This is a genomic window from Aequorivita marina, from assembly GCF_031631895.2.
Taxonomy (GTDB): Bacteria; Bacteroidota; Bacteroidia; order Flavobacteriales; family Flavobacteriaceae; genus Aequorivita; species Aequorivita marina.
In genome coordinates, this window is sequence record NZ_JAVMBW020000003.1 from 230,686 (window position 1) to 288,356 (window position 57,671).

At 37.4% G+C, this 57,671-nt stretch carries 47 protein-coding genes (2 of these 47 only partly in view); 27 read left to right on the plus strand and 20 right to left on the minus strand.

Annotated features, from left to right (window positions below; genetic code table 11):
* From lptB to QPK98_RS06855, 13 genes are all read left to right on the plus strand, one after another.
* On the plus strand, nt 1-477 hold the 3' portion of the coding sequence (lptB, locus tag QPK98_RS06795; RefSeq protein WP_310992351.1) for an LPS export ABC transporter ATP-binding protein. It extends 264 nt beyond the left edge of the window; 477 of the gene's 741 nt are visible here — the last part of the coding sequence; its start codon lies off the left edge, out of view; the stop codon is at nt 475-477.
* Nucleotides 478-597: 120 nt separating this feature from the next.
* Nucleotides 598-2,127 carry a glutamine-hydrolyzing GMP synthase gene (guaA, locus tag QPK98_RS06800; RefSeq protein WP_310992353.1) on the plus strand — a complete coding sequence of 510 codons (1,530 nt, stop codon included), beginning with the start codon at nt 598-600 and terminating at the stop codon, nt 2,125-2,127.
* 15 nt (nt 2,128-2,142) lie between these two features.
* On the plus strand, nt 2,143-4,077 hold the full coding sequence (locus QPK98_RS06805) for a LysM peptidoglycan-binding domain-containing protein (RefSeq protein WP_310992354.1): 1,935 nt from the start codon (nt 2,143-2,145) through the stop codon (nt 4,075-4,077).
* Nucleotides 4,074-4,478 carry an OsmC family protein gene (locus QPK98_RS06810; RefSeq protein WP_310992355.1) on the plus strand — a complete coding sequence of 135 codons (405 nt, stop codon included), beginning with the start codon at nt 4,074-4,076 and terminating at the stop codon, nt 4,476-4,478. The genes QPK98_RS06805 and QPK98_RS06810 overlap by 4 nt, the downstream gene beginning before the upstream one ends.
* Before the next feature lie 53 nt (nt 4,479-4,531).
* The gene (locus tag QPK98_RS06815) at nt 4,532-5,062 is read left to right on the plus strand and encodes a DUF922 domain-containing protein (RefSeq protein ID WP_310992356.1); all 531 of its coding nucleotides are present in this window, start codon (nt 4,532-4,534) and stop codon (nt 5,060-5,062) included.
* Nucleotides 5,046-5,276: a DUF3820 family protein gene (locus QPK98_RS06820; RefSeq protein WP_310992357.1), complete on the plus strand. Its 231-nt coding sequence runs from the start codon at nt 5,046-5,048 to the stop codon at nt 5,274-5,276. Before QPK98_RS06815 ends, QPK98_RS06820 begins: the two co-directional genes overlap by 17 nt.
* Before the next feature lie 190 nt (nt 5,277-5,466).
* Nucleotides 5,467-6,036 (plus strand): spermidine synthase, encoded by a 570-nt coding sequence (locus tag QPK98_RS06825; protein WP_310992358.1) that lies wholly within the window; start codon nt 5,467-5,469, stop codon nt 6,034-6,036.
* 128 nt (nt 6,037-6,164) lie between these two features.
* Nucleotides 6,165-7,784, plus strand: a complete 1,620-nt coding sequence (gene pyrG, locus QPK98_RS06830) for a CTP synthase (RefSeq protein WP_310992359.1) — start codon at nt 6,165-6,167, stop codon at nt 7,782-7,784.
* A 154-nt stretch (nt 7,785-7,938) separates the two neighbouring features.
* Nucleotides 7,939-9,825, plus strand: coding sequence for a membrane protein insertase YidC (gene yidC / locus QPK98_RS06835; protein ID WP_310992360.1), 1,887 nt, complete (start codon nt 7,939-7,941; stop codon nt 9,823-9,825).
* A gap of 216 nt (nt 9,826-10,041) precedes the next feature.
* Nucleotides 10,042-10,737 (plus strand): toxin-antitoxin system YwqK family antitoxin, encoded by a 696-nt coding sequence (locus QPK98_RS06840; protein ID WP_310992361.1) that lies wholly within the window; start codon nt 10,042-10,044, stop codon nt 10,735-10,737.
* A 78-nt stretch (nt 10,738-10,815) separates the two neighbouring features.
* The gene (gene mnmA, locus QPK98_RS06845; protein WP_310992362.1) at nt 10,816-12,018 is read left to right on the plus strand and encodes a tRNA 2-thiouridine(34) synthase MnmA; all 1,203 of its coding nucleotides are present in this window, start codon (nt 10,816-10,818) and stop codon (nt 12,016-12,018) included.
* 87 nt (nt 12,019-12,105) lie between these two features.
* Nucleotides 12,106-13,728 (plus strand): S8 family peptidase, encoded by a 1,623-nt coding sequence (locus tag QPK98_RS06850; protein WP_310992363.1) that lies wholly within the window; start codon nt 12,106-12,108, stop codon nt 13,726-13,728.
* The gene (locus QPK98_RS06855) at nt 13,728-14,669 is read left to right on the plus strand and encodes an NAD(P)H-dependent flavin oxidoreductase (RefSeq protein WP_310992365.1); all 942 of its coding nucleotides are present in this window, start codon (nt 13,728-13,730) and stop codon (nt 14,667-14,669) included. The genes QPK98_RS06850 and QPK98_RS06855 overlap by 1 nt, the downstream gene beginning before the upstream one ends.
* A gap of 131 nt (nt 14,670-14,800) precedes the next feature.
* Here QPK98_RS06855 and QPK98_RS06860 read toward each other — a convergent pair whose 3' ends face one another.
* Both QPK98_RS06860 and QPK98_RS06865 read right to left on the minus strand, forming a co-directional pair.
* Nucleotides 14,801-18,721, minus strand: a complete 3,921-nt coding sequence (locus QPK98_RS06860; RefSeq protein ID WP_310992367.1) for a M36 family metallopeptidase — start codon at nt 18,719-18,721, stop codon at nt 14,801-14,803.
* Between the two features lie 156 nt (nt 18,722-18,877).
* A complete protein-coding gene (locus QPK98_RS06865) occupies nt 18,878-19,069 on the minus strand; it encodes a cold-shock protein (protein ID WP_310992368.1) in 192 nt (63 codons plus the stop codon).
* 622 nt (nt 19,070-19,691) lie between these two features.
* Here QPK98_RS06865 and sucC point away from each other — a divergent pair.
* Nucleotides 19,692-20,882 (plus strand): ADP-forming succinate--CoA ligase subunit beta, encoded by a 1,191-nt coding sequence (gene sucC / locus QPK98_RS06870; protein WP_310992369.1) that lies wholly within the window; start codon nt 19,692-19,694, stop codon nt 20,880-20,882.
* A gap of 54 nt (nt 20,883-20,936) precedes the next feature.
* On the opposite strand, the gene QPK98_RS06875 is transcribed toward sucC, so the two are convergent.
* Nucleotides 20,937-22,229 (minus strand): DUF2254 domain-containing protein, encoded by a 1,293-nt coding sequence (locus tag QPK98_RS06875; protein WP_310992370.1) that lies wholly within the window; start codon nt 22,227-22,229, stop codon nt 20,937-20,939.
* Nucleotides 22,230-22,358: 129 nt separating this feature from the next.
* Here QPK98_RS06875 and QPK98_RS06880 point away from each other — a divergent pair, with 129 nt between their 5' ends.
* Nucleotides 22,359-22,796 carry an Hsp20/alpha crystallin family protein gene (locus QPK98_RS06880; RefSeq protein ID WP_310992371.1) on the plus strand — a complete coding sequence of 146 codons (438 nt, stop codon included), beginning with the start codon at nt 22,359-22,361 and terminating at the stop codon, nt 22,794-22,796.
* Nucleotides 22,797-22,869: 73 nt separating this feature from the next.
* On the opposite strand, the gene rluF is transcribed toward QPK98_RS06880, so the two are convergent.
* Nucleotides 22,870-23,721 (minus strand): 23S rRNA pseudouridine(2604) synthase RluF, encoded by an 852-nt coding sequence (gene rluF / locus QPK98_RS06885; RefSeq protein ID WP_310992372.1) that lies wholly within the window; start codon nt 23,719-23,721, stop codon nt 22,870-22,872.
* A gap of 115 nt (nt 23,722-23,836) precedes the next feature.
* Between rluF and QPK98_RS06890 the strand changes: the two genes are divergently transcribed.
* Nucleotides 23,837-25,366, plus strand: a complete 1,530-nt coding sequence (locus QPK98_RS06890) for a GH3 family acyl-acid amido synthetase (RefSeq protein ID WP_310992373.1) — start codon at nt 23,837-23,839, stop codon at nt 25,364-25,366.
* Here QPK98_RS06890 and QPK98_RS06895 read toward each other — a convergent pair.
* The 9 genes from QPK98_RS06895 to QPK98_RS06935 all read right to left on the minus strand — a co-directional run bounded on the left by QPK98_RS06895 (nt 25,363) and on the right by QPK98_RS06935 (nt 35,018).
* Nucleotides 25,363-25,971, minus strand: coding sequence for a hypothetical protein (locus QPK98_RS06895; RefSeq protein WP_310992374.1), 609 nt, complete (start codon nt 25,969-25,971; stop codon nt 25,363-25,365). The genes QPK98_RS06890 and QPK98_RS06895 overlap by 4 nt on opposite strands.
* Before the next feature lie 110 nt (nt 25,972-26,081).
* Nucleotides 26,082-28,079, minus strand: coding sequence for an excinuclease ABC subunit UvrB (gene uvrB / locus QPK98_RS06900; RefSeq protein ID WP_310992375.1), 1,998 nt, complete (start codon nt 28,077-28,079; stop codon nt 26,082-26,084).
* Between the two features lie 259 nt (nt 28,080-28,338).
* Entirely contained in the window at nt 28,339-28,914 is a 576-nt protein-coding gene (locus QPK98_RS06905) for a pentapeptide repeat-containing protein (RefSeq protein WP_310992376.1), read from the minus strand.
* Between the two features lie 7 nt (nt 28,915-28,921).
* A complete protein-coding gene (locus tag QPK98_RS06910; RefSeq protein WP_310992377.1) occupies nt 28,922-29,626 on the minus strand; it encodes a SanA/YdcF family protein in 705 nt (234 codons plus the stop codon).
* A gap of 168 nt (nt 29,627-29,794) precedes the next feature.
* Nucleotides 29,795-30,523, minus strand: coding sequence for a phosphatase PAP2 family protein (locus QPK98_RS06915; protein ID WP_310992378.1), 729 nt, complete (start codon nt 30,521-30,523; stop codon nt 29,795-29,797).
* Between the two features lie 168 nt (nt 30,524-30,691).
* Nucleotides 30,692-31,078, minus strand: coding sequence for a VOC family protein (locus tag QPK98_RS06920; protein WP_310992379.1), 387 nt, complete (start codon nt 31,076-31,078; stop codon nt 30,692-30,694).
* A gap of 187 nt (nt 31,079-31,265) precedes the next feature.
* On the minus strand, nt 31,266-31,664 hold the full coding sequence (locus tag QPK98_RS06925) for a GlcG/HbpS family heme-binding protein (protein ID WP_310992380.1): 399 nt from the start codon (nt 31,662-31,664) through the stop codon (nt 31,266-31,268).
* 214 nt (nt 31,665-31,878) lie between these two features.
* Nucleotides 31,879-34,218: a TonB-dependent receptor gene (locus QPK98_RS06930; RefSeq protein WP_310992381.1), complete on the minus strand. Its 2,340-nt coding sequence runs from the start codon at nt 34,216-34,218 to the stop codon at nt 31,879-31,881.
* A gap of 134 nt (nt 34,219-34,352) precedes the next feature.
* Nucleotides 34,353-35,018 (minus strand): RNA polymerase sigma factor, encoded by a 666-nt coding sequence (locus tag QPK98_RS06935; RefSeq protein WP_310992382.1) that lies wholly within the window; start codon nt 35,016-35,018, stop codon nt 34,353-34,355.
* A gap of 578 nt (nt 35,019-35,596) precedes the next feature.
* On the opposite strand from QPK98_RS06935, the gene QPK98_RS06940 reads away from it, so the two are divergent.
* Genes QPK98_RS06940 through QPK98_RS06960 form a run of 5 tightly spaced genes read left to right on the plus strand, consistent with a single transcriptional unit; the run spans nt 35,597 to nt 38,271 of the window.
* Nucleotides 35,597-35,974, plus strand: a complete 378-nt coding sequence (locus tag QPK98_RS06940; RefSeq protein WP_310992383.1) for an OB-fold protein — start codon at nt 35,597-35,599, stop codon at nt 35,972-35,974.
* 15 nt (nt 35,975-35,989) lie between these two features.
* Nucleotides 35,990-36,577: a T9SS type A sorting domain-containing protein gene (locus QPK98_RS06945; protein ID WP_310992384.1), complete on the plus strand. Its 588-nt coding sequence runs from the start codon at nt 35,990-35,992 to the stop codon at nt 36,575-36,577.
* Nucleotides 36,578-36,582: 5 nt separating this feature from the next.
* Nucleotides 36,583-37,431 carry a DUF5777 family beta-barrel protein gene (locus tag QPK98_RS06950; RefSeq protein WP_310992385.1) on the plus strand — a complete coding sequence of 283 codons (849 nt, stop codon included), beginning with the start codon at nt 36,583-36,585 and terminating at the stop codon, nt 37,429-37,431.
* A gap of 10 nt (nt 37,432-37,441) precedes the next feature.
* On the plus strand, nt 37,442-37,723 hold the full coding sequence (locus QPK98_RS06955) for a hypothetical protein (RefSeq protein ID WP_310992386.1): 282 nt from the start codon (nt 37,442-37,444) through the stop codon (nt 37,721-37,723).
* A 5-nt stretch (nt 37,724-37,728) separates the two neighbouring features.
* Complete coding sequence (locus QPK98_RS06960) at nt 37,729-38,271, plus strand: YceI family protein (RefSeq protein ID WP_310992387.1); 543 nt, start codon at nt 37,729-37,731, stop codon at nt 38,269-38,271.
* A 143-nt stretch (nt 38,272-38,414) separates the two neighbouring features.
* Here the strand turns inward: QPK98_RS06960 and QPK98_RS06965 are convergent, their stop codons facing one another.
* From QPK98_RS06965 to QPK98_RS06995, 7 genes are all read right to left on the minus strand, one after another.
* Complete coding sequence (locus QPK98_RS06965) at nt 38,415-41,687, minus strand: cytochrome c biogenesis protein (protein ID WP_310992388.1); 3,273 nt, start codon at nt 41,685-41,687, stop codon at nt 38,415-38,417.
* Nucleotides 41,688-41,869: 182 nt separating this feature from the next.
* Nucleotides 41,870-43,132 (minus strand): hypothetical protein, encoded by a 1,263-nt coding sequence (locus QPK98_RS06970; protein WP_310992389.1) that lies wholly within the window; start codon nt 43,130-43,132, stop codon nt 41,870-41,872.
* Nucleotides 43,133-43,330: 198 nt separating this feature from the next.
* On the minus strand, nt 43,331-44,017 hold the full coding sequence (locus QPK98_RS06975) for an FAD-binding oxidoreductase (protein WP_310992390.1): 687 nt from the start codon (nt 44,015-44,017) through the stop codon (nt 43,331-43,333).
* A gap of 185 nt (nt 44,018-44,202) precedes the next feature.
* Nucleotides 44,203-45,489, minus strand: coding sequence for a glycosyltransferase (locus QPK98_RS06980; RefSeq protein WP_310992391.1), 1,287 nt, complete (start codon nt 45,487-45,489; stop codon nt 44,203-44,205).
* 1 nt (nt 45,490) lies between these two features.
* On the minus strand, nt 45,491-45,796 hold the full coding sequence (locus tag QPK98_RS06985) for a hypothetical protein (RefSeq protein WP_310992392.1): 306 nt from the start codon (nt 45,794-45,796) through the stop codon (nt 45,491-45,493).
* Between the two features lie 292 nt (nt 45,797-46,088).
* A complete protein-coding gene (locus QPK98_RS06990) occupies nt 46,089-47,228 on the minus strand; it encodes a hypothetical protein (protein WP_310992393.1) in 1,140 nt (379 codons plus the stop codon).
* Between the two features lie 461 nt (nt 47,229-47,689).
* Nucleotides 47,690-49,393: a T9SS type A sorting domain-containing protein gene (locus QPK98_RS06995; RefSeq protein WP_310992394.1), complete on the minus strand. Its 1,704-nt coding sequence runs from the start codon at nt 49,391-49,393 to the stop codon at nt 47,690-47,692.
* A gap of 531 nt (nt 49,394-49,924) precedes the next feature.
* On the opposite strand from QPK98_RS06995, the gene QPK98_RS07000 reads away from it, so the two are divergent.
* The 6 genes from QPK98_RS07000 to QPK98_RS07025 form a co-directional block, all read left to right on the plus strand.
* A complete protein-coding gene (locus QPK98_RS07000; protein WP_310992395.1) occupies nt 49,925-51,790 on the plus strand; it encodes a histidine kinase in 1,866 nt (621 codons plus the stop codon).
* A gap of 3 nt (nt 51,791-51,793) precedes the next feature.
* On the plus strand, nt 51,794-52,552 hold the full coding sequence (locus QPK98_RS07005; RefSeq protein ID WP_310992396.1) for a LytR/AlgR family response regulator transcription factor: 759 nt from the start codon (nt 51,794-51,796) through the stop codon (nt 52,550-52,552).
* Nucleotides 52,553-53,104: 552 nt separating this feature from the next.
* A complete protein-coding gene (locus QPK98_RS07010) occupies nt 53,105-54,361 on the plus strand; it encodes a hypothetical protein (RefSeq protein ID WP_310992397.1) in 1,257 nt (418 codons plus the stop codon).
* 298 nt (nt 54,362-54,659) lie between these two features.
* The gene (locus tag QPK98_RS07015) at nt 54,660-55,625 is read left to right on the plus strand and encodes a lipocalin-like domain-containing protein (protein WP_310992398.1); all 966 of its coding nucleotides are present in this window, start codon (nt 54,660-54,662) and stop codon (nt 55,623-55,625) included.
* Nucleotides 55,626-56,376: 751 nt separating this feature from the next.
* On the plus strand, nt 56,377-56,826 hold the full coding sequence (locus QPK98_RS07020; RefSeq protein WP_310992399.1) for a hypothetical protein: 450 nt from the start codon (nt 56,377-56,379) through the stop codon (nt 56,824-56,826).
* Between the two features lie 158 nt (nt 56,827-56,984).
* A protein-coding gene (locus QPK98_RS07025) for a hypothetical protein (RefSeq protein ID WP_310992400.1) crosses the window boundary here: on the plus strand, nt 56,985-57,671 show its 5' portion. It continues 165 nt past the right edge of the window; 687 of the gene's 852 nt are visible here — the first part of the coding sequence; its start codon is at nt 56,985-56,987; its stop codon lies beyond the right edge, outside the window.

The window sequence follows — 57,671 nt, forward strand, 5'->3', positions numbered from 1 at the left end:
TTTAGAAAGTTAAGTGTTGAGGATAATATTTTAAGCGTGCTACAACTCACCAAGCTTTCAAAAAAAGAACAGCACGACAAAATGGAATCACTTATTGAGGAGTTTGGTCTGGGGCATATTCGTAAAAACCGAGGCGATCTTTTAAGCGGTGGCGAAAGACGACGAACAGAGATTGCACGCGCCCTTGCAACCGACCCGCATTTTATTCTTTTAGACGAACCTTTTGCAGGGGTAGATCCCGTTGCGGTTGAAGATATCCAGCGTATTGTGGCGCAGCTTAAAAATAAAAACATCGGTATTCTTATTACCGATCACAACGTACAGGAAACCCTGGCCATTACAGATAGAACCTACTTAATGTTTGAAGGGAGCATCCTTAAACACGGCATCCCCGAAGAGCTTGCGGCAGATGAAATGGTTCGGAAAGTGTATCTAGGCCGGAATTTTGAACTTCGGAAGAAAAAACTGGAGTTTTAAACCGTGTTATCTTAGCTGTATTGAAGGGTATTTTAAACAAAAAGGCTTCTGTTGAAAAACCGATGAAAAATTTCCATTGTAACACTTGACCCACCTTATATATTTAAAGTATTTTTGCTTATGCAAAATAATGTCCTCATTTTAGATTTTGGATCGCAGTTTACCCAATTAATCGCCAGACGCGTGCGGGAACTGAATATTTACTGCGAAATCCACCCCTACCACAAAATTCCAGAAAACCTTGAGCCTTTTAAGGCCGTAATCCTCTCCGGGAGTCCGTTTTCCGTTCGTGCCGAAGATGCGCCTCATCCAGATCTTTCACAGATTCGTGGCCATAAACCACTTTTGGCAGTTTGCTATGGCGCTCAATATTTGGCACATTTTAACGGCGGAAGTGTAGAAGCCTCCAACATTCGCGAATATGGTAGGGCAAAACTTTCTATGATTAAAGCCGAAGAGCCTTTCTTTACCGATATTCCCGAAAACACAAATGTTTGGATGAGCCACGGAGACACCATCGCCAAACTTCCTGAAAATGGTGTGCGATTGGCCAGTACGGTAGATGTGTTAAATGCAGCCTATAGAATTGACGGGGAAGAAACCTATGCCATTCAATTTCATCCTGAGGTTTACCACACCACTCATGGAAAACAATTGCTTGAAAACTTTTTAGTTAAAATTGCCAATGTAGAGCAGTCTTGGACGCCTGCAGCTTTTGTTGACACTACAGTTGAAAGCTTAAAAAATCAAATTGGCGACGGCAAAGTAGTTCTAGGTTTAAGTGGCGGCGTAGATTCTACGGTTGCTGCTATTCTTTTGCATAAAGCAATTGGTAAAAACCTGTATTGCATCTTTGTCAATAATGGTTTGCTTCGTAAAAATGAATTTGATAGCGTCTTGCACCAATATAAAGACATGGGCTTAAACGTAAAAGGTGTGGATGCCTCTTCACGATTTTTAGACGCCTTGCGAAACGAAGTTGACCCCGAAAGAAAACGTAAAGCTATTGGCAATGCGTTTATTGAGGTTTTTGATGATGAAGCACACCAGCTTACCGGTGTTGATTGGCTTGGACAAGGTACTATTTATCCAGATGTTATTGAAAGCGTTTCGGTAAACGGACCTTCGGTTACTATAAAAAGCCATCACAACGTAGGTGGCCTGCCAGATTTTATGAAACTAAAGATTGTGGAGCCTTTGCGTATGCTTTTTAAAGACGAAGTGCGCCGCGTAGGGAAAGAAATGGGCATAGACCCAGAGCTGTTGGGAAGACATCCATTTCCGGGTCCCGGACTTGCAATTAGGATACTGGGCGATATTACCGCAGAAAAAGTACGTATCTTACAAGAAGTTGATGCTATTTTTATCAACGGCCTAAAACAGTGGGACCTATATGATAAAGTCTGGCAAGCGGGAGCAATCCTGCTTCCCGTAAATAGCGTTGGAGTTATGGGCGATGAACGGACCTATGAAAAAGTGGTCGCTTTACGCGCGGTAGAATCTACTGATGGAATGACGGCAGATTGGGTAAATCTTCCGTATGAATTTCTACAAGAAGTGAGCAATAATATAATAAACCGTGTAAAAGGCGTTAATAGAGTAGTCTATGACATTAGCTCTAAACCGCCTGCTACTATTGAATGGGAGTAATACAAATTTGAAGCTATGTTTAACAAACCTAAAAAATCGATTATCCGTATGTTGAAATGTTTGGTCTATGCTTCCGTAATCTTACTACTTGTAGTTAGTTGCGGTTCTGCGGCACAACAGAAGTACCAAAGCCACGCCGTTCAAAAAGGCGAAACGGTGTATAGCATAGCTAAAGATTATGGTGTTTCTGAAAGTGTAATTTACAACCTAAACCCTGACACAAGAGACGAATTAAAGGTAAACAGCATACTCATTGTTCCTTCAAATAATGTGATTAGCTCGGGCTCTAGCGACAAAGGTTTTCGCAAGCATCGGGTAAAACGAAAAGAAACCCTCTATAGCATTGCAAAAATGTACAATGTAAGCATGGAGGATATCAAAAAATTAAACAAAGAGCTGTATTCCCGAAGTCTTAGAAAAGGAGAGCTTTTAATTATTCCCCCTACCCAAGCGGCTACAGAAATTAGCGACTCTGATACCGGCGTTTTACTGCCAGGAACGCAGAAATATACCGTTCAGGCAAAAGAAACCAAGTTTGGAATTGCGAGAAGGTTCGGTATTTCCATTGCTGAGTTGGAGGACTTAAACCCAGGCATAAAAGATGGGTTAAAAGTAGGAGCAAGTATCGTGGTTCCAGAGAAAACAAAAATTGAAGAAGATGAAATTGACACTGAAGATTTCACTTATTACGAAGTAGAGCCAAAAGAAGGATTTTATAGATTAAAGGTTAAGTTTGGTCTCTCAAAAGAAGAGATTATAGCATTAAACCCTTATGCCAAAGAAGGCCTAAAAGATGGAATGGTTTTAAAGCTACCAAAAAATGGAGCTGTAGCTACAACTGAGGAGTTTTCTGAAATTAATCTCGAAAACCGTATTAATAATAAGAAGATGAAAACGGTGGCGCTAATGCTTCCGTTACGATTGGAGCGCAGCCAAGGCGAATCAGATGAAGCGGATAAAGATTTGGTTCAAAAAGACCCCACCCTACGCGTAGCTTTAGACTTTTACAGCGGTGCCTTAATGGCGGCAGAATTTGCAAAAGACAAAGGTATTCCTGTTACCTTAAACGTTTTTGACACCGAGAAAAATGAAAGCAAGGTTTCTTCTATTATAACAAACAACAATCTTAAAAACGCAGATGCAGTTATTGGCCCGTTGCTTCAAAAAAATGTGGAAAAGGCTTCAAGGTTATTGAAAAGAGACAATGTCCCTGTTTTTTCGCCTTTGAGTAATAGAGATATGGCTATGAGTGCGAATCTTTTTCAGACCCTTCCTACAAATTCAGTGCTTGAGAAAATAATGCTTCAATATTTGGCAACCCATTCATTCGGAAAAAATGTAATTGTTATTTCTGACTCAAAAAGAGCTAAGCAAAGTGCTTTAATTAAAAAAGCAATTCCATCGGCAGTCATGGTATCGGCACGCGGTGAAGGGTATCTTAAGGAAAGTGACATAACTGGAGTAGCTTCCGAAGGCATGGAAAACTGGGTTATTCTTGAATCGGAAAACCCTATTTTAGTAAGCAGTTCGGTAAATGTATTGGCAGCAATGCCATCAAACTACAACATGCGCTTATTCACTTTAGACCGTAATGAAGCCTACGAATGGCACGAGGTTTCCAGTAGTAGGTTGGCAAAATTAAATTTCACCTTTCCATCGGTAAACCGAAATTTCTCTGAGGAAGATCGCAAGCCTTTTTTAACCAGTTATAAAAACAAATACGGAGTACTCCCCAACCGATATGCAATTCGTGGTTTTGATGTTACTTATGATATATTGCTTCGTTTGGCTTCAGAAAAAAATATTTATGATGCCATACTTCCGGAAAAGGAAACAGCATATATAGAAAATAAGTTTCGTTATCAGCAATCCGATTCTGAAGGCTATTGCAACGAGGCCGCTTACATCTTAAAATACAACGAAGAACTTAAATTTGAAGTAGTACAATGAGCACCTCAAAAGTAACTTACCTAGGGAAGCTTCGCACCGAAAACGAACACCTAAAATCTGGAAACACCTTTATTACCGATGCCCCAACTGATAATAATGGGAAAGGAGAAGCCTTTTCACCTACAGATACAGTAGCAACCGGGCTTGCCAACTGCATGATTACAGTTATGGGGATCAAAGCACAAAACATGGATGTAAACATGGACGGCACAACGGCAATGGTAACCAAGACGATGGCTGCAGAGCCGCGCCGTATTTCTAAAATTGAAATTGTTTTAAATCTTCCTTCTGGGATAGATGAAAAGTCAAAGAAAATACTTGAAAACACAGGTAAAACCTGCCCCGTTATGCAGAGCCTTCATCCAGATATTGAAAAAGTAATTGTGTTTAATTGGGGGTAAACTTAGATTCTAAACGGGGAGTAAAAATGAATTATTTTTAAGGTTCGGTCCTAATGAAACTACTGCTTGCCTTTTTATGTACTATTTTATTCTTTCCGCAGTCCGATTCTAAAAAAATACCGTGGAATGAAAATAAAAAGCTCACTTGGGAAGACTTTCAGGGAACACCCATACCGAGTGCAAACTTTGTAGCGAGTACAAATACGGGCATTAGTTTTCAATATTCTTATTCTTTAAAAAATGGCGATGTATCTGTAGAATATACTGTTGCCAGCTTTTTTTATCCTGAAAAATCTTGGTTTCAGCCCGGTAAGGTAAATCAACATATTTTGAACCACGAGCAAGCACATTTTGATATTTCGGAATTGCACGCACGAATACTTCGGAAAAACCTTGCCGATAAAACTTACACAAAAAAAGTAAAGTCTGAAATTGAAGGCATTTATAGAAAAGTAGAGCAAGAACGTCGTGCCATGCAAGTAAGGTTCGATGCTGAAACCGATCATTCACGAAACGTGGAAAAGGAAGCTCTATGGGAAAAACAAATTGCAAAACAGCTAGTAAATTATGAATCTTGGAAGTAGTCCAGACCCGAAGCACTTAATTGAGCTCGCCAATTATAAAATGCCGTTTGGAAAATACGAAGGCTATTATTTGGTGCATATTCCTGAGTACTATTTTGTCTGGTTTAAACAGAAAGGATTCCCAGATGGAAAATTAGGCCGAATGATGGCCGAAATGTATGAGCTGAAATTAAACGGACTTGAAGGTTTGTTAAAGAAGCTCATAAGAAAATAGGGTGTTGGCAGGCTCAGCAAGCTTTAAAATGAGCTGATTAAGTTGACCAATGTTGTTTCGAGTTTTTCAAAAACCAATAAATTAAATTAAACTGAAAAAGCTTCTTAGTTATTTCTGGCCCAGTACGCGACGTTTCTCTTCGGAAATAAACGGCAGCTTAGAAGTTACCTACGTTAACGGCAAAAAGATTTTGGATACCAAAAACGCCAATTACTCCTACGGTTCGCTTCAAAAAATACTGGAAATTGGGCTGACAAATGTAGGGCTACAGTCGGTTGAAAACTTATTGCTTCTAGGTATGGGCGGCGGCAGTGTTATAAAATCGCTTCGGGAAACTTTTGAATACAAAAACAATATTGTTGCAGTTGAAATTGACCCCGAAGTCATAAGACTTGCCAAGAATGAATTTGGTATTTCCGCTTCAGAAAAACTTCAGATTGTTCAAGAAGATGCCTTTGAATATGTAAAAACCTTCAACTCATCTGCTGGTACAGAAGAAAAATTTCAGCTTATCATCATCGACTTGTTTATTGATTTAAACGTCCCTCCTGTTTTTTTTGAGAAGGAATTTTGTCAAAACGTTTCATCTCTACTTCAAAAGAACGGATTTATCATTTTTAATGTCGGCGTCAATCTCGATAAAAATTCTGATGTTGTTGAAAAGCTTATAGCCAATTTAGGAAATGATTTTGATTTCAAAACCCTTACAAAAGTAAATGGCACGAATACCTTACTGATTGCGCAAAGAATTAATATCTAAAAATCATTGGTATAGCTTAATTAACTTTGACAAAGTTCTAAACTTTGTCAAAGTTTAGAAGTTTATCAAAGTTTCAACAATAAAAATGTACCTTTGCACCCCGTATAAACATTTCAGCAGAGGCATTCATGAGCACTACAAAATACATCTTCGTTACGGGCGGGGTTTCATCATCATTAGGAAAAGGAATTATAGCTGCATCGCTGGCCAAACTACTTCAGGCCAGAGGCTACCGCGTTACTATTCAGAAATTAGATCCATACATAAACGTGGATCCCGGCACCATGAATCCGTATGAACACGGCGAGTGTTATGTTACCGATGATGGCGCCGAGACCGATCTAGATCTTGGGCATTACGAACGCTTTCTGAATGTAACTACTTCACAAGCCAATAACGTAACCACTGGCCGGATCTACCAAAGTGTAATAGAAAAAGAACGTCGTGGGGAGTTTCTTGGAAAAACCGTACAGGTAATTCCACACATCACAAATGAAATTAAGGAACGCATACAGTTGCTCGGAAAAACGGACGACTACGATATAATCATTACCGAAATTGGCGGTACCGTGGGCGATATTGAATCATTACCCTATATTGAAGCAGTGCGACAACTAAAATGGGAAATGGGCGATGACAATGCCTTGGTCATTCATCTTACCCTTGTGCCCTATCTTTCTGCCGCAGGCGAATTAAAAACAAAGCCTACACAACACTCTGTAAAGACCTTAATGGAGAGTGGAATTAGAGCCGATGTTCTGGTATGTAGAACTGAGCATCAGCTTTCTGAAGAATTAAAAAGGAAACTGGCACTTTTCTGTAATGTAAAGGAAGAGGCGGTAATTCAATCTATTGATGCCTCTACAATTTACGACGTGCCTAATATGATGCTTCAAGAAGGTTTAGACAAGGTAACCCTTAAGAAACTAAATTTAAAAGACACCGAAAAACCAGACCTAACACAGTGGAACCAATTTTTAAAACGGCATCAAAATCCGAAGGGTGAAGTTAGAATTGGTCTTATTGGGAAGTACGTTGAGCTCCAGGACAGTTATAAATCTATTCTTGAATCGTTTATCCATGCTGGTGCGGAGAATGAAGTAAAAGTAAAGGTAGAATATATAAATTCTGAACTTATTAATGCAAAGACTATTGGCAGAAAACTCTCAAAGCTCGATGGCATTTTAGTTGCTCCCGGTTTTGGAGAGCGCGGTATTGAAGGAAAAGTTGCTGCGGTACAATACGCCCGAGAAAACAATTTACCATTTTTAGGTATTTGTCTGGGTATGCAAATGGCAGTAATTGAGTTTGCCCGAAATGTGCTCAAGTTAAAAGATGCCAATAGCACCGAAATGAACCCAGAAACCCCTGATCCCGTTATTAGCATGATGGAGGATCAAAAAAACATTACTGATATGGGCGGCACGATGCGTTTGGGGTCTTGGACTTGTAACTTAAAGGAAAACAGCATTGTAAGCAAGGTTTACAAATCAAATAGCATAGCGGAACGTCACCGCCACCGTTATGAATTTAATAATAAATATCTTGAGCAGTTTGAAGCTGAAGGACTGGTTGCAACTGGTGTAAATCCTGAAACGGGATTAGTGGAAATTATTGAAATCCCCACGCATCCTTGGTTTGTAGGCGTACAATACCACCCTGAGTATAAAAGTACGGTTGCTAATCCGCATCCATTGTTTGTTGCTTTTGTAAAAGCCGTGCACGATCATGCAACCGAAAGAAAGTAAGACAATTTGGCGGATTGCCTAAAAAAGGAGGGATTCTTGTTAAAACAAAATCCTCCTACAAGGTCTTAAGACCATGTATAAAATTAAAACCAAAGCTTCCGAAAGAATTTTCGGAATTTATTAAAACGATTGCGAAATAAGCTCGCAACATAGTATGGAAGAAAAGAAATTCGATTTTAACTCACTTATTGGCTTTTTATTAATTGGAGGAATCCTGATATGGATGCTTTTCCTAAACAAACCTAGTGAGGAGGAAATTCAGGCTGAAAAAGCAAAAACAGAAGCTGCTGCAAAGGAGGCTGCTGAAGCAGAAAAAAAGGCAACAGACATAACATTGGCTGATGCCACAACAGATACTGTAAACGCGATAAGCGCATCAGATTCATTAGCTTTTGAAAACTTAAAAAACAAATTAGGTTCTTTTGCGTACTCAGGAACACTTCCTTCGGCAAGCGATGAAGTTACTGTTTTGGAAAATGATGTGCTTTATCTAGAAGTTAGTAATAAAGGAGGATATATTTCTGAAGCTCGATTAAAGAATTTCACAAAATTCGATTCCGTTCCTATTTATCTTATAAAAGATGGAAACGCCTCATTAAACCTTCAGTTTTCAGCAGAAAATAGATCCTTAAACTCAAAAGATCTTTACTTTGAGCCTACCTTGAGCAAAAACGGAGAGGACCACGTGCTTTCCATGAAGCTTAAAACCTCTGAGCATGGCTATATTGAATACAGATACGCCTTGCATCCGGGAGAGTATATGATGGATTTTAGTATTAACAGCCAAGGCTTGGACAATATTATAAGCACATCAGAACCTATGTATTTAGACTGGAAGCTTAAAGGGTATCGTCATGCAAAAAGTATCTCATACGAAAACAGATATACCCGTTTAACATATGAATATGACGGCGAGAAACACTCAAAATTATCTGCCGGAAGCGACGACACAGAATTGGAAAAAGATGTTGTTTGGATGAACTTCCGTCAGCATTTCTTTAGTTCAATGTTGTTGACAGACACTCCGTTTAAAGAGGTTACCCTTAGCTCTGAAAATCTTGTTCACGATGAAGAGATTGACACTGTTTACACAAAAAAATACGGTGCAAAAATACTTTTAGAGCCTAAAGGAGGAGCAATATCGCATAACATGAATATGTATTACGGCCCGTCAGACTACCAAATATTTAAGGAGTACGGTCGTAACCTAGACGAGGCAATGCCATTGGGATGGGGAATTTTTGGAATGATAAACAAATATCTCATTATTCCATTATTTGCTTTTTTAACCGATTTCCTTCCTGCAGGAATTGCAATTATCGTTTTAACGGTTCTGATAAAACTCTTGTTGTCGCCTGTTCAATACAAGCAGTATCTGGCGCAAGCAAAAATGAAAGTTTTAAAGCCTGAAATGGATGAGATAAAGGCGAAGTACAAAGACAACAAGCTTAAAATTCAGCAAGAAACAATGAAGCTGCAAAACTCGGCTGGCGCTAGTCCGCTAAAGGGTTGTTTGCCGGCCTTATTGCAGATTCCTGTGTTTTACGCGTTGTTTACATTCTTCCCCTCGGCTTTTGATTTGCGCCAAAAGAGTTTCCTTTGGGCAGATGACCTCTCTAGTTATGACAGCATTGCTGACTTGCCATTCCACATACCTTTTTACGGAAGCCACGTTAGTTTATTTCCAATATTAGCCTCTATCGCTATCTTCATTTATATGATGATGACCACTGGCCAAAGCATGCAACAGCAGCAGCAACCGGGAATGCCAAACATGAAGTTTATAATGTATCTTTCACCCTTGTTTATGTTGGTATTCTTTAACAACTATGCGAGTGGACTGTCATTATACTACTTTATTTCAAACTTGATTACCATTGGTATCATGCTTGTTATCAAAAACTTTATCATTGATGAGGATAAAATTCACGCTAAAATCCAAGTAAAAAAGGCAAAACCGAAGAAGCAGAATAAGTTTCAGCGTAAAATGGCTGAAATGATGGAGCAAGCTGAAGAACAAAAAAGAGCAGGTAAAAAATAAGCCATTACAAAAGCTGATAAAGAGCCTCCCCTATTTTCAAGAGTCGCGTTCGCATCAAAATTATTTCGGCATGCCGAAAAGAAAGCGAAATTAATTTTACGCAGCTTGGAGAAGCTTCTATCAGGAAGTTATAGCTATAGAACAATACAATATTCCTTCGGCAATAAAATAGATTTTAGATAGAATCGTTATCTAAGCTGACAAATGAATGAATAAATGAAAAGACTTTCTATTCTTTATTTCTTGGGATTATTTTTCTTGTGTACCAATGCTTTTTCACAAAGTGAAATAAACCAAGTTGACGCACAAGGAAAGCGTCATGGTGTATGGCAAAAAACCTATCCCGGAACCGACCAATTGCGTTATAAAGGCACTTTTAAACACGGAAAGGAAGTTGGCGTGTTTAAGTTTTATTGTGCTGAATGTAAAGACAAGCCTTTTGTTATTAAAGAGTTTAATGACAGTAATTCCGTGGCACATGTAAAGTATTTTACCATCAAGGGCAAATTGGTCAGTGAAGGAAAAATGCAAGGTAAAAACCGTATTGGCGAATGGGTTTACTATCATGAAAAATCTAAGAACGTAATGACGCGCGAGCATTACGAAAACGGTAAACTTCAAGGAAAAACCACCGTGTATTATCCTAACGGCAAAATAACCGAAGAGACAACGTATAAAAACGGCTTAAAGAACGGTGAAGACAACTACTTTTCGCCAGAAGGTGTGCTGCTAAAGCAATTAATCTACAAAAACGACGAACTGCACGGAGATGCAGTTTATTATGACGCCCATGGTAATGTAAGTATTTCTGGCTCCTATAAAAACGGCAAAAAACACGGGCTTTGGAAGCATTATAAAGACGGAAAAGTAGTTTTGGAAGAGACTTTTCCTAAACCAAAGAAAAAACAGTAGCTTATTTGGTAAGGCTTCCCAGTAACTTCCGACCACCATATTTTAAAAGTATTTTATCTTTGCATTTTTATTGAGATTATGAAAAAACGAGTAGTTGTTGGATTAAGTGGAGGCGTTGATTCTAGCGTTGCAGCCTATCTTTTAAAAGAGCAGGGTTATGATGTTATCGGTCTTTTTATGAAAAATTGGCACGATGATTCTGTTACCATTTCAAATGAATGCCCTTGGTTGGAAGATAGCAACGATGCTATGCTTGTTGCCGAAAAACTGGGTATTCCATTTCAAACTGTAGATTTAAGCGAAGAATACAAAGAGCGAATCGTTGACTATATGTTTCGGGAGTACAAGATGGGGCGCACGCCAAACCCAGACGTATTGTGCAACCGCGAGATAAAGTTTGATGTTTTTATGAAAATCGCCCTAAACCTAGGCGCAGATTTTGTAGCTACAGGCCATTATTGCCGTACATCCACTTCGCTAAGAACCCACAATGGACAAGAGACTGAAATTCATCATCTGCTTGCTGGAAAAGATCAAAACAAGGATCAGTCTTACTTTTTATGCCAGCTTTCGCAAGAACAACTTTCCAAAACGCTTTTCCCTATTGGGGAACTATTAAAGTCTGAGGTTCGGAAAATAGCCTCAGAGCAAAATTTGATTACTGCTGAAAAACGCGATTCGCAAGGATTGTGTTTTATAGGAAAGGTAAGGCTTCCTGATTTTCTTCAGCAGAAATTAGCACCAAAAGACGGCGTAATTATAGAGGTACCTGCAAGTTTTTCCGAATACAAAAGAAGTGCGCCAGCGTTTACTTCCGAAGAAGAAAAACTCAAATATCTTACCACTAGACGCAAATATACTAGGGTAGATGGAAAACAAGTGGGAGTACATCACGGCGCCCATTATTTCACCAATGGCCAGCGGAAAGGCTTAGCCGTTGGAGGTATGAAGGAGCCACTTTTTGTGATCGCAACCGATGTTGATGAAAACGTAATTTATACAGGCCAGGGAAAGTCGCATCCAGGATTATACGGCAAGGGTGTTTATGTTAAAAAGGATGAAATTCATTGGGTTCGCGAGGATTTAGTGCTTAAAGAAGATGAAAAAATGGAAGTTATGGCACGAATTCGCTATAGACAGCCTTTAGAAAAAGCAGTTTTACACCGTACATTTTCGGGACTTTATATTATCTTTGAAAATCCACAAACCGCGATTACCGAGGGACAATTTGTTGCTTGGTACGATGGTTCCGAATTACTTGGAAGTGGTGTTATTTCTTAACCCCTATTTATGGTACAAGCTTTGCACCTTTTTTTCAAATCTATTACAGATAAAAAATCGCATTTTACCGTATAAAAAACAAACCAGATGAAAAAATTACTCCTATTCGCTATTATTTTAGCCTCTTCCTTTAGTTATGCCCAAACACAAGATGCTATGGTATTTCTTGAGGATAAAGATCCAACCGTTGTTACTGCTGCTTTGGCAGACCCAATTACTATAATGACTCAAGCGGCAATTGACCGAAAAATGGCACAAGGTATCGCAATAGATGATCGCGATGTTCCGTTAAATGAAACACAAAAAGCAGCTATTTCGGCCTCTACCGGTATATCAGTGCTTGCAAAGTCAAAATGGTTAAATGCGGTCTATGTTCGCGGAAGTGAAACCAATATAAATAACCTAATGGACCTTTCTTTTGTTTCGGAAATTGAATTTGCAAACAAAAATTTAAACCGGCCAGCAAGCATCCAACCTACCCAAGATAAGTTTGAGATTGAAAACCAAGCCAGACCCGATTACAATTATGGTAGTGCCACCAATCAAACCGAAATGATCAACGTAAATTACCTACACGACAACGGGTATGACGGTGAAGATATAATTGTTGCGTTTATGGACAATGGGTACCCAGGAGTGTTAACAAACCCGGCTTATAATGATTTGCGAAACGAAGGCAGACTACTGGGTTATTATGATTTTGTAGATCGCGTAGAAGATCCAGACGGTACTGGGAGTCACGGTGCAGTTACTTTTAGTGATGCCGCCGGATTTCTAGACGGTCAGTTTGTGGGGACGGCTCCAAATGCATCGTATTACCTATACATTACCGAAGATGGCAATGAGGAATCTCCTGCCGAAGAAGCCTACTGGGTTGAAGCCTTAGAACGTGCTGACAGTTTAGGGGTTTATGTAACCAATACTTCTTTAGGCTATCAAGATTTTGACAACTCAGCCTATACTCATGACTATGAAGATCTTGACGGGCAGACAACAATTGCAGCTCGAGGAGCGAATGCTTCTTTTGACAAAGGGATGATTACAGTTACCTCAGCTGGAAATGACGGTCTTGGTTTTGGGTACGTTGGTACACCGGGCGATGCACCGGGTTCATTCACAGTTGGTGCGGTAGATGCCAATGAAGATTATGTATATTTTAGCTCTTATGGCCCCAACTCTGCGGGAGTAATTAAACCAGATGTGATGGCAAAAGGCCTCGACGCCGCCGTTGTAGATCAATATGGTAACGTAACAACCTCCAACGGAACTTCGTTTAGTTCTCCAATTACTGCGGGTGCTGTAGCTGCTTTGTGGAGTGCAGTTCCCAACTTAAAAAATGATGTGGTTATGCAAGCTATTCGCGAATCTGCAGATAGATTCACCAACCCAACAGATTTATTTGGGTATGGAATTCCAGATTTCGGCGAAGCCTTAAACAACCTCCTACTCATTAGTGTAGAAGAGCAGATCCTGGAAGAAAACTTTGCACTTTATCCAAACCCAGTAACAACATCAATCAATATCTCCTTCCCAAAATCGGCAGAGAAAGCAGACTTTGTACTGTATAATATTTTAGGAGAAAAAGTGCTTCAGGCAAATATTAGTACTTTAAAAAATAGCATCGATGTTTCGGGGCTTTCCTCTGGAATGTATATTGCTTCCATTACTTCAAACAATAAAACAACAAGTTATAAAATTATTAAGCAGTAGTGCAAAATCGTATTACCCAACTTTTTAATATAGAACACCCTATAATTCAGGCCGGAATGATTTGGAACAGTGGTTGGCGACTTGCCAGTGCTGCTTCCAATGCTGGCGGATTGGGTTTGTTAGGTGCTGGCTCTATGTATCCTGAAGTACTTCGGGAACATATTATAAAATGCAAAAATGCCACTGATAAACCTTTTGGTGTAAACGTACCAATGCTCTATCCTGATATTGATAAAATCATGGATATCATTATTGAAGAGGGCGTTAAGATTGTTTTTACTTCCGCCGGAAATCCAAAAACCTATACTTCAAAATTAAAGGAAGCTGGTATTACGGTAGTTCACGTAGTAAGCAGTGTGAAGTTTGCTCTTAAAGCACAAGCTGCAGGCGTTGATGCTGTTGTTGCAGAAGGCTTTGAAGCAGGTGGCCACAACGGGCGTGAAGAAACCACTACTTTCACGTTAATCCCTATGGTAAAAGAGCAACTGGAAATTCCATTGATTGCTGCCGGAGGAATCGCTACTGGCCGTGGAATGTTGGCAGCAATGGTTTTAGGCGCAGATGCCGTGCAAGTGGGAAGTCGTTTTGTAGCATCAGATGAGGCCTCATCGCACCGAGCTTTCAAAAAAATGGTTGTGGATTCTAAGGAAGGCGACACGCAGCTTACCCTAAAAGAATTGGCACCAGTACGTATGTTAAAAAATAAATTCTTTGAAAGTGTAATACAACTTTACACTACAAATCCCACAAAAGAAGATTTACAAAATCATTTGGGGCGAGCTCGAGCAAAACGAGGCATGTTTGAAGGCGACTTAGAAGAAGGCGAACTAGAAATAGGGCAAATTGCTGGGCTTATTCACGATATTAAACCAGCAGGCGAGATTCTAAAGGAAATTATTCAAGAGTTTGAAAGCGCAAAAAAAGAAATAGCCAATTTATAAAGCTGTTTTATAAAGTAGTATTTTCTAATTCTAAAAGTAATACTGTTTAAATCTTTTACATTTTAATAGCTAATAAAAAAGCCCCTCCATTTTCATCTGGAAGGGCTTTTCTTATTAATTGAGACCTATGCTTATTCTTTAATAAGCTTTTTGGTTAGCTGACCATCTTTTCCTTGAATTAATACAAAGTAGATAGAAGAAGCCAATTTAGATACGTCAATGGATTTTTCCATTCCCATATTACGCATATCAACAGTTTTTATGAGTCTTCCTCTTAAGTCAAAAATACTCAGGTTATTAAGCGAAAGATGCTGCGGATTCGTGATCATCACTTTGTCTTTAGCTGGGTTTGGAAACATTTTAATACTTCCAATGTCTGCGTTATCCCCTACTCCTGCAGTGGTATCTACCGTAAGCTCAAAACTACAGGTAGCTGAATTTCCAGATTCATCTTCTGCTGTTAATGTAACGGTATAAGTTCCATCTGTAAGCGAAGTACCCGGAGCAGGATCTTGGGTTGTTGTAGTAATTGGATCAGTACAGTTATCTGTGGCAGATGCCTCTCCTGTTCCAAAGTAATCTGGAACAATGTATGAATTACCAGCGCCTGGATCCTGACTCTGATCTGAAGGACACGTAATCTCCGGCAAAACAGCATCTTCTACTGTAACCACAGCTACACAAGTACTTGAATTTCCATTTTCATCTACAACAGTTAAGGTAACATTGTTTGCCCCAATATCTGCACAGGTAAAGGAAGTTGTATCGATACTCATAGAGTCAATTCCACAATTATCGCTACTTCCATTTTCTACATCTGCTGCAGTGATAGAAGCATTTCCTGAAGCGTCTAGTTGGATGGTTAAATCTTGGCAAACAGCAACTGGTAGTTCTGTATCATTCACAGTAACATCAAATGAACAAGTTTGTACAGGGTTTACACCGTCGTCATATTCAAAAGTGTTTGTGGTAGTTCCTATTGGGAATACACTGCCACTATCTAATCCTGCGGTTTGGGTCAAAGTTCCGCCACTACAGCCTACTGGAGAATCTACGGTAAATGACACTTCTGCTCCACATACTCCCGGATCATTATCTTGGGTAATATCATCAGGACATTCTAGTGTACCTCCAGTGCCGTTGCCAATTACATTAACAATAGCGGAACACAAAGCGGAAGCACCTGCATCATTTGTAGCTTGAACAGCAACAGTATTGCTACCAACATCGGCACAAGTAAAACTCACAGTTGTATCTAACGGACTTCCAGCCAATACGGTATAGTCTCCACAATCAACTGAACCACTATAAAGTAGATCTTCAGCATTAACTGTAGCGTTTCCGTTGCTATCTAGAACAACATCTAATACTGGCGCAGTTATTTCATAGTCATAATCTATACCCCAGCCGTTTAAGCTTCCTGAATCTCCGCCGGCATTATCAACAACTTTCAGCTCCCAAGTTCCTGCTGTGTTTTCGCCATCAAATACTGAAAGTGGGTTATTAGGAATAAAGGAACCGTCAATTGTAGGTTCTGAACTACCACATTCATCCTCCACCGGTGTAGCGGCTTCATCATCTAATGTAGCATCTATATCATTTCCTGAGCAACCAAACCCAAATGTAACTCGTCCAGGCCTATCAATTATTGTAGCGGTTGTTCCGCTGGGGGATTTTATAGTAACTGAAATATCCCCAACCCAAGTATGCGCTATATCAACATTTACATCTAGATCAGTAATAGATACATTTTCTGTTACATCCATTGTTACTGTAAGACCCGATGAATTTCCATCAGGAATAGAACCTCCATCAGTACTTGACTCTGATCCGTTCATTGCAAGAACACCCGAACCTACACATATAATTTCCGGTGGATTGTTGGTTACGTTAATATCATCTGTTAAGGTAGCTGGTGCTCCAGTACAGAAATCGTTTACCTCATAAGTAACGGTCACTAAACCTTCGCCTCCGACGCTTGGATCAAAAGTGAAAGTAGAACCATTGCCATCATCGGTTACACCCGGACCGCTATAAACACCACCTGCAGGATTTCCTCCTGAAAGTCCTGTTTGAACGCCACCAGCAAGACATACCTCATCAACAACATCTAAGCTTGAAAAAGATGGTGGTAAGTCAAAAGCTTCCGTACCATCACTTTTACTTCCTGAAGATCCTTGACTGGCACTATAACCTAAGCCTCTTCTTGCAAATGCTTCCCAAATGGCGCAAACATGTGCACCTCCATACAAAGCTTGGTCTGCTGCTAAAATAGCATCACGACCATCTATAAAACCAGGACTACAAGGCTGTAACTTTAAGCCTTCTGTAACTAGAGCCAAGGCTACATTATTACCACCTGTTCCGTTGTAAATATCTGAATCATAAGGCTCTGTTGCCATTATTTCCCAAGTCATTTCCCACAACATAGTTGCCCAAATTTCTCCAACACCATGCGGAGCAATAGCCGATTTAATGCCATCGTAAGTATGTGGGTTAATTCCAAAGTCGGTACTATACGGATGAACTCGAATTCCCGGACCGCCAGGGCCTTCTCCTATAAGCCACGTTCCAACTCCTCTATAATCTGAGCCAGTATCTCCTGGCTCCATAGTTAGCATTAAGCCATAAAAATCACTCCAACCTTCACCCATTTGTTCTTGGTTTTGTAGGCAGAATGTAGAGGATGGACCACCTGTTAAACGGTTGGAAATACCATGACCGTATTCGTGAATTATAACACTATTGTCCAAATCGCCGTCCCGGCTGTCGCAAACATACATTTGCATTCTTGGCCTAGAACCATCGGCAGGAGTTCCAAAGTTAGCGTTACAAGTTCCAGATCCATCTTGAGCTTCAGCATTTACCGGGTCATTTCCTGCACCACCTTTTCCGTAGTTATTGTATTGAAAGTTTCCGCTAGCCTCATCAAAACCGTATTGATAGGTTACATCGTGAATAATATTGGTCCAATAAAAAAGATTTGTAACTGCGGCATCCTCAGATTGGTCGCCGTAGCTGTAATTCAAGTTTAACGGAAAATCAAAAACTAAGTTTCCTCCTGGGCTAAATGCAAACTTTCCATCTGGATTGTCATTTGCGTTGTCATCGTCATACGCATCAGTGTTATTACCACGCGTATTGGTGTACTCGGCACCGTCCATTCCATTGGTGTCATGCCATCCGTAAGGAGAGGCATTCAAATTTTCAGGACTTGTTACTAAGGTTCTGGTACCGTAATTCGGATTTTCAACCGGCATAGCGAACACCCTGTATTTTGCCACTGGTGGAGCTGTTAATGAACCACTGGCTAAACCATAATTTATGGGCTTTGGCATAGGCCCAATAAAAGGTGCTGGCTCTGAGGTATTAGAATGAAAATGATCGTTATGATCGTCCATAATGTTACAGGAAACCGTCCAATTGATTTTATCGATTATTTGCCCTGTTGCTGCATTTACGCGAAAGTTCCACCAATCTGAAGAATTAACCTCTGCAATTGAAAGTTCCCAAATCAGTTCCGTTCCAACACCTTCTTGGTAGTAATACATTAATTTAACAGGAATGTTTTCTGAAGAAATGTTGGCTTTATTAAAAAGTACACTTTTACTTTTACCGCCATGGTTTTCCTTTTCCTGTAGATTAGAGACAGAATAGCCCATTTGGTTGGCTACGGAAGTTATTGCTTGCCGCGCAGAAATTCCTTGGGCGCTACTTTTTAAAGTGGTTTTTATATCGGCAAGAAACTTATTATGCTCTGCCAAAACAGCACCTGAATTATCAAAGTGAATACTAGACTCGGTTCCAAGAACGCCTAGTCCATTAATAGCTTGTCTTAAATAAATATTCCGAACGCCGCTAATTGTGCTTACGTTTTCATCGGTAACTACATACGCATCATTTTTTTGCGCTAAAAGTTCTTGAAGGGAAACTGAGGAAGGCTTGGTAGCCAAGCGTTTCTTTTCCTTTTCTTTTTCGGGATTAATATTTTGCGAAGACACATGAAATGTCATAAAACAAAATATCAAAAAGAATAAAGTATTGTTTTTCATATAGATTAGATTTTATTAGTTGCATAAATTTAACCTATTATCGTGTCATTCTTCAATTTGCGATCAATTATTTTTAAAGATTGTTAAGTTTAACAAGTATATTCCATAAAAAAAGCCTCCCGTTTGGGAGGCTTTTGCTTAAAAAAATTGTGTGTATTAAAGTACTTTTACGTTAACCGCGTTCAATCCTTTTTTACCTTCTTGAAGATCAAATTCTACTTCATCACCTTCACGAATTTCATCGATAAGACCTGAGATGTGTACAAAATGTTCTTTGTTGGTTCCTTCTTCAGTGATAAAACCAAAACCTTTGGTGTCGTTGAAGAATTTTACTGTTCCTTTGTTCATTGTATTTAAATAAAATAATTAATATAAGTGGCAAAGATATTATAAATTTCAACACTAAGCCTATTTATACTGCTTTAATTTTAAAAATTAAAGAGTTAGGTGTCAATCCTGCCCTAAAATATTAACCTATTCATTTTTTTTACTCACTCTTTTAAATAATAAAATTGGAGTTCGTGAATCTTTGATTTCATTGATAAAAAGGCCCTTCGTCTCCGTTCAGGATAAACCCAGCCAAAAAATCCCGTACAGCTGTGGGCACTAGGCTTGCGAAATCCTCTCTTTTCAACGCTTCATTTATTAATTGAGCATTGCAGGAAATTAGCGAGACCTTCAACTTTATAAACATACACATTTTGAACCTAATAAGTTTTTCATTTACCTCATTACAGTACATCTTTTTGCCTTGCCACAATTTTCAGATAGAAATAATTGGCCTGTATTTCTTATCATCAAGAACACTTCAATTTACATTCTCAAGAAAACCGTTTCTTGTATTCCTGTTTCATTTTAAAAAAGTGAATGGAATGCCTTAAAAAACATTAGCGCATTCTTGTAACATTTGTTATTTTTGCAATCCATAAACAAGCCTGCCTGCCAAACAGGAAGGTTCAAAACCGCTACTATGAATTTACACGAATATCAAGGAAAAGAAATTTTAAACAGTTTTGGCGTTGAAATCCAGCGCGGAATCGTGGCCACCACTCCAAAAGAGGCAGTGGAAGCCGCTAAAAAACTTACCGAAGAAACCGGAACGAGCTGGCACGTGATTAAAGCCCAAGTTCATGCTGGAGGCCGTGGAAAAGGCGGTGGAGTAAAGCTTGCAAAAAACATTCAGGAAGTTGAGGATATTGCCGGAAACATTATAGGAATGGATCTTGTTACGCCACAAACCTCTGCTGAAGGTAAAAGAGTAAACCAAGTACTTGTTGCCGAAGATGTTTATTACCCAGGTGATAACGAACCCGAAGAATACTATATGAGCGTACTTTTAAACCGCTCAAACGGAAGAAACATGATTATGTACTCTACCGAAGGGGGAATGGATATTGAAACCGTTGCCGAAGAAACACCACATTTAATATTTACTGAAGAAGTTGACCCTGCAGTAGGCCTTTTGGGCTTTCAAGCAAGAAGAGTAGCTTTTAACCTAGGCTTAAGTGGAAAAGCTTTTAAGCAAATGACAAAATTTGTTACCGCTCTTTACACCGCTTACAGTGAATCTGATTCTTCTCTTTTTGAAATTAATCCAGTTTTAAAAACTAGTGATGACAAAATAATCGCTGTTGATGCAAAAGTAAGCCTTGACGATAATGCACTTTACCGCCATAAGGATTACATGGAAATGCGCGATAAGCGAGAAGAAAACCCTGTAGAAGTTGAAGCAATGGAAAAAGGCCTTAACTATGTAGATCTAGACGGAAACGTTGGATGTATGGTTAATGGCGCCGGACTTGCAATGGCAACAATGGACCTTATTAAACAAGCAGGTGGTGAACCCGCAAACTTCCTTGACGTGGGTGGAACCGCAGATGCCGAACGTGTTGAGGCAGCTTTCCAATTAATTTTAAAAGACCCTAATGTAAAGGCAATCTTAGTAAACATTTTTGGAGGTATTGTACGTTGCGACCGCGTAGCCCAAGGTATTATTGATGCCTATAAAAACATGGGGAACATTGAGGTGCCAATCATTGTTCGCTTGCAAGGAACCAATGCAGATATTGCAAAGGAATTGATAGACAGTAGCGGACTTGACGTACAGAGTGCTATTGAGTTCCAAGAAGCTGCAGATAAAGTTAAGGAAGTACTTTCTTAATCACATAAATAAGATTTTTAAAAGCCTTTCAAATTCATTTTTGAAGGGCTTTTTTTATTGCTCATTTTCTGTTTCGGTCAAGCTTTTGAGCTTCTCTCCATCTTTATCAGAGTCAAAATCCATATTATCAACCAAAACATGCAATTCGTTATTGATTGTCGTTTTGTAAGAATCATCAACTGCATTTTGGTGTTTTAAATAGGTAAGCATCCCTATAAGTTTTTGCATAACAATAGGATCGTGTTTGCAATAGGTGCGCAAGGATGCCATCACGTTATAGGCCAGTTCCTGAAACTTAATAATTGCTACTTTTACATAGGTCTTCCCCTTCTTGGTAATAATTCCTGTGTCGTTTTTTTGCATTCTTAAGGCGAAGAGTTCGGTTAAGTAATCTATTGCGTTAATTGCAGTACCCGGATCATTTATTCCCGGAGACATTGCTTTTACAGCAATTTCGGTAATTTGCTTAAATGCCAAGGTGTAATTATCGCGAATATACTCCCCACGAGCAAAGTTGATGTTTGAAAATATTTCATTTACAACTTTTTCATCTAGCGGTTTATCAGCTTTTAGCATGGTGTTATTTTTTAAAACAAACAAACCTTTAGCAACGCTTATATAAACGCGAACATCATTCTTTTCACAAACATCGGTTATATTAGTGATAGAAAGATTTTGAAAATATCCCGTTTTAGTCGACGAGTACTCGTGCCAATCTGAAGTTTCTGGAAAGTATGGAACCGGCATCGCGGTGTCTTTATTCTCGGCCTTAATAACTTCATTTAATCGCGTGATAGCCGAATCATAAATTCCGTCCATAATATTATTTATCTGAATGCTCTGGGAGATATTATGGATAAAGAATATAAAAGCCGAAAGACACACAATTGTAAGGGCAACACCCAAAAGAATTGAAAAACCAGGTAATGTGTATTTCTCCTCACTGGAATCTACCGAAAATAGCGTAAAAATATTGTAAACAATTGTCCCTAAAAAAACACCTAAAATAATTTGATGCCGCTTATTAGAAATTAAACCCGGCAGCAAGCGCGGCGAAAAATTACTAGAAGCCTGACTCAACAACAACATTACCATAGAAAAACTAAAAACCATCATAGAAATAAGCCCACCTATACATGTACTCAGCACGTTTAAAGCCGTATCACCATCCTCTATCATCAACATCGGGAACACTTTTAATATACTTCTAGACACCCCTTGCTTTTCTAAAAATATCATTCCAAGAGCAAGGAAGAATCCTCCCGTGGCAATCAAACTAGGGTAAAATGCGATTTTACTTGTAATGGTTCGGAAAAATGTTGCAATGCGGATCAAAAAATGCTTCATAAGAACTATATATACGTCAAAAAGACAGTCTTTAAAAGAAAACACAGTCAAATTGTCTTGTTTTAGGCAATGGAATTGTTATTGCCTTTGAAGAAATGAAATTAATAAAAAATAAAACAATATATAGTTATGAAAACAGTTAATAAAAATAGTGTTTGGTTACCCGAACTTTTAGAAAACCTATTTTCTGAAAACCGATTAGATGCATTAAACAATTATGAAACATTTAGCATCCCAGCGGTAAATATCATTGAAAATTTGCCGAATTTTGTGCTTGAATTGGCAGTGCCAGGATTAAAAAAAGAAGACTTCTCTATTGAAGTTGAGGAAGATACGCTTACAATCGCTTCAAAAGAAGTAGAAAAAGATGAAACAGACACAGCGAACGAAAAAACTCAATTTCTAAAAAGGGAATTTAATTATAAGAGCTTTGAACGCAGCTTCAATCTTCCTGAGAATATTAATTCAGAAGACATTCAAGCTAGTTACAACGAAGGAGTCCTTCGGATTACGCTTCCAAAAATGGAAGAAAAGAAAGCTTTAAAGAGAATGGTTGAGATTTCATAATTGAAATTTAATTTGGTTAGTTAGTTGAAAATAACCGCGTGCTACTCAATCGGTGCGCGGTTTTTTCATGCCATTAACTCGGGCCTCTTCTTCGGCGCCCTCCTGTACTTTTTTGTTGCCTTTTCTGCTTTCGTTCTGCTCGTCTTTTAACTTCTGGCTTAACTTCTTTAACTTTTTGGCGGTTCTTTTCAGGATAAGCCTTTGGTTGGCCATCACTGTCCTTGACCGAATCTTTTAATGTTTTTAACTCTTCAGCAGTAAGATCGCGCCACTTTCCTAAAGGCAAATCTCCTAACTCCAAATTCATTATTCTAATTCGCTGTAGTGCTACCACTTCGTATCCCAGATATTCACACATTCTACGAATTTGTCTATTTAAACCCTGAACCAAAAATATTCTGAATTCAAAACGGCTTATTCGCTCCACTTTGCATCGCTTGGTAACAGTATCTAAAATTGGAATCCCAGACCCCATTCGTTTTATAAATTCATCGGTAACGTGCCTATCCACTTTTACAACATACTCTTTTTCATGTGCGTTTCCGGCACGAAGAATTTTGTTGACTATATCGCCATCATTTGTTAGTAAAAGCAAGCCATCACTGGGTTTATCCAACCTTCCTACGGGAAAAATACGTTCTGAGTGGCCAACAAAATCTACTACGTTATCATCAAAACGGGTATCGGTAGTACAGGTAATGCCAACTGGTTTATTCAGCATTATATAAACCAGGTTGTCATTTTCCTCAATAAGTTTTCCATCCACACGCACCTCATCATTGGGCATCACCCTATCGCCAAGCGTACTTAGCTTTCCATTTATGGTAACACGTCCTTTTTCAATGATAGTATCGGCTTCGCGGCGGGAGCAGAACCCACTGTCGCTAATCGCTTTATTTATTCTAACGGAATCTGGATGGTGCATAATCTTTTTTTGTAAAGATACTGTTACGCCTTTGAAATCAAAAAGGTTAAAATTGATTTAAACATACTTTCTGTAAATATCAAAAATCGTAGTTTCATAAAAATTTTAAGAATACATGGCTATACTGGGCTCAATTATTAAAACCGCTATCGACCTTCGCGGCGCTATCGTATCAGAGGAATCTCCCGTAGAATCCCAAAAAAATGTGTTGAAAAATCTATTAGAGAAGGCAAAAGACACGGCATTTGGTAAATATTACGGTTTTGAAAAAATTTTAAAAAGCAAGGATATTAAAAAAACCTTTGCCGAACAACTTCCGTATTTTGACTATCATGAAATGGAAGCCGAATGGTGGAAAAAAACACAGGAAGGCCTTGAAGACATTGCTTGGCCCGGTTGCCCTACCTATTTTGCACGTAGTAGCGGCACTACTGGTAAAAGCTCAAAAAGAATACCGGTTACCAAAGAAATGATTGAGGCTATTCGCACCACAGGAATTAAACAAGTGGGCGCTCTTGCCAATTTTGATGTGCCGTCAGATTTTTTTGAAAAGGAAATCATGATGCTCGGCAGCAGTACAAACCTAGAGGAACAAGATCAGTTTTTAGAAGGCGAAATAAGTGGGATAAGTGCGAGCAACATTCCCTTTTGGTTTCGCGGTTTTTATAAACCAGGCCAAGAAATTGCCCTAATGGAAGATTGGGACGAAAAAGTAGATAACATTGCAAAACGCGCGCTAGAATGGGATATTGGCGCTTTAAGCGGAATTCCGTCTTGGATGGAGCTCATGCTTAAAAAAGTAATTGAGCACCACAAGGTCAAGAACATCCATGACGTTTGGCCAAACTTACAGGTTTTCACCACTGGCGGAGTAGCCTTTCAACCGTATGAAAAAAGCTTTAACCAACTTCTTGCCCACCCCATTACTATAATTGACACCTATTTGGCTTCGGAAGGGTTTTTGGCATTTCAAAATAGACCCGAGACCACCGCCATGAAATTGGTTACAGACAACGGTATTTATTTTGAATTTGTACCGTTTAAACCTGAATATATCAATGAAGACGGATCACTATCACAGGAAGCTCCTGCCCTAAGCCTTGATGAAATAGAAGCAGATACAGAGTATGTACTACTAATTAGTACCGTATCTGGAGCCTGGCGCTATTTAATTGGCGATACCATTGCCTTTACTGATGTAGAAAGGGCCGAAATTAAAATTACGGGGCGTACCAAGTTCTTTTTAAACGTTGTTGGTTCGCAGCTTTCGGTGAATAAAATGGAAGTTGCCTTACGCGAAATGGAGAAGAAATTTGATATAAAAATTCCAGAATTTACACTCGCAGCAGTAAAAATAGATGACGAATTTTACCATCATTGGTATTTAGGATCTGATACTCAAATGAATTCTGAAAAAATTGCAGATGCTTTGGATGAAGCCCTAAAGGAAGCAAATAAAAATTATGCTGTGGCACGTTCAAAAGCGCTGAAAGGTGTAAGAGTTACAACTATAAACCCAGATATATTTCACGATTGGAACGCGAAAAATAAAAAGAAAGGCGGACAGGTTAAGATGGAAAAGGTTATGACTGAAGAGAAATTCACCGAGTGGGAAGAGTTTGTAAGGTCGCAACAAAATGCCTAACGCTCATTATCGTTGCCTACAATTTCCGGTTCCTTGTGTACTTTATTTTTGTTAATAAGCTCCATTACTTCCTCTGGCGAAATGTAGAGTTTACGGATTCGCTCCTTGTATTTTTCGGAAAGATTAGCGTTATCCAAAATAAAGTTTTTGGTCTTTAAAATATAATCTCCCATGCCGTGAGCAATGGCATAGGTATCGGCCGCGCGCTCCACTTCCTTGATATGGGCAGAAGAAAAAAGATACTTTATACCATAAATAAGCATCCCCATATTGGTTCTATGACTGTAATCTATTACATGGCCTAATTCATGGCCAATCCAACCAACCTTTACGTCTGAAGGAATATCATCCATAGTAAATCGTTCGCCCTCAATTTGGATCTTTCTACTTATTAAAATTACATACTCCCGGTTTTCCTTGCGTTTAAAGAAACTTGCAAAACGTGGTTGTGCCTGCATGGTTGATTTTTTAATATTATCCTTAAACTTAAACTCAATTTCAGTTTCGGCCAGTTCGGGGTAATATGATAGGGCATCTAAGGTTTCTGCCTTTATACTTTCTGGGATTATTTTGTTCTTAAAATCATAGTTCTGTGCTGTAGCCATAGAAAACGTAAGATATAAAATAGGAGTTATGAAAGTCGTTAACGACATTATAAAATTCAGATTTCTTGTTTCTTGTTTCTTGTTTCTTGTTTCCTAAAAACAAATAATTATCAAACCGTTTCCAATTGCTTCTGATACGATTTTATCTTGTCCCTTAGCTTGGCAGCCATCATAAAGTCAAGTTCTTTAGCCGCTTTCTCCATCGCTTTTCGGGTATCGCGAATTTTCTTTTCAATCTGCGGTTTGGTAAGATATTCTACTTCAGATTCCGCAGCCAGACTTTCCGCAGTTTCAAAAGTATAGGCAGCCTGTTTTGATTTCGTCAATGAGTTTTCAAATGATTTCTTAATAGCTGTTGGTGTAATACCATGCTTTTCATTGTACGCAATCTGTTTTTGTCTGCGGTATTCGGTTCCATCAATGGTTGCCTGCATACTCTTTGTAATTTTATCGGCATACATTATTGCTTTCCCATTGAGGTTTCTTGCCGCCCGCCCCACAGTTTGGGTCAACGAACGATTACTTCTTAAAAATCCTTCTTTGTCGGCATCAAGAATGGCAACCAAGGAAACTTCGGGCAAATCTAAACCTTCTCGCAATAAGTTTACGCCCACCAACACATCAAAAAGCCCCAACCGCAGATCTTGCATAATTTCTACACGCTCTAAGGTGTCAACATCACTGTGTATGTAGCGCGTACGGATCTGCACACGTATAAGGTACTTTGTTAGTTCCTCAGCCATTCTCTTGGTCAGGGTAGTCACTAAAACTCGTTCGTCTTTTTCAATTCGAAGTTGAATTTCCTCCAACAAATCGTCTATTTGATTTAAACTGGGGCGTACCTCAATTGGTGGATCCAGCAAACCAGTAGGACGAATAATCTGTTCTACATAAACGCCACCACTCTTTTCCAGTTCATAATCGGCAGGAGTCGCACTAACATAAACCACTTGGTTCTGTAAGGCTTCAAATTCTTCAAACTTTAAGGGACGGTTATCCATTGCGGCCGGTAAACGGAAGCCGTATTCTACCAAGTTTTCCTTTCTGGAACGGTCGCCGCCATACATGGCACTAACCTGCGGAATAGAGACATGACTTTCATCTACCACCATTAAATAGTCCTTCGGAAAATAATCTAAAAGGCAGAAGGGCCGTGTTCCTGGAAGACGTTGATCCAGATAGCGCGAATAGTTTTCAATCCCGCTACAGTAACCGAGTTCACGGATCATTTCAAGATCAAAGTTAGTACGTTCCTCCAAACGTTTTGCCTCCAAATGCTTCCCTATTTCCTTAAAATAGTCCAACTGCAATACCAAATCGTCCTGAATATTCTTGATAGCACCTTGCAGAACATCTGGCGAGGTTACAAACATATTTGCTGGATAAATATTTAACCGGTCATATTTATCTATAATATCGTTATTTTTAGGATCAAAAACTTCGATTTCTTCAATTTCATCTCCAAAAAAGTGAATTCTAAATGCATTATCGGCATACCCTGGAAAAACATCAACAGTATCTCCTTTTATGCGAAAGTTACCATGATTAAACTCTGCTTCGGTTCGGGAGTAAAGACTTTGCACCAAGCGATGCAGCAGTTTTGTACGCGAAATAACTTGATCCTTTTCTAAACTAATTACGTTTTTTTGAAACTCCACTGGGTTTCCGATACCGTACAAACACGAAACCGATGAAACCACAAGAACGTCCCTCCTACCAGAAAGCAAGGCAGAAGTTGTACTCAATCGCATTTTTTCAATTTCTTCATTTATTGAAAGATCTTTTTCAATATACGTGCCGCTGCTGGGTATAAATGCTTCGGGCTGATAATAGTCGTAATAAGATACAAAATACTCCACGGCATTTTCCGGAAATAAATTTTTAAACTCAGTATAGAGCTGAGCGGCAAGGGTTTTGTTGTGCGCCAAAACTATGGTTGGCTTCTGAACTTTATCCACAACATTTGCCATAGTAAAAGTTTTTCCAGAACCCGTTACCCCCAAAAGGGTTTGATGTTTTTCTTCGGAATTCAGACCATCCACAAGGGCTTTTATCGCTTGGGGTTGATCTCCGGTAGGTTTAAATTCTGAGGCTATTTTAAAGTTCATGTTTTCTTTTTCAATGCGTTGCAAAAATAACGAAAATAGACGTGAGATTTGAGATGTGAGCGGTGAGATGTTTAGCTTGCGCCGAAACCCTCGATTTTTTGCCTTGCAGGCTACAAATAGAAATGTGTCTTCGCAATTTAGATTTATACACGAATTATAAATTATTATCCCCGTAACTATAATTAGTTTTTATATGAATCATAGCCGCTATTTCGATAGAATCATTAAGAATCATTAAAACACTATTGTTGTTGTAGTCCTAATTTTCAATCCTGATTTCATATTTATCTAAAAGTCCAATGACTTCCGGCATCGAAAACCTTGCTCCTTTCACTTGGTTTTCTTCGGGGTCTATGGCGTAGTTGGTTGCATTTCGGAAATCTGCCATTTCCAGGTTGGTGTTATGGAAGGTGGCATCTTGTAAATTAGAGTTTGTAAACCTTGACTTTTTTAAATCGGCTTCACTAAAATCTACGCCTTTCAATTGCGAATTTTGAAAAAACGTTCTGTTCAGTTTCATTTTAAAGAAAACGGAATGATCTAATTGGCAAGTATCAAAAACTGCAGCAAAACCAAACGGATTGCAGGCATCGAACTGCAAACCCAGCATTTTGCAATTTTTAAACTGTACGGCTTGAAAAGAAGTTTTAGCCAACGTAGCATTGCTGAAATTACAGTCAAAAAACTCACATTCCAAAAACCGGATTTCAGCAAGAACAGCATCTGAGAAATTGCAATTGGAAAAGGTGCAAAACTCATATTCGGCAATTTCTAGCGGAGTTTCAGAAAAGTTAAGGGCCGTAAATTCTTGTTCGTCTATATAATTAAAATCCATTATTAACTTACTTTATCTTTAGGCTATCAACTTGGAGACTATCGGTCTTTGAAATAGCATGGTTCTTCTCAATCTTTTTAATTTCAATTTTATCGCCATAAAACTTAGGACCTACATTGAATATCACATCTAAAAAAGCTTTTGTTCTTGCAAAATACTCTCGGAACTTTACCTTTAGGCCATTTTTACCACCAACATCCTTTGCATTAAAACCAATAATATTAATGCCTTTTTTTTCACCCAAATAAATTGCTCGTTCATTGTGAAATTGTTGCGAAATGACCGTGAAATCATTTTGTCCAAAGATTTCTTTAGCACGAATAACCGAATCTAAAGTTCTAAATCCGGCGTAATCCAAGAATATTACTTCTTCAGGAATACCGCGTTTTATCAATTCTCTTTTAAATGTTATGGGTTCGTTGTAAGATTCAGTGCTATTATCGCCACTCACTAAAATAAAGTCAACTTTATCGTTTTCATAAAGACTTACAGCTGCATCTATTCTAAACTTAAAATACAGGTTTATTCCACCGCCTTTATAATATTTTGCAGTACCCAAGAGCAGGCCTACCCTATTTTTCTGTATATCGGCAACTTTGGAAAATGTTTTCCCTTTAGTTGCATTTGCTATGGTGTAGTTTGAAAACAGAATTAGAAGCAAAGTACCAATAACAAACAATCCAACAATTTGCGCTACTCTCTTTCTGGTCATGTTTTTAGAAGTATAATTCCAATAAATAAAAGGCATTGATAATGAAGTGGGTTGAAGTAAAAATTCTTCAATAGACAAAGCTACGGAACACTCCTTAGCTTTCACTTATGTTTTAAGCAAAATAACTTCAGAAATAGTATTGCAACATCCACAATCTCTAAAAATTTTCTAAGTTTTTGGGTCTCTTCTAAAAACTTCCCCCAAATTAAAGAGAAGAATACAGAAAAACACCCATATTAGCCCGGCGATATATCCGCCAGCAATATCTGAAGGAAAGTGGACCCCCAAATAGATACGGCTGATTCCAATACTCAGAATCATCGTTAAAAACAAAAGTATAAGTACTGTTTTAAGAAAAGGGTTTACTTTAAAGCGATAGGTAAGATAAATTAAAAATCCGTAAAATGCCATTGCGCCCATAGCGTGACCGCTGGGGTAGCTCAATGTTTCTACCACCACCAAATGTGCTGCATCGGGCCTAGAGCGATTAACGATACGTTTTAACAATACGTTTGATATGGATGACATTAGCATTACAAATATGGTTTGCAAGACATACTTCCAGTTTTTAAAATACAGCACTGTGGCAAGGGCCGCAACGGCAAGAACAATCACATAGCCATATACATCGCCTACATGGGTTATAAAAGTAAAATAATCGGTAAGTACCGGTGAACGAAATGAAACAACGTATTCTGAAATCTGCTGGTCATATTGAGCTAACACATCTTCTTTTAACGATTCGGTTAATTCAATAAAAACATTTACTCCGGCAATAACAATAATAAGTGCAACCAGAACAATAAGTATATACGGAAGTTTGGGATTATCTTTCCGAAGATGATGTTTTAGGAAATCCCCAAAGTTTCGAATAAGTTCAAATAACGTATGTCTCATTTTTAAAGTAAAACTTTAAAGATAAGTTCATTTTAGAAAGTAGCGATGTGTTTTTTCTAATTATACCAAAAAGACTTCATATTTAGCGATAAAATTCATTTGGTGTTACTAGCTGGATTTTTTATGCTAAAACAAAAAACCTGGGCCATTATTTGTGCAAGGAGAAAATTAAGACTGAGAATGCACGCCAAACTTATTGCCTTCGGTATCATAGCCTAAAACCATATAGCCGTATTCTCCAATAGGTTCCTTGGCTCTAGCAACTTTACCGCCGGCACCTTCAATTCGCTGCTCTTCTAGGCTACAATCGGCACTGCCAAAGTAAACCACGGTTGAATTTTCGCCCGCTTTAACGCCCTCCATTTCTATTAGCGCGCCTCCAGCACCTTCTCCATCCATCTCCATCGGAAAAAATAATATTTTCATTTCCACTTCCGATTCAGGCGTGGGCAATTCACTCAACTCAATTTGAAAAACTTTTTCATAAAATTTTTGAGCTCTTTTTATGTCGTCAACATAAATTTCGAACCATACTACAGGATTGATTGGTTTCATATCGATTGATTTTAAAGGTGTTGTCTAGCATCAAAATTAAGAGGTTTAATCGGAAAACCACTTGTCTTATGGTAAGATTTTAAGAATTGCGGGAAGTTTCTATACTAATTCAGTTAAGGCTGATATTTGCCCAAAGTAAAAAAGACCCCGTTTTGGAGTCTTTTTTTTACTTTATTTGTCCTAAGCTTTATAGGGCATCGGCTCCAGCGGAAGCAACTGCATGATCATTTTCAACAGAACTACCACTTACGCCAACCGCACCGATAATAGTGCCGTTTTTGTCTTTTACCAAAACACCGCCAGGAAAGGATATTAAACCTCCGTTAGAGTGTTCTATATTATAGAGTGACTCGCCAGGTTGCGAAAGCTTTCCTATCTCGCCCGAAGGCATATCAAAAAATCTGGAAGTTTTTGCTTTTTTTAGGGCAATATCTGCAGATCCTAACCATGCCCCGTCCATACGAACGAAAGCAACTTGGTTTGCGCCGCCATCAACTACTGAGATATTCATTTTCGTATCTAAGTCTTTAGCTTTCTTTTTTGCTGCGGCTATAATTTTTTCTGCCTGTTCTAATGTAATGTTCATATTGTTTGTTGTTTATAGTTTATTCTTCAACCAATATAAGTAAGCTTCTTTTAAAAGTCGTGAAAATTGTGTTAAGCTTCGGAATAACAACTATTTATACGAATCGAAAAAATAGAAGTAGGTTCAAAAGAATCAAAAATTAGAATTAAACCGATTGACACGAAACGAGTTCTTAGTTTCTCTAAAAGCTACTTATAATGAGCTATAATACCATTCAAAAATAATATTTAACACCAAAGTGAAACGCTCTCGGACTACCTACGGTATATGTATTTTCTTTTCGAAACACATTATAGCTTGAACGGACTGCATAGCGAACATCAAAGACATTCAACACGTGTCCCCAAAATTCAATTTTTTTGGTTCTATAGACAGCTCGAAAATTAAAAACCTGATGTCCTGGATAGGTGGCGGTGCCCGGCAGACCTCCACCTGTAATCGCCTGGCCTTCAAAACTTGTATTGTAACTTCCTACTAATTCATGTTCCATCCCAATTGCTAAGCCCTTTATGTAATTTGGAGTGTATTCTATACGTGATTGCCCAAGTATTTTTGGAGCAGCAGCCATTTCGGAATGGGAATAATCTACACCACGATCAAAAAAATCAAGATAGCGATGAGAGGCATAACTGCCATTATGAGCAATAGAAAATTCAGGAAAAAGCTGATATTTAAATCCATATTCAATCCCAGCCGATCTTGAAGTTCCAATATTAGCATTAAAATAGTTATCATTTTCATCGCGCAAACTTACCAATGTATTATTGCCGTTTAAAAGATATAGTGTAACGTCTAATTTAAACTTACGACTAGGTTGGTAGTAGCCTCCAGCTTCATAGTTATGGTACGTACTCGGTTTAAGATCAAATATATTCCCTCCAGTTTCCACAAAATTATTCCGGTAAAGATCTGATGCCTGCGGTGGTGTGAACCCATTTGAATAGCTAAGATAAGCACCTAAATTTCTGGAAAAGTTATAGTTAAAACCAATTTTTGGAGCAAAGTGATTGTATGTTGTGTAGGTATCTTTTGCACCAGCTGTTACCTCTATCAAATTGTTATAATCATACTCAAATCTATCATAGCGCAAGGCCGCGGTTATCTTTAGCGCCTCTAGTGGAGAGATTTCGTATTGAAAATAACTTGCATAGTTGATGATATCAGCCTTATAGTTTATTATGAATTTTTGACGATTCACTTCATAATTCACATTCTGACCCGTTTCTATATCTACTGTTATATCAATTGGGTTAGCAACGAAACTCTGTGGCGTATAATCAAATGAGGCTCCAAGAATCAAGGCGGATTTTTTAAAATTAAAATTGAGTTTATGCTGTACCAAGCCCACCACACTTTTAAACCGATTGGAGTTTATTTCACCTATACCTTTACCCGTTAGCTCATCTTCATTTTTAAACTGTGTTATACGATAGAAAGGAATTTGACCAAGTTGATTAGCTCTAAAAATAAGATTAAAGTCTGTCTTACTTTTTGAAGACCACGACTTGGAAAGTGTGCTTCTAAAACGAAAACTTTTAGCAACTCTTTCGGTAAAGGTCTGATCGCTTTCATAATTTCCGTTTTCATAATCTTCAGTACTCAGATCTCCATTGGAATCAGAGCGGTAATCGATTAGATCGAACATATTAGTCCAAGTGGTTGTATTATTTAAATGATTAATCGTTTTAAAAGAAAGTGCAAACTTTTCATAATCGCTGTGTTGTATAGGTCCGTTTTTCCGCTCTACATAATGTCCTCCAAGATAAAGCCCAAAGGCATCATTAGTATATTGAGATAGTTCAAGTTCATAACGTTTGAGGCCCATATCATTTATTTCAAAACCTATATTTGAACTGAAATCTCTGGTCGGATTTTTGGTTATAAAATTAAAGCTTCCTCCAATAGCATCACTACCATAAATACTGGATGCTGGTCCTTTTAGAACTTCTATTCTTTGGAAAGTTGTCTGGTTTGTTTCCAAAAGTGCATTGTGATTAAAAACAGCAGTAGGCCTTATTGGAAGGCCATCTTCCAGATACAGAAATAGTGCCTTTGTGGTAATGGGAGAGCGAACGGCCATCATATGTTCCTCATTGCTTGCTACTGTAGAAGCAGACATAAATACGCCTGGCACTTGATTAATCAACTGTTCTAGCTCCACAGCTTTAGTATTTTCAATAGCTGTGGTATTTAATAAACTGATAGCAGCGGGAATGTCACGTCTATTTTGTTGTTCTCGGCTGGCAGAAATAACAACTTCACTCAAGACATTTAGATCCTCTTCAAGAATAATAATGCTATTTTCTCTTGAAAGCGTTAATTGTAAGGGCTTATATCCCAAATGTGTTATTTGTAAAATAACAGCCGAATTTAATTCAATTTTAAAGTGCCCTCTAAAATCACTGATGGTTCCTAATGAAGGATTATTTACAACTGAAATTTCTACTCCAGATAAAGCTTGCCTATTTTCGTCTAGTACAATTCCTGAATATGTATTTTGACCATAATTTATAAGGCTAAAAAACAGAAACGTAAGACTTAGAACATTCTTCATATTATCACGAAACAAATTCATCGTCTTTTATATTCATTTGATGGTTACTATGCTTTTTGAAATTTTTTAAACTGTATAAGCTATGCTAAACCGGCTGTTTTCTAACAAATTTTTACTTGGGATTTTATGAATGTTTAGGAGCCGGTTTTGACGATATGATCCAACACATTAGCAACAACATTGTCGCATTTTGAGTTACCAAACTCGTAGATACTAGAATGGTCTGTTAAGTTCAATATTGAATTCCTGAGCTTAATTCTAGCTCTGTGCAAGCGCACTTTCACATTGCTATTGGTCAGGTCTAAACTTTCGGAAATTTCCGAAATTGTGATACCCTCAACTTCCTTCAGCATATACACAATTTTATATTTCTCGGGAAGCCTGTCTATTGCTCTTTCCATAAAATAAGTGGATTCTTTATACATAGCTTTTCGTTCAGGGTCCAATATGTTACAATCTTCAATTTGTAAAACCTTGTCCTCTTGCTGAATGGCAATGGTTTTATGTTTGGCGGCTTTTCGTTTTCGCTGTAAGGCCTCGTTTATTCCAATCCTAATTAACCAAGTAGAAAACTTAGCTTTATTTTTAAATTGGTGCAATTTCTCAAAGGCTTTTATATAGGTGTCCTGCATAGTATCTTCTGCATCGCTTTCTGTGTTTATGTAGCTTCTAATGGTTCTGTATAACAATTCATTATAGCGTCGCATTAGTATTTCGAACAATTCAATCTCCCCATCGAGCGTTTTTCTTATAATCAGCTCTTCCGTCAATTCCCTGTGTGTTTGCTTATTAGTATTCATTAGAGGTGGCTTTTAGTTTAGATGCTAAATAACCATAGCGGTTACACTTTTTTAACCGTTTCCGTAGATTTTTAACTAAAGTCAGTATCTGACATTTATATGGAATCTGAGTTCAAAAGGGCATAACACGCTTTAAAATTGATAGTTTACAAACGATAATCATACTTTCGGGTTTCGCTCTTATCCTCTTGGCTGTCCGCTATAGTGATGTCTAGGAAATCAATATAATTATGAGGTAATTGATATCTACTTGTGAAGTTACACCTTATAATTAATAGCTGCAGGCAAACAAGTTTTTAGACGAAGTGCTTCTGAGACCGATACACTTTGAACAGAAATACTACTCACCTTGCTAACAAATTGATACTTCAAATTGCTTATAAAAATTCTAAAAAATTAATCAAGGAATTGATAACGTGCTAAATAAAATGTAACCAAACTTCATTTTTTTAATCCAATAGGTAATCAACTCAAATTTTACACGAATAAAAGAAGAGTCAAACTAAAACAAAACGCGACTCTAAAGGAAACTAAGATCAAGACGCGCTGTGAACGGTTGTATCAAAAACAAATCACCGATGAAAAAATACTGGATTTTAATAGTAATAGTGCTACTAGCAGTTGTAGGCTATAATTATTTATATAAAAAACATCGAATTATAGAAAGTGAGGCCATCCGATTTTCAGTAACAGCGCAACAAATACAAGGGGAGTTTAATATTGATCCAGTGATTTCCCTAAAAAAGTATGGCGACAAAACTATAGAAATATCGGGGCTTGTTTCAGAAATCGATAAAACTGAAATCACAATAGATGATAAGGTATTTTGCCAATTTTCAGAAGAGGTTAGCCAAAACGAAATCTCACTAAATTCAAAAATCACCGTAAAAGGACGGCTTATAGGATATGACGACCTACTGGAACAAGTAAAACTTGACCAGTGTATTATTAATTAACTTAAATAAATAACTATGAAAACAAAACTATTATTACTGATCCTTTTAGGCTTTTTTGCTGCAAACGCACAAACAAGTCATAATTTAGAATGGTATATGGGCATTGGGTCTAATGTTGATTTAACGATAGATCAAGGCGATACCGTAACTTGGACCTGGGGGGATACTGCTCCCCATACAGTTGAGAACAAAGTGGGGAATTCTGTAGAAACTTTTAATAGCGGTATTCTCACCGGAATGGGAGTACAGTTTTCCTACACCTTTACTGAGGTGGGCGACAACGACTATTTTTGTGGCGTTCACGGCAACAGCATGTCGGGAACCATTACTGTTAGAGAAGTTTTGGGTGTGGAAGATAATAATTTAAACACGATTAGTTTCTATCCAAATCCCGCATCCTCAACAATAAACCTGGATTTGCCAAAAAACATGCAAACAGGCCAAATAACTGTTTTTGATATCTTAGGAAAACAGGTTCATTCGCAAGAGTTTGAGTTGAATAATAACATTTCAATTAATACTTCGAGCTGGAACTCAGGAGTCTATTTCTTGAAGGTTATTTCGGGCGAAAGCGTACACACCAAGAGAATAATTAAAAACTGATTCTTTTGAAAGTACTTTTACTATTAATCTTGTGGGTTCCTATTTTTGCTGTGGCTCAAGACGATCTGCTTGCTGAAATAGACACCGTTTCGGTAATTGATGGCAAGGTAACCGCTGCCTTTAAAGGCCTTAAAATCGTAAATTTTGAATCCACAAAATTAGTAGCTAAAAAAGAACTTACATTTATAGTTTCCCACAGATTTGGAAGTATTGAAAATGGTTTCGATAGTTTTTTCGGTCTCGATGACGCAGTTACCCGATTAAATTTCGTTTATGGAATTTCAGATGGATTGAATGTTAGTGTATCTCGCAGTTCATATCAAAAAATCTATGAAGCTTCCTCAAAGTACAGATTGGTTAATCAACAGAAAAATGGATTTCCATTTACTATTGTTGGTTATAATTCATTGATGATTAATACAGCTTTAAAAAAGGATAACCTTCCAAAATTGAAATTTAAACATCGCCTATCCTACACCACCCAAATTTTAGTCTCCCGAAAGATAAACACCAATTTTTCTGTAGAAATTATGCCTACTTATTTTCACGATAATTATGTTGCGATTAACCAACAGGACAATGCTCAGTTTGCAATTGGATTTGGTGGGCGCCACAAATTAACCAAGCGCTGGGCTGTGAATATAGATTATGGTATTCATCTAAATCGTGCCACCAATTCCCCTTTCAGAAATCCATTATCCATTGGTATTGATCTTGAAACCGGAGGGCATGTTTTTCAGATGCACTTTACAAATGCGCAACCAATGAACACAAATGGTTTTTTGGGCCAAGCTTCAGGTGATTGGGCTGATGGAAATATTTATTTCGGGTTTAACCTAAGTAGGGTATTTTGAAACTATGATTATGAAAAACAATTTGTTACAAATATCAATACGGCTAGGTTTAATGATGCTTTTAATAGGTTGCACTGCTGTAAGTGAGGATGATTTAATGGATGCAACACCAATACCTGAAATACTAACTTATAATGAAAATGTAAAGGAAGCGGTTGAAAACAGAAATCTGATTGGCCGGATCTCAAGTGATGATCCTTCATTTTTAATGCCAGTTGGTGGGCCTAGATTACCTCAGAATTTAATAGATATAATCATTCAATGGAATGCGGATGGATTAATTGAAGAATAGAAGTCATGAAAAAAATACTCGCAATTATCTTATTTGTAAGCACCATTTCCTTTGGTCAAAATAAATTTATAACTAGAACTGGTGAATTAAGTTTTGAAGCATCCGTTCCATCATTTGAAGAAGTGGCTGCAAAAAACAGTTCCGTAACAGTAATTATTAATGCTGAGAACGGCGAGATAGCTGCGCTTGCACTTGTCAAGGCTTTCCGATTTAAAAATGCTTTAATGGAAGAGCACTTCAACGAAAATTATGCTGAATCGAGCAAATACCCCAAAGCCACCTTTAAGGGTAAATTAGTCGGTTTCACTTTTGAAGAACTTAACGGCACAAATAATTTAGTTATTGAAGGAACACTTGAATTTCACGGGGTCACAAAACAGTTCACCAAAATCCCTATTAACTTGGTATCTCAAAAAAATAAAATCACTATATCGGGAAACTTTAGGGTACGACCTTCCGATTTTAATATTAAAATCCCGAAAATTGTGCAGAGCAAAGTTTCAGATACAGTGCAAATAGCTTTCAACTTTGAGCTTCTAAAAAAATAACGATAATTTGCGCTTAGGTTCTCGCTACTAAAACCCTTGCTCACACTAGCTAGAAACCATCCCTATTATATGGAACAAAAGCCCTGTGCCTTCAATATTTTTAGCCTAATAATTATTGCTATTCTCGTATTCTCTTAAATTGTTTACCCACTCACTATTTTACTTGCTTTATTTCTAAAATAAGCTGCCAAAGATAAAATGATCATTCCTGCCGCAGTAATATAAATCCAATCTGGAATGGGCATAGGGTCACCAGCTGCATAGGAGTGTAATCCAGACAAGTAGTAATTTACGCCGAAATAAGTAAATATAATAGACCAAATTGCCCATAGACTGACAATATTAAAAGTTAGTTTTCCTTTAAGCTTGGGCACTAATCTCAAGTGAAGGACCACGGCATAAAAAATTATTGATATAAATGCCCAAGTTTCTTTAGGGTCCCAGCTCCAATACCTTCCCCAACTTTCATTGGCCCACATACCTCCCAGAAAAGTACCTACGGTGAGGGCGAAGATGCCGACGGTTAGGGCCATTTCATTAACTATGGTCAACTCTTTGATGGAGTGCTTTATTTTTTTTGTGGGCTTTGCGGTGAAAAGTAGTAATGAAATCGCACTCAATACTGCTGACAAGCCGAAAAATCCGTAACTGGAAGTGATAATTCCCACGTGAACCATAAGCCAATAAGATTTCAAAACGGGTTCCAAAGGCGTAATCTGCGGATCGAGCATAGATCCTCCGTGTGCAAACCCCATCATAATCACTGCTACTAACGCACCAGCGGCAGGAATAAATGCATTTCGGTTTTTGTAAAGAAGCAATCCCGAAAGAACACCGATTCCTGAAATAAAGATAATAGCTTCATAGCCATTGCTCCAAGGCGCGTGTCCGGAAAGATACCAGCGCACGCCTAAGGCTATCGCTTGAATAGCCACGGCTAATATCATTATTCCCAGCAGTATTTTGGTGAGAACACGAATAATATGATTGTACTTTGAGCCAGACAAAAACACTTCTGCAAAACCAAGAATGACCATGAACACCCCCAAAAAACTATACGCTATCATCAACCATAAAAAAATATTCAGATGGTTATAGAGAATTTCCAAACTCACTTTTGAAGCCGATGGAATAATCTCCTTACCCCAAGCTTGTTGAAATTCACTTATCGCTTCAATGCTTTTATCTGCTTCTATATAGTTTCCAGTTTTCAAACCTTCTTTAACTCCATTAAAATAATTGGTTAAAAGTGAATACGCTGTCTCATCTATCGCTATCGGTTTTTGTTCAGAACTATAAATCCAGCTTGTCCAGGATTGGGCGGGATCATCTTTTACAGGAATTGCTTTGGTATAATACCCAAAAGCAATACTGCTAAAAATATTGAATCGCTCCGTGACTTCGATAACTGCTTTGTCATATTTAGTCTGGTCTGCTTTTCGTTTACTAAAAGATTTGTTGTCTTGCTCTTCCAGCTTAAAAATCCCGGTATTTTGGTCAACTAAATTAGTATAAGAAGTATAACCTTCGGCATTGGCGCTCGTTTCTTTTAACAGTTTGTCACCTCCTTTTTGGCCCACTTTAATAAGAGGTTCATTGGCCCAATATCCTGGATCAATCTGCATGGAAATAAACCATTGATTTGCTGTTATGGAAAGGGTATCTTTTTGATATTTATCTTTCTTATGAATCTTTCTAAGTAATTCTAGCGTATGCGTATCCATAGGTTTAATCCGGCCTTGAAAATCTTGAACCAAGAGATGTCCAAATTTTTTAGCGTGAATTGGATCAATTATTCGATTGGTTCCAAATTCATCAGAACTCGCAAACTGGGCATTTGGTCCTATCTTCTGTTGCGGAGCAGTTATAGTATCATTTGATGGAGCCGTGCTATTTTGCGCAAAAGAAGGATTTATTCCGAACCCCATCAGTACTAAAAGCGGAAAAAAAACGAGACTTTTCTTGTGCATTTTCTTTAAAGAATTATTCAAATTCCAGAAATGGGTTCCTTTCCTGAAAAGCGTGAAAAACATTCCTATAAACAACAGGAAATATCCAAAATAGGTAATATCGGTACCCCATCTATCCGCATTTACAGAAAGGATAGTTCCGCTTTCATCTGGAAAGTAACTTGCCTGAAAGAATCTGTAGCCTCGATAATCCATAACATTATTCATAAAAATATGATGCTGTTTTTCCAATCCTTTATCAATGACGGTTATCTTACTTTCATAAGATGATGGATTGTTTGAACCAGGGTAACGATCTAATATAAAGTCATCACAACGTAAAGAAAAATCCGTGTGAAGTATTTTTGAACCAAAACCTAAAGAGACATTCACGCCGTTGATATGAACCGTTTTATCAAATTCCGTAACCCCTTTCCCGCCTTTAATCAACAGCGTATCTATTTCATTTCCAGAATTTAATTCTACCTGAATAACTTCCAAGAGATTTTTGTCCACTGGGTTGTTTTTGTCTCCAGTGAAATAGACCAATTTTCCTTTGAAAGCACTTTTAGGGATAATAAAACTAGTATTATTAATTGTGTAAAGCGTTCTGTGATTTAATGTATCAATCTTATTTGCTTTAATTTTTCCCGAAAGCTCCGCTAATAATTTAGTATCTGTTACTACGCCCTTTTTCTGTCCTTCCATAGCCATATAATGTCCGTCAATGGGAAGCGTAAACATTATAAGCCCATTCTTTTCCATTAGCTGAACCGCGCCTTCTACCGGCAAATTAAAGCTGAAAACTGTACCATTAATGTTTTTAACTTCACCCTCGGGAAGATAATTATCAATTCTTCCATCCTGCCCAATAGAAACAATATTGAGCATTTTCTTTCCTGAATCCGTTACTTGAATAGAGTCTTTAGCCATCGGAATATAATCGAGGGTTTTTAAGGAAATAACTTTATCGCCAAAGCGATAATTTTGTTTAAAAGTTCTTTTAAACGGCCATCTCGTGTCTTTAGCATTCAAGTAAGACATCATATAAGGCCGCTTATCATAGCTGCGTGTTTTCTCCCCGTCGGTGACAACCAGTTTGAAATAAGTGAGATCGCTTATAATTTCATTGGTGGTTTGTCCTTCTTTAATAGGCATTTGCCCTTCAAAACTGAAATAGCGCGTTATGGCACCTCCAAGAAACATAAATATAAAGGCTAAGTGAAACACCAGAATTGGCCATTTCTCCTTTCTGGTAAGTCTGTAGGTTTTAATATTTGCGGCAAACAAGATTATCAGCCAAAGCATCAGGATTTCAAACCAGCAAGAATTGTAAACTAATGTTTTTGCAGTAGGCGTATCAAAGTCATTTTCCACAAAAGTAGCAACAGCCATGGAGAAGCCATACAATAGCAAAAGAACCGTCATGGTGCGGGTGGAGAATAGAATTTTTTTTAAGCGTATCATTTCGTTTGCAACCAATTAAACATTGTTTCAGTATGGCAAGAATTCTTTTGGATAGTTCAGTATTTATTAAAATTTCATCTTAAAAAAGCACCTCTTTAAGAATTGATTTCACTAGGAAATATTTCTTCTAAAGAGATGCTTAACCCTAATTAATCCAAACGTGAGGTTTTTATGACTATGCCCTATAAGGATTTTAGATACTCCGTAAGATCTGTCTTCTCAGCTCCAGTTAAAGCAAGATTATTTACTTCATTATATCTTGATACTACATCAGCCAAAGTCGCTGCAGAACCATCGTGAAAATAAGGAGGGTGTTGCCAAATACCTTTCAAGGGGGTTACTCTCCATTGTTTTGTAGCCGATCGCTTAACATAATCTTTATCTGGAGCCACAGAGGCAGTTTGTGGGTGTAATTTTCCACCTTCAATAACATCTGTAAATAATGGTCCGGAGTGGCAACTTGCGCACTGTGCTTTCCCAGAGAAAAGTTCTTTCCCTCTTGTAGCAGCAGCAACATCAAAAGAACCAGCTGGAGGAGTTGGTGCGGCGATGGAAAATTGATATGCCTGCAAAGCTGGGAGTTTATCTGTAACCAAATCATCACCTTCTCGGTGATCAACTATCAAGTTAAGACGTGGATCTTCAAAATAACCATGCCCGCGCATTTGGGTAACTGCCACATATCTATTCCAATAAGCAACAGGACCTGCTGGCTCGTGTTCTACGTCGCCATCTCCGGTAAAAATTGCTTTCGGAAGACCGTATAACCCATATGCAGGTGGTATAACAACTGGGTTGTTTAAACCATCGTTATTATATCTTGGATCATATATTCCAGGGCCCCATGAAGTGTAAACATCTTTCTGATCTTGGGTTAAGGCTGGAGATAAGGAGATGATCAAACCAGGGTCTAGGTCTCTATTTGGCCAACCATCCAAACGACTTCCTATTCCTGGAGCGAAAGAATCATCTACAGTTGAATGGCAAAGCGCACAAGTTATCCCCATTCTGTCCAATTTTAAGCTGCCGTCTCCATTTTCACTGACTTCACCTTGTACCCCAACAACAGCATTAAGTTGCAACAAGACAAGGGTGGTTTGAGGATCGTCTAAATCAACTTCTCCATTTTGAATAGCGGTAACAACATCGGGCGGTAAAGCCGTGGCATCTACTTTTAGGCCTACTGCAAGCGCCGTAGCAGGACTTACAGCAGTCTCGATAACTTCATTCATTTGTAGCACATCTGTCCAGAATGATTCATCACCAAAAGTGTCGTATCGAAATATTTGTTTCCCCTGTTGCACTAATTGAGCATCTAACGGAGGTAAGTTTAAACTGCCTTCACCCGGCGCCAATTGCCCCATGTCATCATCGTCATCACTACAGTTATAAAAACTAAACACAGCAATTAGTAATAGCATAGAAATTATACGATTTGTTTTCATAATCTTTTGATTTTAATTGTGAATTAATATTCTTTCCCCCTGTTGCCAAACCCAAATCAGGCGAAGACTTTACCTTTAGATTAATAAAATTCATTTTGGTTACAAAAACAGCCACAATTCCATTTGTGAAAGTACATTGTCGCAGCTATAATCGCGATTATCGAGTAATTGGATGTTAAAAATTGTTTTTAAGAGAAGTTAAATCTTGTAGCCTGTTTGTATTTTAGATCGCTTCACTCCAATGGTAACAAGATGCGATTTAATGTCCTTCTCAAATTTTTTAGGACCGCAGATGTAAAAATATTGCTCTGTGCTACAAATTATATTCGAAAGGTAATTTCCATCAACTTTTCCATAAGAAAGATTTTTAGATTTGGCCCTGCTTAAAATTACAGAGAGCTTATTATTGAACATTCCCTTGAGATTTTTATAATACAAAACATCGGTTTTGCTTTTATCTGCATAAATCAAACTGTGCCCTTGTTTTAGGTCAACGCCCTTACTCTTAATGGTTTTGAAGATTGGCAAAAACGCTGTAATACCAGCACCAGCGGCAATAAAAGTGCCTTTTCCTTTATATGCATAAGAATTCCAGGGAGAAGATATTTGAACAACATCATTAGTTTGCAACCTAGAGATAGCTTCGGTGAGCCCTTTTCGGGGATATATTTTTATGATAAATTCTAAATGTTCTTCCGCCGGAGTATTGGCGATTGTAAAGGAAGACACTGAAAGGTCATAACCTTCTTTGTTAATACTCATGTCCACCACCTGACCGAGTTCGAACTCAAATCTAAACGGTTTTTCTATTTTTAGTAAAACAACATTATCATTTATGAATTCAACATTAATGACCTTGACCCAGTACGGAAAGATGAAACCCATATCCAATAGTTTTTTAGTTCAAACTTTGGATGCATTTGCAGTCAATTGGTTACAAAATGCCAAAGCTACACTTTTAGATAATGTAGGTCAGGTAATCTTCTTGAGGTATTTATTTTCCTATAAAAAGCTGGATTATTTTCGGATATAGTGGCAAAGTAAGAGTTGGAAAACTAAACTAAGGAAACCTATGGCTTGTAATCCTCCCGCACCTCATCACTATTTGCATAACATACAGGAGAAGCATTTTGTGAAGTTCCGTTTTTCGCCTCAATCCATTTGCTCATATACTTGGTACCTTGCAAAGTATGATGCTGTAATATTTGACCTATAAAATTCTCCTGTCTATGCTTTTCAAGAGTCGTCAAAAGCTTAGCGATTAGACTTTTAAAGTCTTCGGAAAAAAGATCTTTTTGAAAACGTTCCGCAACAATAGTAAAGCCGTTCTGTTGTGCTTTCTGCCAAGGTATTTCTTCGGCATAAAGTTGAATGGCACTCTTGACAAAACCTTCCGCAGATGAAGTTATTTCTCCGCCAAAAGGAAGGTCTGCACACAACCCCTCTGCTCCCATTTCAGTAGTTACTGTTGGTAAGCCGTTGCACATTGCATCTAATACTTTACCTTTAAGCCCAGCACCAAAGCGAATTGGGGCCAAGAGTACACGGTACGCGTTTAAAGTGTTTTCTAAATCTTCCGACCAGCCTTTTATTAAAAAGCCTTCTTTTTTATTGTTTAGCTGAAGGATTTGCTGTGGGGCATAGGCTCCGTAAATATGCAGCTCAGCTTTGGGAAGTTTCTTTCGTATACCTGGCCATAGTTTCTTTAATTGCAAAACCGAATCTACGTTTGGGGCGTGTAATAAATTGCCAATAGTTGTAAAGTGCCGTCTTTCCTCAAAAGAACTACTTTCGGTTTTATTCGAGTTTGTAGTGAACAAGAGTGGCAAGTAATAAAGAATTTGCGGGGGAATTTTAAAAGTGTGCTGAAGCAACTCCATCTCATATTCTGAAATAATAAGGGAAAGATCGCAGCGTAATATGCTTGCCAGCTCCCGTTTGGCTATTTCTGAAAACAGGGTGGCTTCTAAAGCCGGCTTGCCTTTTTTAACCGCCTCTTCCCTAGCCTTCCTTAGAAAATGTAGGTCTTCGGTGTCGAGAATTTTTAGGGCATTTGGGCATTGTTCCGAAACGCGCCAACCAAATTGTTCTTCGGTAATATAGCGGTCGAAAATGACTATTTCCGGTTTTATTTCTTTTATCAAAACATCAAAAGAAGGATCGTTTAGCTTTATATTTTTCACCGAAATATTCCGTGATTCCAATTTGGCAGACCGTTCACCAATTGATGCGGTACTAGCAAAAGTGATTTGGAAATTTGCTTCAGAAAAAACATCAATGAGTTGCACCATTCTACTTCCTGCCGCCGTGGTAGATGGTTCTGGAAAAGTATGGCCTATGACAAATAAATTTTTCATATTAAAATCCGTAGAGTTCGCACATTAAACCCAAATTAAAAAATGCCGAAAGTGCCCCAAGAAAAAGCATAGCACTTATAAAAAGGGCAGCCAATATTACTATTTTCTTTTTTGAATGATAACTTATGTAATTTAATACCACTTGAAAAACCAAGGCAATGGCTTGTGCAGTTAGCATACGTTTGGCACAGACTATAACCGGTTCTTTAAAGTATAAAAAATAGGTGGCTAGCATTAAGACTATATATAGCGCTGTAATACCAAAGAGAACGGTTTTCGGGAAATTAAATCGCTGCGAATTTGCCATATTTAAGTTTTTACTCAAAGATAGCAAAACGGGAAACAAGGGAACAACAAGGAGCGTACACTTATGTATTTAATATCCCTCAAAAAAAATCTTCCTGAGAAATAAATTCCTCAGGAAGATTTGACATTTGGTTAATTAGTAGGAGTTTATTAGATCCCCTAATTCTCTTTAAAGTAAGTATTTTAAGGACCTCCCTAGAATTGCATCATGCTTCACAATGACAGAGGGAGGTTCTTAAAGTACTAATCAAACAATCGTTTTTTAATTTTTTATAATTTATTAATATCTGCGTTTAACCTCTTTCAAATAACTCGGTACAAGGCGTATTTATAAAAGTGAGATTTGATGATTCATAATTTGGATTTTCTGATTGCGAATGGAGCAATTTACCATATACACCACAAGAAGCTAAATCTTTAAACTCCGTATTATGGATGTTAAGTTTTGCACTATAATAAAGATAAACTGCTCCCTTATTGGAACTAGGGTTTTCTCCTGCACCACTTATTTTTGCATAACCAATCTCGTTCATGGCATTTGCTCCTGCAATTGAAATATTTTCCCAATATTCGGCGCCGGGGTTTTCGCCGCGTATTATTATGGGCATTGTTTCTGTACCCACTAACTTTAAGCCTCCTTCCTGCACTTTAATGGAACTTCCAGAAGCCATCTCTATTTCTACCCCTGGCTCCACAGTTATTGAACCCCCTGTTCCAATTCCTAAAGTTCCTTGGATAACATATGGAACATTTATGTTCTGCCAGATATGATTTTCACCCAAGGCTCCACCATTAGTAATAATTGTAACTTTATCTATTTCATTACCTGTAAAATCATTGGATGCTGAGATTACATCAGCATTCGTATAGGTCATTATCAGAGGCTGTACGTTTTCAGTAAAGGTATTGTTCTCTAAGGTTACTTTTGACCCCTTAATCGCCGTAAAGGCAGTTCCTTCGCTATGACGAATGCTAGAGTTATTCATGATAAGTGCACCTCTATTATATACGATTATACTAGACTCACCAATTCCATTATAAGTTTGACCCCCACTATGGCTAATATCAACATATTCCATAATACCGGTATTGTTAGTAGTTATAAAATTTAGACCTTGCCACCACCCAGGACTAGGTTCTGTTCCTCTCATAATAATTCGTTTATCAGCCGTACCCACAGCTTGAATGGAAGAGGTTCCATGGAATCGAAGACCAGCATCAGAGCCAAATTCAATTACCACTCCAGGCTCGATAGTCAGTTTGCCCTTTACCTGACCTCTACAGTTGATAATATAATCTACTGGTGCGTCTGGATTGTCCACGAGTGTTACATCTTCCTCAAGAAGTGAGCAATCTAGCTCAATTGGTGGAGCTAGGCCTGCTGGACTTCCAGGGCCATCATCACTGGAGCAGGAGACTACTAATAGTGACATTGTACATACTGTTAAGAGTAAAATTTTCTTAAATGGATTTTTCATGATATTTTTCATAATTTAAAATAATTTAGATAGGGAGTCAATGCAAACATACCTTTAGATATAAACAATTTAAACTCCTAGTTAGCATTTGGTGGGTATCACTTAGAATTCGGTAAAAAGCCAAAAAAACTTCCCGAGAAATAGTTTTTCAAGGAAGTTATTTACATTTTGCTAATTAATGAGCCTCCTAATTTTTTTCAACTTCCATAGCGTAAAATGTATTTAATATCCCTCAAAAAAAATCTTCCTGAGAAATAAATTCCTCAGGAAGATTTGACATTTGGTTAATTAGTAGGAGTTTATTAAATCCCCTAATTCTCTTTAAAGTAAGTATTTTTAAGGACCTCCCTAGAATTGCATCATGCTTCACAATGACAGAGGGAGGTTCTTAAAATACTAATCAAACAATCATTCTTCTATTTTTTAATGATTTTATAAGTTCCTATTTCGTCATTCACCTCAACTTTCATTACATATACACCTGAAGCAAGAGATGAAACATCTATAGATTGCCTTTCCTTTTCTGGAAAAAGCTGCATTACTTCCTGACCCAACAAAGAGTATATCCCGACCTTTTCAATCGTGTTTTTCGCTGAAAGATTTAAATTATCTCTTGTTGGATTTGGATAAAATGTGAAACCTTCTAAATTATTTTCTTCAACACTCAAAGTAGATTTGGAGTCAAAGTAAAGATTATAGCCATTATTAACAGCCGTACTGGTACCAGCAAATGCTAAACACGGCAACCCATCACTAGTTTCGGCAACAGCAGAGGAAAAACCTTGAAATACGTCTATGCCATTGTCTGATACGGGTTCAAAAGGATCAAAATCACTCCCGTTATATGTTCTTACGCGGTTAACATTATCTGCTGAGCCGTCTTTCCTTTCTCTCACATAAGAGGTCTGGATTCTTTCAAGACCGTTAGCTTCCCTACTGATCCAACTATCAAATTGAACTATATTATAATCTGGCGTAGTGCTTACATAGCCGATCGAAACAAAGGGATCTTCATTTTCCCTTTTGTAGGCCCTTCCGGTAAATTGATCTGAACTTCCCGCATCACGACCAGAGGCTACTATTAAAACATTATCGTTTGCAGCTAAATTTCTGGTCGCTCGGATAATTGGGTTTTTAATTTCTTTTAACGTTCCTTCCTCAACAGTTTCTGCTATTCCCCCCCATGAACCAGGGTCATTATAATCCAAATTTGGCCGAGCATATAAATTTCCAGAACCAAGCCCTAAATATGTGGTGTAACACGCACCGCCCTGACCATAGGCAAAGGCAATTTCTCCCAGATTAGCGCCAGGAAGTGCTGTCTCATCCACCCAACCAAAACCATAACTACCAGCTGTACTTCTAGCGGAATAAATTTTAGGGCTACCGCTATTATCTCTTGTATAAATAGCAAAAACACGTTGTGCATCTGTATCTATGGGATAATTGCGATCTACACTAAAGTCCGTGACATCAGAAGTTGTAATACTTTGAAAATCATATTCTCCAGTTGCCATATTCCATCTCAGTACTTGAAATACACCATTTTCAAACATGGAAAAGACTGATAAATAATCATCTCCCTCACCGTCAATGGATATCACTTGGATTTTTGCAAAGTAAGAATTGTTAACATTAAGCTCTTTCCATAACGCAAAAGTGTTACCATGATCGGTAGATCGGTAAATATACAACGCGGAATTATCTCCAATATAATTCTCATAGGCAGCAATATAGATATCACCATCAAGTGTAGCATCCATATCGAGCCCATCTATAAAACCTTCACGCAATAACAGATCCGTATCCCAATCTTCCGGTGATCTTTCAATAGGTTCTGAATCTTGCGCACTTATTTCAACCTCTATTATTTGTGGCCCATTCCCTGGAGCATTAATAGGTTTATATAGATTGGCAATTTCTGGATTTACCTCCTGCCATGCATTCTTAATGGCTATGCGGTTGGCATTTATCTGGGCAGCAGTACCATTGTTTTCCAATGCTTTGGCCTGTTGATATAAGGCTTCAAGTTCGGGTGTTCTATCAGGTATCGTTAAAGAGCTTCCTGATTCTTCTGATTGTGCAAACCCGGTAATAACAAAGAGTGTACACAATATCAAAGTAATTACATTTTTCATAATTTCTGCTTTTAAAATAATTTTAGTTTAATTAACATCGATTAATTAGGAAGTTGATTTAAACAAATCATAATCTGAATAAAAAAAATAGCATTCAGTTAGTATTGTAAATTTTAGATCGATGACATTTTACAAAGTGCTTCTCGACTCAATAATACATATTTGTAGAATTTTAATTACAGAGCAAACATAAGCCTAGATATCAAGGTTTTAAACACACAACTAGAATATGGCAGGTTTCAATTAGTATTTGGTAAACAGCAAAACAATTACCGAATACTAAGTAAAAGCATCCGTTTGCTAAAAACCTATAGAATTTAACGTTAAGAATGTTATTTTAGTAAACTGATGAGAGCTTTCCTTCTAATAGCACTAATTTTTTTAGCCAGTTTGACCCAGTTGTACAGTCAAATTGTGGCCGATTCTATTGTTAATAAGCTCGCGTTAGTTAATAATCCAAATGTAGAAGTATTGCGAACAAACACGGAAACAAGTTTTGAGCAAGCAAGAAGGATGAATTCATGGAAACCTTATGACTCCAGTTTCGTAGATGAGCCGAATGTTACAATATGGTTGAAATTTGAACTTGAGAATAAATCAAAAGATACAATCCAGAGTTATTTTTTTATTAAAAACCTATCCTTAACTACATATCACCAAAATGTTGAGGGTTTTAAAGTTTCAAAAAACGGCGCACGCTACTCCCGCTCAGAACGCAGTAATAAATCTGAGTATAATTTTACCCAGATTACTTCACTTCCATTCCAAAAATCTTTTGTTTACATAAGCCTAGAAAAGAGCAATAACAATTTAGGAACATATTACCCTTCCCTCTATTCTCAAATAGGATATTGGCAGTTTTCCAAACACACTAGGGAAAGTGAATCAATGTCCATTGGTTTTTTATTTATCTATATCATTGCGCTTTTAACCATTTTTATGTTTGCCTTGGTATTCTGGCTCAAGTTGCGAAAAAAACTTTATATCTATTATTTGGGATATTTGTTTTTCCAATTGGTTTATGGTTTGGAAGTTCTTCGTGCCACGACCTCAACAATAGGAAATATCGCTGAATATTTTCCCAATTTCTCCTTGAACTTCTTTCAATCAGCTCAATTTACCTTTATAGGTTTCTATATCTTTTTTATCAATAATCTCCTGACAGTAAAAAAATATGATAAATTACTTGCAAGAATTCTTCAGTACTTAGGGCTTTTCTGCTTTGCTTATGCCATATCAAAATTTGTCCTGAATAATATTACCACCCAAATGTTTGAATATACACTCTTTGTTATTGTTCGATCTATAATTCTTCCTATAAACCTAATATTGATTTTTTGGATCATAATTAAAGTAAAGCATCCATTGCTTAATTACTTTATAATAGGACAATCCTTCTTTTTTTTAGGTGCGGTGGTGGCCACAATGCTCGGGAGTAATCTCATAGATCATTCAACTACTATTGGCCAAATATTAAATTTTAGGCAAGCCCCAAATGTTATATTTGAAATGGGACTGTTAGCAGAGGTATTTTGTTTTTCACTGGCATTGGGACAAAATGTTCTTTTGCTTCAGAAGGAAAAGGAGAAAACTCGTGAAAAATTGATTGTGCAACTTCAAGAAAACCGTCTTTTACAAGATGAAATGAATCGAGATTTGGATGTAAAAGTAAATCAAAAAACCGAAGAACTCATTCAACTTTATACTGAACTGGAAAAAGAAAGAGCGCAAAAAATAAAAGACGATTTTACGCAAAGAATAAAGGAGACAGAAATGGTGGCACTGCGCTCACAAATGAACCCACACTTTATTTTTAATAGTTTGACCGCTATAAAATACTTAATCATGGATTCTAGAAATGAATATGCCATTGATTATCTGGACGATTTTTCTAGCCTGCTTCGGGGAATACTGCAAAACAGTAACCGTAAAAAAATTACGGTAGAAGAAGAGTTAGAGATTTTGGAGTTGTATCTTTCTTTAGAAAAAAATCGTATGGGTGAAGAGTTAATTTACGATATTCAATGTACCTCAAAAGAAGTATTATCGCAATATGAAATACCACCGTTACTGCTACAACCCATTGTTGAGAATGCCATTTGGCACGGCTTGCACCCAAGTTTAAGGGCAGAAAAAAAATTAAAAATAGTTTTTGATACTACAGATGTTTTAAAAATTATAATTGAAGACAACGGTATAGGAAGAAAAGAAAGCAGCAAAAAGAAAAAACTACACAACGCTATGGGTGTAAATATAGTGCATGACCGATTGACACTTTACAACCACTTAAACGACCATTCTATTCGCCTAAACACTATAGATATTATAGAGGATGGCAAGGCTTTGGGCACTAGAGTGACACTAACCTATAAATACTAAATTATGATAAAAGTAATTATAATTGACGACGAAGCTCACTGCACAAATGTGCTACAGAGTTTAATTGAAAAAGTACATTCAGACTATACTATCACAGGTGTTTTTACCAATCCGCTACAAGGGTTGGAATTCATTAAAAAGAATCCGCCAGATTTGTTATTTCTAGATATTGAAATGCCAAACCTCAACGGATTTACATTACTAGATAATCTACTTCCTATAGATTTTGACGTTATTTTCACTACAGCCTATGATCAATATGCCATTAAAGCATTTAATTACAGTGCCATTAATTATTTATTAAAACCAATTACCGAAAAAAACATCGTAAAAGCGCTGTCTAATTGGGAAAAACGTCGGAAAAAAACCAGTAGCCAGCAATGGAAATTGTTGCAAGATCAATTAGCAGACTCAGTGAAAGAAGTTTCCCAAATAGCATTGCCCACGGGAGTTGGTTATCAAATTGTAGAAATTGAAAATATTGTTCGCTGCCAGTCAGATAGCAATTACACTAATATTTTTTGTAAGGACGAAAACAAAGTTTTAATTAGCCGGACATTAAAGGAAATACAAGAGCTTTTAAAAGACCACGGTTTTTTAAGGGTACACCAATCACATTTAATAAACCCTCAATTTGTAAAAGGGATTTTAAAACACGATGGCGGGAGCTTAATTATGAGTGACGATCTGGAAATACCCGTTTCCAGACAGAAAGCCAAACAGATTAACGAAATTTTAGAAACGATGCTTCGGTTTAAGTAAGCGTCACAATTGCTATAATTATTACCCACAAGAAAAACCAAAGATAGATTCTTGTGACATTCACAATTCTTGTATCTAATTAGAACATAACTATCTTTCGATTGTTAGGTAAAGAATCTCTTCTGAAATATAAAACATCACCATTTCCTAATTTGCAAGAATGTAAGTTCAACTCAAATTAAATCATTAAGAACTAGCCCCAATGATTAGCCAAGTCATTGATATACCTATCGTAACAAAACAAATCACTTCTTACAAATGCATCATTTGGAAACCTCGATAAATAATAATTAATCTAGGTTAGGATAAATCGAATTGTAGGAAAAATCCTGAATACTAAGTCAACCTCTCCCAATACTCATAAGACCATACTAAACTATAAATGGGTCTTGTATGGAAGTATTCGGAATATAACTTTATATCCTATTTAGTTTCAAATTTATATTTAAAACCTAAAAAACGAGAACGAGATTGACTTTAATAATTAATTGAATCTTCTATTTACCTTGTTTATCTGTTTTAAATAAGTGTAACAAAAAAAATCTATAAAAAATGAAAAATTTTCCATTTAAAATTAAAACCTTACTATTCCTACTTACGGTCAGTACAATAATTATTAGTTGTAGTAGTGACGATGATGCTGTTGACCAGCAAACAATAGAACCTTTGGTGTTAGATTGTAGCAACATTACAGAAGCAATGACGCTCGAAAACCGTGGTGAAGGAATAGATTATATATGGCCGTGCTACGTAACAGTGGAGGCTCCCTTAACTATTGAACCCGGTGTAACTATTGCTTTTGAGCAAGGTGGTGGCTTAGAAATTAAAGACTACGGCTCTCGTACTGGTGCCTTAACTGCTATAGGAACAGATGAAATGCCAGTTGTATTTACAGGAACTAATCAAGCTCCCGGAGCATGGAAGAATATTTATATGAATTCCGGAAGTATAACCAATCAACTTTATCATTGTATAGTAGAATATGCTGGTAGTTCTGATGGAAGTACCGCGGCTCTAACCACATCAGGAGGTAGTAAGGTAGAAATACAGCACACCACAATTCGCAATAATAAAGAAAATGGAGTTTACGTAAGTCCTTCAGCAAACATAGATGGTTGGAAGGCTAACACCCTTAACGATAATCAAGGGTATCCATTGGAAATCGCAGCAAGAAAAATAAAATTTCTTGACGGAGCACAAAGCTCTTATGCAGACAATGGCCAAAATCAAATTTATGTAAACTCTAGATCAATATATAACCGAGGTTTTATAGAGGATGAAGTGAACGGCCCATTGCATACTTGGTTAGACCCGGGAATCCCTTATTTTATAGATGAAAATATATTTGTAAGACAAGACAGAGGAAATGATAAACCAGGTCACCTAAAAATAACAGAAGGATGCCAAATTATCTTTGCAGAAGAATACGGTATTCAAGTAAGTTATAACAATACTATTTTACAAGTTTTAGGTACTCCTGACAATCCAGTAAACTTTTCTGGGCAATATGGTGCAGGTAGCTGGAAAGGAATTAATATAAAGTCAAGCAACAGCAACATTAATACAATTGAAAATGCAACTTTAGCAGACGCAGGACAATCTCATTGGGATTGGTTTAACAAGAAAGGTGGGCTTTCTTTAGGAAGTCAAACTGGAGAAACAATTTCTCTAAGTGTGACTAATTTACACATTGCCAATAGTGCAGGATGTGGAATTATTGAGCGAAAAATCAGTTCCGCTTCTAATATAACCTATGATAATGTGACCTTTAGCGATATTGCCGGAAGCGATTATTGCGTGGAAGACTAGATAAAGAAAAATTATAAGTGAGTAGGCCCCCAGTCACACACGTGATTGGGGGCTTCTTAATAGCCATTGGAGGTTTTAGAAAATCAAAGATACCAAGAGCTAAATTCAAGTTATATCGATTAAGGGATTATATGCCGAAAGAGCCATCCAAGCCTTTACCATATACCTAATTCTAAACCAAAACTACCAAATACTAAATGGCTATTGTATCTTTTCTATTAGGTGAATAAATTTGACCATAACACCTCCCTTCCATTATTTTAAGATTAGATTACCTTAACTCGAAACAATTTTAACTATGACAATATTTCAACCAAAACTAAAAGCGCTATTGGTTTTACTACTACTAGGTACTTTTCTTTTTAGTAACACAGCTTCTGTTGCGCAAAGTTTAGAAGGAAAATGGATTCCTCCGGGTGAAAACGGAATAGTGATGCAATTTACCAAAGACAGTTTGATAGTTTATAATTTGGAAAATCGCATCGATGCGAAGTCTTATAATATTAAAGGCAATGACATCAATATAGGTGCTGACCCGGTAATGATATTGCAGCTTGTAGCCCCCAACCGGTTGCGTTTAAAAAAGGAAGAGTCAAACAGTTCAAAGGATATTCTACGGCTTAAACCAACAAAAACGAAATTAACCAATGCCGAGATTGAAAAAATAGATTTCTATTTCTCTCAGGATGAGAGTAAAAAATCATTTAGACTTAATAAACCAAATGAGGGATCAGATAAAATATTCAAATTAGAGAAAATAGATTCCACCTACTTTTTTTCCCAATTCAGCAACAACAAAAGAAGAAAATCTGCTCCCATTAAGAGTATAACCACTAAAAAAATTGTAGTCAATCTTTCACCTGAAAAATCGATGACTTTGTTGGGAAAAGATGCTGATAACAACACGATGAAAACCAATGCTGTTTCTGCCTCTATTGGGGAGTTAACCCTTGCAGAAGCAATCATAGGCAAATGGTTTTATAGCCGCATAGAAGGACGTCCGTCTTTATCAGACTGTACTAAAAAAACCTTTTTCCAATTTACAGAAGATTTGATTTTTGAGACAAAGCCGTATGCCAAAAACTTTAATAACGAAAATTGTGTGGCAGGAGCTCTTATAAATGGAACCTATAAAGTTATGGATGATAATCAAATCAAGGTGACCCAAAATGGCAAAACTGAGACTTGGAAAATTAACACCATTACAAAGACAAAACTCGCCTTAGAAAGAAATGGTAGTACACTTACGCTTAAAAAAGAATAATTTTCTTTTTTAATAAAAATCAATTTTGAGTCTAAAAATGGGAAAAAGAAAGATATTTATCAGGGTTCTGGTACAATTGTTCTAAGCCCTAAACGAGCTATGGGAGTTTATAAAGAAAAGTAGTCTGTTTATAAATTAGTCGTATCCGACTAAGATATAAGACCGCTGCGCTGAAAGACGTAAGACGTAAGACTAGCTTTTTTAATAGATTGAAAACTAGATAAAATTGATTAAACATACTTTTTAATTGATAAATTTTGATGCTAAGTATGATAGCATGCTGTCATTAAATAAAAAATACTCTAATTGCCTATTATCTGTGACTCAACAAATTTTCTCACTCTTTTAATCGGACACTAATATTTATAAATATAAATGATATTCAATAATTTGCACTTATCAACTAATCTGACCTACAATTTAACTTAGGGACGAGTTTTGGATTTTGATACAAAAAACCATAAATATTTAAGTAAACCTCCAGCCTTGTTCACGGCTGGAGGTTTTATATAGCCTGAACTATAAAAGAGTGTTTTTTACCGAATTCTAATTCGAATATTCCAAATACTCAAAATACTGAACCAAGGGCTGATCGGGTCTTGTACGGTAGAATCAGAATCATATTTTTGTATGAGGTTAGCTATATACAATCAATAGTCTTCGCCGCCTCTGCTTTTAAATTTTATAAAAGTATAATTGATAGTATTATTTTACTCATAAAAATTATTCCTAAACAAAAATATTATAAATCATGAAAAAAGCAATATTATTCTCTGGAGTTCTATTCTTCCTGCTAACGACGATGCCGTCTTATGCACAGAAAACCGCCAAAAAACAGAAAAGTAAAACCAAAATAGAAAAAATTCAGAAGGTTCCTGCAACCAAAACAGAAAATAAAGGCATAGCAACGCCAGATCATTGGCATAACAGCAAAACTAGGATTGAAAGAACTCCTTCACATTTGTATTTTAATAATGCTGCTTTTCAAATAAAACGCAATGATAACGGCTTCGACCTTTATAAAAAAGGCACGTCCAGCGTTTATGCTAAGTTAGTGGCTACTCCAAAAAAAGGCGTATACCGCTATACTTCTTCAACTAAAAACGGCGCCGCTCATTTTGATGCTAAAGGCAACCTGATTATGAAATATTTAGATAATGATAGCGGTAAAACGAAAGAAATACAGTTTCAATCAAACTAGATTATTTTTGCATACCACTAACTATTAAAGTTTTAAAAGTTAAAACCTAATTCTAATTAAAAACCTCCAAATACTAAATTCGTATTGTTATCTATCCTATTAATTTATATTTCTCGTATATTTAGGATGCAAGAGAAACTGTTTAAAATCAAATTATTATGAAAAAGACTTATATACTTACATTAACAACATTACTTCTATTCCTCTTTATTGCCCCCGTACATGGACAGCGCGGTTTTATTAAACGAAAAATTAAGAAGAAAATAGAACGGGATATGCGAGAAGAGCATGCCGAGCCCCAACGCGAAAAAGGTAAAAAAGCCCTTGAGGATATTACTTATGAAAACGATACTCGCTACCCAATTCCAGAAAACCCGGTACAGGCAACTCTGGCCATGGAAATGAAAAGTTATAAAAAAAATGGCAAGCTAAAAGAAACTAACACTACAAAAATGATCTTCGGTAAAACCGGTGAATGTATGATCATGAACGAAGGCGATAAAAATGAAACCCGAATGCTTTTTGATTATGAGGGAGCTGCCACTTATATGGTCAATGAAAAAGAAAAGACAGCCATGAAAATGCCGATGATTAATTTTCAGAAAATGGTAGAAAAGATGGCCGAAAGCCAAGGCGATATAGACGATGATAATGGTCAGTGGGAACGAACTAATGAACAAAAAGAAATTAACGGCTACAACTGCCGTAAGTACATTTATCTTAACCCAAAAGAAAAGACCAAGATGTATGCTTGGGTAACCCAAGATATCAGCCTTGATTTAAGTGGAAACCATCTTTTTGGTGGACAGATTAGAGATTTCTCTACTGAAACCCCTGCAGAGATG

Coding starts and splice junctions, on each gene's coding strand:
- guaA (WP_310992353.1), top strand. CDS start 598: ATGCAAAATAATGTCCTCATTTTAGATTTTGGATCGCAGTTTACCCAA.
- QPK98_RS06805 (WP_310992354.1), top strand. CDS start 2,143: ATGTTTAACAAACCTAAAAAATCGATTATCCGTATGTTGAAATGTTTG.
- QPK98_RS06810 (WP_310992355.1), top strand. CDS start 4,074: ATGAGCACCTCAAAAGTAACTTACCTAGGGAAGCTTCGCACCGAAAAC.
- QPK98_RS06815 (WP_310992356.1), top strand. CDS start 4,532: ATGAAACTACTGCTTGCCTTTTTATGTACTATTTTATTCTTTCCGCAG.
- QPK98_RS06820 (WP_310992357.1), top strand. CDS start 5,046: ATGAATCTTGGAAGTAGTCCAGACCCGAAGCACTTAATTGAGCTCGCC.
- pyrG (WP_310992359.1), top strand. CDS start 6,165: ATGAGCACTACAAAATACATCTTCGTTACGGGCGGGGTTTCATCATCA.
- yidC (WP_310992360.1), top strand. CDS start 7,939: ATGGAAGAAAAGAAATTCGATTTTAACTCACTTATTGGCTTTTTATTA.
- QPK98_RS06840 (WP_310992361.1), top strand. CDS start 10,042: ATGAAAAGACTTTCTATTCTTTATTTCTTGGGATTATTTTTCTTGTGT.
- mnmA (WP_310992362.1), top strand. CDS start 10,816: ATGAAAAAACGAGTAGTTGTTGGATTAAGTGGAGGCGTTGATTCTAGC.
- QPK98_RS06850 (WP_310992363.1), top strand. CDS start 12,106: ATGAAAAAATTACTCCTATTCGCTATTATTTTAGCCTCTTCCTTTAGT.
- QPK98_RS06860 (WP_310992367.1), bottom strand. CDS start 18,721: ATGAAAAACAATACTTTATTCTTTTTGATATTTTGTTTTATGACATTT.
- QPK98_RS06865 (WP_310992368.1), bottom strand. CDS start 19,069: ATGAACAAAGGAACAGTAAAATTCTTCAACGACACCAAAGGTTTTGGT.
- sucC (WP_310992369.1), top strand. CDS start 19,692: ATGAATTTACACGAATATCAAGGAAAAGAAATTTTAAACAGTTTTGGC.
- QPK98_RS06875 (WP_310992370.1), bottom strand. CDS start 22,229: ATGAAGCATTTTTTGATCCGCATTGCAACATTTTTCCGAACCATTACA.
- QPK98_RS06880 (WP_310992371.1), top strand. CDS start 22,359: ATGAAAACAGTTAATAAAAATAGTGTTTGGTTACCCGAACTTTTAGAA.
- rluF (WP_310992372.1), bottom strand. CDS start 23,721: ATGCACCATCCAGATTCCGTTAGAATAAATAAAGCGATTAGCGACAGT.
- QPK98_RS06890 (WP_310992373.1), top strand. CDS start 23,837: ATGGCTATACTGGGCTCAATTATTAAAACCGCTATCGACCTTCGCGGC.
- QPK98_RS06895 (WP_310992374.1), bottom strand. CDS start 25,971: ATGGCTACAGCACAGAACTATGATTTTAAGAACAAAATAATCCCAGAA.
- uvrB (WP_310992375.1), bottom strand. CDS start 28,079: ATGAACTTTAAAATAGCCTCAGAATTTAAACCTACCGGAGATCAACCC.
- QPK98_RS06905 (WP_310992376.1), bottom strand. CDS start 28,914: ATGGATTTTAATTATATAGACGAACAAGAATTTACGGCCCTTAACTTT.
- QPK98_RS06910 (WP_310992377.1), bottom strand. CDS start 29,626: ATGACCAGAAAGAGAGTAGCGCAAATTGTTGGATTGTTTGTTATTGGT.
- QPK98_RS06915 (WP_310992378.1), bottom strand. CDS start 30,523: ATGAGACATACGTTATTTGAACTTATTCGAAACTTTGGGGATTTCCTA.
- QPK98_RS06920 (WP_310992379.1), bottom strand. CDS start 31,078: ATGAAACCAATCAATCCTGTAGTATGGTTCGAAATTTATGTTGACGAC.
- QPK98_RS06925 (WP_310992380.1), bottom strand. CDS start 31,664: ATGAACATTACATTAGAACAGGCAGAAAAAATTATAGCCGCAGCAAAA.
- QPK98_RS06930 (WP_310992381.1), bottom strand. CDS start 34,218: ATGAAGAATGTTCTAAGTCTTACGTTTCTGTTTTTTAGCCTTATAAAT.
- QPK98_RS06935 (WP_310992382.1), bottom strand. CDS start 35,018: ATGAATACTAATAAGCAAACACACAGGGAATTGACGGAAGAGCTGATT.
- QPK98_RS06940 (WP_310992383.1), top strand. CDS start 35,597: ATGAAAAAATACTGGATTTTAATAGTAATAGTGCTACTAGCAGTTGTA.
- QPK98_RS06945 (WP_310992384.1), top strand. CDS start 35,990: ATGAAAACAAAACTATTATTACTGATCCTTTTAGGCTTTTTTGCTGCA.
- QPK98_RS06955 (WP_310992386.1), top strand. CDS start 37,442: ATGAAAAACAATTTGTTACAAATATCAATACGGCTAGGTTTAATGATG.
- QPK98_RS06960 (WP_310992387.1), top strand. CDS start 37,729: ATGAAAAAAATACTCGCAATTATCTTATTTGTAAGCACCATTTCCTTT.
- QPK98_RS06965 (WP_310992388.1), bottom strand. CDS start 41,687: ATGATACGCTTAAAAAAAATTCTATTCTCCACCCGCACCATGACGGTT.
- QPK98_RS06970 (WP_310992389.1), bottom strand. CDS start 43,132: ATGAAAACAAATCGTATAATTTCTATGCTATTACTAATTGCTGTGTTT.
- QPK98_RS06975 (WP_310992390.1), bottom strand. CDS start 44,017: ATGGGTTTCATCTTTCCGTACTGGGTCAAGGTCATTAATGTTGAATTC.
- QPK98_RS06980 (WP_310992391.1), bottom strand. CDS start 45,489: ATGAAAAATTTATTTGTCATAGGCCATACTTTTCCAGAACCATCTACC.
- QPK98_RS06985 (WP_310992392.1), bottom strand. CDS start 45,796: ATGGCAAATTCGCAGCGATTTAATTTCCCGAAAACCGTTCTCTTTGGT.
- QPK98_RS06990 (WP_310992393.1), bottom strand. CDS start 47,228: ATGTCACTATTAGTAGTCTCCTGCTCCAGTGATGATGGCCCTGGAAGT.
- QPK98_RS07000 (WP_310992395.1), top strand. CDS start 49,925: ATGAATTCATGGAAACCTTATGACTCCAGTTTCGTAGATGAGCCGAAT.
- QPK98_RS07005 (WP_310992396.1), top strand. CDS start 51,794: ATGATAAAAGTAATTATAATTGACGACGAAGCTCACTGCACAAATGTG.
- QPK98_RS07010 (WP_310992397.1), top strand. CDS start 53,105: ATGAAAAATTTTCCATTTAAAATTAAAACCTTACTATTCCTACTTACG.
- QPK98_RS07015 (WP_310992398.1), top strand. CDS start 54,660: ATGACAATATTTCAACCAAAACTAAAAGCGCTATTGGTTTTACTACTA.
- QPK98_RS07020 (WP_310992399.1), top strand. CDS start 56,377: ATGAAAAAAGCAATATTATTCTCTGGAGTTCTATTCTTCCTGCTAACG.